This window comes from Apilactobacillus pseudapinorum, assembly GCF_040369555.1.
Lineage (GTDB): Bacteria > Bacillota > Bacilli > Lactobacillales > Lactobacillaceae > Apilactobacillus.
Map to the genome: position 1 here is coordinate 1 of NZ_BAABVU010000010.1, position 57671 is coordinate 57671.

Here is a 57671-nt window from a genome sequence, read left to right on the forward strand (position 1 = left end):
ATCTGATCCAAAACATCTAGAATCTAATTTAAAAGCATTAGACAACTTAGAATTTTCACCAGATGAATTAGCTAAGATTAATGAAATTTTGAAGAAATAAAAAGAAGCGACTTAAATAGTCGCTTCTTTTTATATGACAAAAGGGTGCTAAATGCGGTATAATATTTAGTTGTTTTAAAAATATATTAAAGGAGAGATATAATGAATAATTCCGCTAAAAAGCTTAATTTAACGGAACTAATTGGTTTAGTAATTGGTTCAATCATCGGTGGAGGTATTTTTAACCTTATGCACGATATGGCATCACAAGCTGGTGTTGGTGCAGTTATTATTGGTTGGATTATTACTGCAATTGGGATGCTCTCTTTGGCTTTCACATTTCAAAATTTAACTAACAAAAGACCTGACCTACAGGCTGGAATTTATAGTTTTGCAGATGCTGGGTTTGGTCACTATATTGGATTTAATTCCGCATGGGGATATTGGTTATCAGTATGGCTAGGTAATATCAGTTATGCAATCTTATTGATGAGTGCACTAACATATTTCTTTCCTATTTTTGATAACGGTCATAACTTAGTATCATTTATTGCTTCATCAATTATTTTATGGGGTGGTCACTACTTAGTGTCCCGTGGGATTCATTCCGCTTCATTCATTAACACAATTATAACAATTACCAAATTAATTCCAATCCTATTATTTATCTTAATAGTATTTCTATCATTTAAATTAAATGTTTTCACAAGTGACTTTTGGTTAACTGGGAATAAAGCGTTTAATTTTTCCGATGTTTTAGCTCAAGTGAAAAGTACCATGCTAGTTACTGTATTTGTATTCTCTGGGATTGAAGGAGCTGTTATCTTCTCTGGATATGCTAAAAAAAGAAAAGATATTGGAAGAGCTACAATTCTAGGAATCATCACAGTGACTTTAATTTATATGTTAATTACTTTGCTTTCATTTGGTGTTATGCATCAAGCCCAACTTGCTAGCTTAGGACAACCAGCAATGGCAGATTTACTACAACATCTTGTAGGTAAATGGGGAGCAGTAGTGGTTAATGTTGGATTAATTATTGCTGTGTTAGGTGCATGGTTATCATGGACAATGTTTGCGGCTGAAGTACCATATGAAGCTGCAAAGGTTGGATCATTCCCTAAGGTATTTGCAAAGGAAAACAAGAATGGAACGCCAATTAATTCATTGATTTTTACTAACGTATTAGTTGAGTTATTTATGATTTCATTCTTCGTGGCATCTAGTGCATATAATCTATTCCTATCTATTTCTAGTGCGGCAGTTTTAATTCCATATGCTTTCTCCGCGTTTTATCAAGTTAAGTATTCATACTTAAATAAAGACCTAAACGATAGAAAGAGAAACATTTTCTTAGGAATAGTATCAAGTATCTATGCATGTTGGTTATTATATGCAGCTGGATTGAACTATATCTTAATGACAACCATCTTGTTTGCATTAGGAATCCCTGTATATTACTACTTACAAAAATATGATAATAAAAATAAACATGTCTTTACTAAGATCGAAGCAGTAATTGCTTTTATTCTGCTAATTTTAGCCATCTTAGCTATTTATGAGATTGCTACAGGTAAAATAACGTTTTAAAAAAAGAGTGATATTTATCACTCTTTTTTTAGACTAAAAATGGATATTTAGTTTTATAATATTCTAAATCATAGAATCTACTACCCAATGTTTCACCATCCGCGTGGCCATATTCTAGAGAAGGAATTTCAATTCTGATATTAGAACTGTGAATCTTAAAAGCTGACTTAACGGTTAGATGATGTTTAAAGATAACTTTCATTAAGACGAAAAATAGTTGAACAATATTTTTTCTCTTTAAAACCATTAAATCGACCTCATTAGTATCGTTATTATTGGTGGCGGAAACCATAAAGGCTTTCTTTAACTCATATTTTTTATCATCCGCTTTAATAATCACTGGGAACGTACTTAGATTATAGATAGTTGGAATGATGGATAAGTAGTATTGAAAACGAGTCTTTAAGTTGATTTTATGAGTTCTAAAATTATTTTTTAAGCTAAAGACATTGGCGTCTAAACCAATTCCTAAATTGGTTAAAAAGATGCCATCTTGTTTTTTAATATGTTCAGTGAATAATCCAACATCATGCATTAGAATTTTAGGATTATCCATTGTTTCTGCGATGTTAGCTTTCATGTTAAATTGCTTTTTTAAGTGGTTAAAGAAGTTATTATTAGAGCCAGCAGGGATAATTGACATTGGAATGTCTGGAATTTGTTGATCTACTTTTTGAGCTTCTTTAACACCTTGGATAGCTTCATGAACAGTACCATCTCCACCAATCACGATAATTCCCTTAGGTAGATTATCAATTCGATTGTTTATTATTAAATGGTGCGAAACAATTGAAATTAAGTGAAGAGGGTGCCTTGATATCTTCAATTTATAATTAAGTTCTAGACGGTCTAATTGTTTTTTGATTTCTGGCCATTGATTTTTTGTTTTGCGTCGGTTAGCAACTGGATTTAAAACAACTAGAAAGTAATTATTCAATTAACATTCTCCTTTCTTTTAAATAAAAAAACGAATTCTACTAAGAATTCGTTTTTTAATAATTATCAATTGTAAATTATTTTTTGTTCATAATTAACATTGGTAAAATTAGAGGGTGTCTTTCAGTCTTATTGTATAAGAATTCTTGTAAGTCATCGATTATAGCATTTCTAATACTAGATTCGTTAGCGTTCTTGTTACGCATAGCTCTTCTGATTGTTCTGAAGACTAATCTTCTACCTTCATCTAGTAATTGACCTGATTCTCTCATGTAAACAAAACCTCTGGATAGTAGGTCAGGACCTGATTGAATTTCTTGATCTTTTAGATTTATTGTTGCAACAACAACAACTAAACCTTCTTCTGATAGTAACTGACGATCTCTAAGAACAACGTTACCAATATCACCAATACCGTTACCATCGATGTAAACATCTCCAGCAGCAAAGTGACCAGCAATTCTTGCAGAGTCTTTGGTAAGAGCTAAAACATCACCGTTTTTCATGATGAAGCTATTTTCCATTGGAACGCCACATTGTTCTGCTAACTCAGTGTGAATCTTAAGCATTCTAAATTCACCGTGAATTGGCATGAAATACTTAGGTTTCATTAAACTAAGCATTAGCTTTTGTTCTTCTTGACCACCATGTCCAGATGTATGAATTTTGTTAATTTTACCATGAATTACTTTAGCACCAGCTTCTTCTAATTCATTGATAACACGATTAACACTAACAGTGTTACCTGGAATAGGGTTACTTGAGAAAACAACAGTATCATTTGGTTGAATAGCAATTTGTCTGTGAGTACCGTTAGCTATTCTAGATAGTGCAGCCATAGTTTCACCTTGAGAACCAGTACATAAAATCAATGTTTTTTCAGCTGGTAGTGATTGTAGTTCAGAAGCATCAACGAAAGTACCTTCAGGAACGTTTAAGTATCCTAACTCTTGACCATTAACAATGGCAGCTTCCATACTTCTACCAAAAACTGCAATTTTTCTGTCATGCTTAATAGCAGCATCACAGGCGGTTTTAATTCTAGAAATATTAGATGCGAAAGTGGCGAAAATGATTCTACCAGTTTCTTCATCGAAGATATGTTCAACAGCTGAACTAATCCAACTTTCTGATTTAGTCCAGACAGGTCTTTCAGCATTAGTACTGTCAGACATTAAACAAAGTACACCTTCTCGACCTAATCTAGCCATTTCTTGTAAATCAGGCGGCTGTCTCGTTACTGGTGTTAAGTCAAACTTGTAATCACCAGTTTCCACGATAACTCCAGAAGGGGTGTGCACAGCAATTCCTAACGTATCTGGAATTGAGTGAGTAGTTCTGAAGAATGACACCTTGGTTTTGTTAAACTTTAGAACAGTTTTTGGATTGATTTCGTGAATTTCTGTACTTCTTAATAATCCATGTTCTTCTAATTTATTTTTGATAAGTGCTGACGCCAATGGACCAGCGTAAATAGGAACATTTAAATCGCGGATTAAGTAAGGAACACCACCGATATGATCTTCATGTCCGTGGGTAATAACTAATGCTTTGATTTTGTCCTTGTTTTTTACTAGATATTGGTAATCAGGGATAACATAATCTACCCCTAATAAATCATCTTCTGGGAACTTAATTCCAGCATCTATTAGAATGATTTCATCTTGAAATTGAACACCGTAAGTGTTTTTTCCAATTTCACCAAGTCCACCAACGCCATAAATAGCAGTTTCGTTATTTTTGACGTTTAGTTTGTTCATAATTATTTAAACTCCGTAATTTTAAAATCTGGGCTCTTTTGTTCGTAAGCCAAGTGGTTTCCTTCTAGAGGTTCGATAAATTCGATGTTGTGATCAGTGTTTTGGTCAACAAGTTCTCTTGCTTCAACTTCTGTATCACATTCCACGTATAGTGCTTTAGTGAACTCTCTCTTAGGATTTGCTTTGTTATCTTCTTGGTATAAAACTTTAAATATCATAAAAAATACAATCTCCTTCTATGTTTTTTAACCGTGCGATTGTGTGGTACACAACTAATTGATTTAATTTTATCATATTAATATTGATAAGTATAGTAACCAATAAACGAACATAAATGATAGAATTAAAAGAAATAAATGGTCGGGGAGGTAAATGTGATGAAGTTATTTTTGGAAATATTATTTGGATTTATAATCGCGGTTGTTGGTTATAATTTAATTCATTATTTTTTTATCACAAGACCCAAAGATGCTGGCAAAAGTGAAACAATCTCAGTTTTAAATGATTTAATGGAATCAGCAGGAGAAAAATGCAAAATAAAAATCTTTAAAATTAATGATTTATCTGAAATTTGGGAAAGAAATATTTATGTTTTTGAATATGTGATTGAAGCTGATAATCAATTAATCCAGACAATTACTGATGAAATTGAGAGTATTAATAAATCTGGAAAATGGAACCATAAAATTGTTATGACAGATCACTACAATAGAGATAACTATATTCATATTGATTTAGCATATCTATTAAACCTGGCTACTTACGAATATGTTTTAGATATGGAAAAGTTAAAAAATGTAAATTAAAAAGCACAGACAATATGTCTGTGCTTTCTTTATTATTCAATGAATAAGTCGTTATCAACTTTTGAAAATGGATTTTCTTTATCAACGTGATCGTAGAATAAAGTACCATGTAAATGATCAATTTCATGTTGGCAAACAATAGCAGGATAGTTTTTCAAACGAATGGTATGTTCTTCACCATTAACATCTTGGTATTTTAATGTAATTCTTGCGGCACGGTGAATAAAACCAGGGACATCTTCATCAACTGATAAGCATCCTTCACCTTCAGTAATCGCACATCTTTGAACAGAACTAGATAAAATAACAGGATTAATAATTACATCTTTAAAGATTGGTTCTCCGTCACCTTCAAAGTCGTTAGGAACAAGAACAGATGCCATCATTTTTGAAACACCAACTTGTGGTGCAGCAAGTCCAACACCAGCTCTTAGTTTGTATTTTTCACAAAGCACAGGATCTTGACTTACTTCTAAGTATTCCATCATGTCTTCGGCTAATTTTTTGTCTTCATCGCTAAGTGGAAACTCAACCTTTTCGGCTTGTTTTCTAAGTACTTTATTACCATCACGAACGATGTCTTTCATTAATATCACGTGAATGACCTCCCAGTTATTTATTAATCCATTATACCATAATATATCAAAACGAATTTATTAAACGGAAGATAAAAAAGATGCCTTTTTTTGACTCGTGGTATAATTACATTACTTATTATTTCGGAGGCAGATTATGAATACTAATTTAGTAGTTGACGGTGATCAAGATAGAATAAAAGCACTAGTTGAATGTATGCTTTTTATAGATTATCCAGTTCATTTAACAATTCTTAATCATAATATGGATGATTTTATCAGCAATATTAAATCACGTTTGTTGTGCGAAAATTTTGATGTAGCAATAGATGATGATAATGTTGATTACCATGACTTTGATGGATTTATGTATTTATATCCATTTCCGGAAGATGATTTAAAAGATAAAGAAGAAGTGGTTAATTTTCTTTCTCCGTATTTAGATCAATTCAGAACTTCACTAAATTTAGCTATCAAAGGTGGATTTAGCGGAAAAATTCTAATTAATGGTTACTATGACGAAATTCTTAATTATTTCGCCACTAAGTTTTCGGGTAAAGAACCAAATACGGTTATTTCAACAGGATTACTTGGGAAGACACTTTTATTGAAGCATCTATTAAGAAGATATTTTAATATTAGTTTGTCTGACATTAATGTGAGTGTCGTGGGGAATCAATCAACCAACCTGATTACTTGGAGTAGAGCTTATATTGGTCAATCACCAATTCTTTCGTATTTAGCTAATCCAAATAATTTATTTAGTACAGAAATATTTGCCAAGGCCGAAGAAATCTTAAGCCAAAATCATTTTGATGAAGTTGTTCAGATGAAGGCTATTTTGATGATCTTGGATGCAATATTTATGGAAAAACCTTGTTTAGCTAGTGTAGGACACGTTGTTAATTTAAATGATGACGTTACTGCGGTGAGTGAACCAGTTATGCTAAACCATACAGGGATGGTATCAACAGTTGAACTGGTTCTTTCTGATAAAGAAAATCAAGTTTATTTGGAATCAAAACAAGAAGTTATCGACATAATTAATTTAATTGTAGAAGGTAGTAGAGAACAAGATGAATAATTACTCATATCCAATCTTTGAAGATTGGAGCAAAGAAGAATTAATGACTATGATGCAACTATACAATTCAGTTGAAGAAGCGTATGAGAATCCGAATGGATCTAACGCTAAAAACATTGTTGATTTGTATAAAAAGTTTCAGATAATTAATCCAGCTAAAATGGAACAAAAGCAAATTGATCGCGATTTCGCAAATATTTCTGGATATAGTTTATTTAAAACATTTAAAGCTGCTCAATCGGTCAAAAAAAATAACGTCAAAATGGATTAAATTAGTTTTTTATAATATATAAATATTTATCAAATGAGAATAGTTATTAAACGCTAATAATTAAGCATTTCAATAAGGTTTCTAATATTGACGTATTTACTTTTTGTGTGGTATTATCAATAACTGTATTGGTAGCGACGAAGATTGCACAAAAGAACTTTTCTAACATTTGGTTAAGTTCCGACTGTGACTATTGTCACAGTTTTTTTATGCAAATTTAATTATTTAACGTAATAAACTCGGTCCGAGTTGCTAAGTATTATAGAAACAAATATTTATGCTTCGAAGGGAAGGAAACTCATAATGAAGACAAGAGACGATATTAGAAATATTGCTATTATTGCCCACGTTGACCACGGTAAAACAACTTTGGTTAACGAACTACTAAAGCAATCAGATACTTTAGATGAACACGTTCAAATTGAAGATCGTGCCATGGATACTAATGATATTGAAAAGGAACGTGGTATCACAATCCTTTCAAAGAATACTGCTGTTAGATACCAAGATAAACAAATTAACATCTTGGATACACCAGGACATGCTGACTTCGGTGGAGAAGTTGAACGTATTATGAGAATGGTTGACGGTGTTCTTTTAGTTGTTGACGCTTTTGAAGGTACTATGCCACAAACTCGTTTTGTTTTGAAAAAAGCGCTAGACCAACATCTAACACCTGTTGTTGTTATTAACAAGGTTGACCGTCCAGGTTCTCGTCCTAGCGAAGTTGTTGATGAAGTATTAGACCTATTTATTGAATTAGGTGCTGATGATGATCAACTAGACTTCCCAGTTATTTACACTTCTGCTATGAACGGTACTTCAAGTTACGACGAAGACCTATCAACTCAAGAACACACTATGAAGCCAATCTTTGACACAATTGTTAAAGCTATCCCAGCTCCAGAAGACAACTCAGATGAACCACTACAATTCCAAGTTGCTATGCTTGACTATGACGACTTCGTTGGTCGTATCGGTATTGGTCGTATCTTTAGAGGTACAATCAAGGTTGGTGACAACGTTACAGTTATGAAGCTTGATGGCTCTACTCAAAACTTCCGTGTTACTAAACTTATGGGATTCTTTGGTCTTAAGAAATTAGACATTGAAGAAGCCAAAGCAGGTGACTTAATTGCCATTTCTGGTATGGAAGAAATCAACGTTGGGGAATCTGTAGTTGATCCTTCAGCTCAAGAAGCACTTCCAATTCTAAGAATTGACGAACCAACTCTACAAATGACATTCGGAACAAACACTTCACCATTTGCTGGTAAAGAAGGTAAGTTTGTTACTGCTCGTCAACTACAAGACCGTCTAGAAAGAGAATTACACACCGATGTTTCTCTACGTGTTGACGAAACTGATCAACCAGGTTCATGGACTGTATCTGGTCGTGGTGAACTTCATTTATCAATCTTAATTGAAAACTTAAGACGTGAAGGATACGAATTACAAGTATCACGTCCACAAGTTATCATTAGAGAAATTGATGGACAACAATGTGAACCGTTTGAATCAGTTCAAATCGATACTCCAGATGAATACTCTGGTACTATCATTCAAACATTATCAGAAAGAAAAGGTAACATGCAAAACATGGAAAGTGTTGGAAATGGTCAAACTCGTTTGACATTCCTTGCACCTTCACGTGGTTTGATTGGTTACTCAACTGAATTCCTTTCAATCACTCGTGGTTACGGAATTATGAACCATACTTTCGACAGTTACCAACCAGTTATCAAGAACTGGAACCCAGGTAGAAGAAATGGTGCCTTAGTTTCAATTAACGAAGGTAAGACAACTACTTACGCTACTATGGGTATTGAAGATCGTGGTACTATCTTCGTAGATCCAGGTACTGAAGTATACGAAGGTATGATTGTTGGTAAGAACAGTCGTGATAACGATATCTCAGTTAACATCACTAAAGGTAAGCAAATGACTAACGTTCGTGCTTCTGCTAAGGATGAAACTGCTAAGATTAAGGAACCACAACACTTAACTCTTGAAGAATCTCTAGAATTCTTAAATGAAGATGAACTTTGTGAAGTTACACCAGAAAACATTCGTTTAAGAAAAGAAATTCTAAACACTAACGAACGTGAAAAACAAGCTAAGCGTAGACGTCATAACAGCTAATACGCTTAAAAGGATGAACATTAATGTTCATCCTTTTTTTGTGCATTGAAATTATGATAAGCTCACAAACAGATATGCTATAATATTAGTAATATTCAAATGGGTAATATGGAGATGTACTTATGATTAAGTCAGCTTATCACAGCTTAAAAAACATTTTTAAACACACGAATTTAAGTAAACACATGAAAATATTAAAAACAAATATTGATGCAATGGATTATTACATTTTTATTCCTTATATTATGTTGTCTGTAATTGGAATTATAATGGTCTATTCTGCAAGTTCTAATATTGCAACTCAAATTGGAGGATCACCAACTGGATATCTAATAAGACAAAGTATGTTTGTCGTCTTTAGTTTAATCATTGTATTAATTTGCTTATGTGGTCAAAATATGTTTGTCAGAAACGGTCGGGTTTTATTTATTTTTTGGGCAGCAATGTTTATTGGTCTTATTTGGCTAAAGGCATTTGGTCATTCTGTTAATGGTGCTGCTGGATGGATTCCAATTGGACCATTACATATTCAACCAGCTGAAACCGCAAAAGTTTATATTATTCTAGTGATGTCTAACATTTTGGCTAATCATGAAAATGAATTAATTAATAATGAAAAAACCAAAGTTATTACTCACAGTATTTTTGTTTTTGTTATGCTGGGGTTAATTTTAATCCAGCCAGATTTAGGTGGAACCATTATCAATGCATTAATTTTTATTGTGATTATTTTTGCCTCAGGAATGAATTGGAAGGGTGCCACATTAATTTCTTCCAGCATGATTGTTGGTGGATGGATTATATTAAAAACAGCATTATTTATTTTTAGAAATGGGTCATCTAATTACCAAATCCAACGTATATTAGCATATGGAGATCCATTTAGGTATGAACAAGGAATCGGACATCAACTTGTTAATTCATATTACGCATTAAGTAATGGTGGTATTTTTGGTGTTGGTTTAGGGAACAGCATTCAAAAGACAGGATATTTACCTGAACCAAATACCGATTTCATCATGTCCGTAATTTCAGAAGAGTTAGGATTAGTGGGAGTACTATTAATCTTATCTTTATTATTTATTATTATCGTAAAAGCTTTCCAATTGGGAATTAGATCAAATAACACATATGACACCTTGGTATCATATGGAATTGGAACATACTTACTTGTTCAATCATACTTCAATATTGGTGGAGTGATTGGACTATTACCAATTACAGGGGTTACTTTCCCATTTATTAGTTACGGGGGTTCAAGTATGCTAACCCTTGCTCTTTGTATCGGAATGTTATTAGTTATTAGTGCAAAACAAAAAATTCAAAGAAAACACAAATTAAATTAATCATGCGGAGGTAACGTTTTGTCAGGTGCAATTGAAGATAGAAAAAGCTTAATTGTTTATGTATATTCAACCAAACAAGTTCGACAATTAAAGAAATACGGATTGATATATTATGTATCACAAAAGATGCATTATGTAGTTATGTATGTTAATGCTGACAATTATGAATGGGTAAAAGAAAAAATCAGTTCATTAAGAATCGTCAAAAAAGTAGAAGAAACTCCATACGAACAAATAGCTAATGAACTTGCTGTAGCTAATGATTTCGATGAAGTTGATGACGATGAAGATTACTAAGGAGTATTTATAATGAGAGTGGTATCTGGAAAGTTTGGTAGCCGTAGTTTAAAACCGGTTCCTGGTAGTAAAACTAGACCAACAACTGACAAGGTAAAAGAATCTTTATTTAACATGATTGGACCATTTTTTAATGGTGGGACTTTTTTAGATTTATATGCTGGATCAGGTTCTGTGGCAATTGAAGCAGTATCCAGAGGAATCGAGAAAGCTATATTGGTTGACCACCAATACTTAGCGATTAAAACAATTAAAGAAAATGTTGAGATGACTAAGGAAAAAGATAGCTTTCAAGTATATAAAATGGATTCAGATTTAGCGTTAGAAAAATTTGCTAATGACGACACTAAATTCGATTTTATATTTTTAGATCCACCATATAAGGATCAAAAAATGGTAGAACAATTGGAGTATATTAAAAGTAATGGTCTTCTTAGTGAATCAGGAATTGTAATCTGTGAAACCGATGATAACGTTAGTCTTCAAGACGATGTGGACGGGTTTAGTTTAATTAAGCAAAAGAAATATGGAATAACTATTATTTCAATTTATAAAAATAAGGGGTGATATCTGTGACAAAAGCAATATTTCCGGGGAGCTTTGATCCGATTACCTATGGTCACTTAGATTTAATCAAGCGTGCTAGTAAAATGTTTGATGAACTAGTGGTGACTGTTGCCAAAAATACAAGCAAAAATGGTATTTTCTCTTTTGAAGAAAGGATTGAATTAATTGAAGAAAATATTAAAGATCTTGATAATGTAACTGTTGTGATGGCGGAAGGGTTAACCGTTGAACTAGCTAAAAAAATGGGGGCAACGGTAATTGTTAGAGGATTAAGAAATTCATCTGATTTTAATAATGAAAGTGCCATTGCAACAATGAATCATAACTTAGATAAATCAATTGAGTCAGTATTTTTGATTACAAAGCCTAAGTATCAATCAGTTTCATCCAGCTTAATTAAAGAAATAGCTCATTTTAACGGAGATATTTCAGAATTTGTACCTGATAATGTTTCAAAATCCCTAAAAAAGAAGATGAAATAAAAATGTTTAGAAAACACAAAAAACTTAAAATATTTTCCATATTAGGGGTATTGATAGGATTATCAATATTAGTTAATTTACCAATATTACCTAATTATATTGAAGGGCCTGGAACAGCGCCTAATTTAAAACATGTGGTCTCTATTCCAAATCACAGTGATAAATATAAAGGCAAGTTTATGTTTACTACTGTTAGTGAATCTCAGGCCTCTGTTGTTACATATCTTCTAGCTAAGTTTAATCCACATGAAGAAATTGAAAGTATTGGTGACGTAACTGGAAACCAAGACCAACAAAGCTATCTTAACCTGCAAAATATTTATATGGAAAGTGCGATAAATAATGCAGTATATAATGCTTTTAAAGCAGCTCATAAAGAGGTTTCTTTATCATATCGAGGCATTTATGTTTTAGATGTCGATTCTAAGTCTAATTTTTATAAACACGTTAAAGTGGGCGACTTAATTGTTTCATTAAATCATCATCAATTTAAAAATTCAGCAGACTTTAGAAAGTATGTTCAAACTAAGAAAATTGGCGATAAGATGACACTGACTGTTTATAGAAACGGAAAAGAAATTCAAATTACCAAGAAACTTTACAAACTTGCTGGAACCGATAAAGCAGGAATTGGAATCATTTTACAAGATGATAATCAGGTTTCAACATCGTTGCCAATCAATGTTAATCCAGGTGCCGTTGGGGGACCATCTGCTGGATTGATGTTTACATTGCAAATCTATCAACAACTATCTGGTAAGAATATAAGGAAATCGCAAAACATTGCCGGAACTGGAACGATTGATGATCAAGGTAATGTTGGTGAAATTGGTGGAATCGATAAAAAAATCATCGCTGCTAGAGATGCTGGAGCAAAATATTTCTTGGCTCCGTACGTAAAGCCAACCAAAGAAGTTTTAAAATATGAAGATCAGCATATGACTAATTATCAAATGGCAGTAAAAACAGCAAGAAAATACGCACCTAATATGAAAGTTATTCCAGTAACCTCATTTAAAGATGCACTAAATAAATTAGCTAAAATTAAAGGGATGTAAAAATTTTACATCCTTTTTTCGTACATAAAAATATGGAGGGGAGGAAAAGGTGAATAAGATCATTGAATATTCAACGCATTTAAAAGAAATAATTGATGAGCATTTATATAAAATATTGATTGGATTACTACTAGGATGTTTTAGCTTAGGACTATTTTTGGTAGTTGCTTTGACTAGGCAAAATGATAGTAATATTGTACAAAATGATACGGCATCAATCGAAAGTACGAGTGTAGAAAGTAGTAGCGTTGTTGAATCTACTAACAGTACAAAGAAAATGTATATCGATATTAAAGGTGAAGTAAATAATCCCGGTGTATACAAGATGAAAGCGGGCAGTAGGGTTACTGATTTAATTAAAGAAGCCGGTGGATTTAAAAAAGATGCTGATCAATCTGCAGTTAATCTGGCAAAACAGTTAATTGATCAAGATATGATTATTGTTTATAAGGTTGGTCAAGCTCCTAAAAACAACCTAATGGATAGTAGTCCTAAGGATGAGGAAAAGGTTAATATAAATAAAGCGGATTCCGAGGAACTGCAAAAATTAGATAGAGTGGGCGAGAAAATGGCGCAAAAGATAATCGACTATCGCAATCAACACAACGGTTTTCATTCTATTGATGAAATAAAACAAATTAGTGGTTTTGGTGAAAAAACTTTCGAAAGATTAAAAGATTCTTTAACAATCTAATTTTTGTTATACTATATAACAATAGATTAACAAGGGAGAGAATCTAATCATGACAAAGCATCGAATTCCATGGGATCAATATTTCATGTTACAAGCAGTTCTTTTGTCCACAAGAGGAACTTGTAATCGACTATCTGTGGGTGCCACAATTGTAAGAGATAAGAGAATTATAGCGGGTGGTTATAACGGTTCAGTCGCCGGAGATGAACACTGTATAGATGTAGGATGTTATATGAGGGATGGACATTGTTTAAGAACAATCCATGCTGAAATGAACGCTATATCACAGTGTGCTAAATTTGGTGAATCCACAGATGGAGCAGAAATATATGTAACTGATTTTCCATGCTTACCATGCACAAAGGTTTTACTTCAAGCGGGAATCACTAAAATTAATTACCTTCGTAATTACCATAATGATGAATATGCAGTTTCATTAATTAAACAAAATAACGTTGAATTGAACCAAGTTACCTTGGATGAAGAAACTATCAAACAAATCGAATTTGGCTCTTATTTACCAAAATAAATAGATAATTTATATATTTTTCCATCTGTAATGATGGGCATAATAAGTATTATTTTCTTTGGTGATATAAGGCTAGGATTGATTTTATTAATGTTTTGGATAATAAGAATTCTAAAATTAAAAATCATCACCGTAAGTAAAATAACCACTTTAATAGTGGTTATTTTTGTTTTTGTATGTATTTATACTAATTTATCGTTAAAACATAATTTAGTAGAACAAGATAAATCAATTAGTACTACGTTGATTATTTATCCTGATGAAATAAAAAAAACGGAGCAAGGATACTATGGCATTTTTAAATCAACGGAAGGAAATAAAAAGTATTTAGCGTTTGGAAATGACAAAAGATTACTAAACAGATCTACTGCATGTGAAATTGAAGTTGATGGAAAGATTACTCAAATTGATGGTCCACGTAATTTTAATCAGTTTGATTCAAGTAGCTATTACAAGAGCTTAGGAGTTATGAATAAGCTTGCTATCAATAGAATCAAATCATTTAAGAGTTCTCATGGTAATAAAATTATTGAATGGTTGCACTACTTCAGAAAACAGATGATGGATTTCGCAGACCAATTACCGAATCCGTTAGATGTTTATACCAAAAGCTTATTTCTCGGATCGATGGATTCATCATTTAACGACGAGTTAACCGGTGTAAAAACATTAGGATTAATTCACTTGTTCAGTATTTCAGGTCTCCATGTTTTTTATATTGTCTCGTTATTATCAATGATATTAAAAAGGCTAAAAATAACTAAAGAAACTAGATTGGTTATAACTTGTTTATTTTTACCGACTTATTTTATTATCGCTGGTTCTTCTGTCGGGCTATTAAGGTCAATTTTATCAGTGGAAATTGGAATGATTTTCTCTTTATTTAAAAGGAATATTACATCATTAGATATTTACAGTATTACATTGATGGTTAATTTATTTCTTCAACCAATGATGTTGACACAGTTCGGCAGCCAGTTGAGTTATGCACTTGCATTTGCACTTATATATACCAGTGGGATGAGCACTATAAAGCAAACCATTATGATGAATTTAGTTAGTTTGCCATTTGTAATTTATAAACTATATGAGTGGCATATGTTAACTATGTTCGCGAATTATTTAGTGATTCCAATCTTTTCAATCGTTGTGATGCCATCAATATTGATAGCGTTAGTAACATATCCACTGACTAAAATTATTGCAGGATTCGTGGCAATGGGATTGAAGTTGTTTGATAATGGTTTGAACTTGGTAGGTAATTTACCAGGTGAAATTGTATTTGGTAAGCCGAATATATTAGTGACCACATGCATATTTGTGGTTACTTTACTGGTATTGGATAATTACAAAAGTAAGAAAACATTATTGTTAATTCTTTTATACGTAGGATCATTTATATGGATTCATTATCCCATCCAAGGAGAAGTTTCTTTCTTTGATGTCGGACAAGGAGATAACATTTTAGTTCGTACACCATTTAACACTTCAATAACTGTTATTGATACTGGTGGGAAAATAAATTTTAACGACCAAAATACGATTCATTATCAAGCACCGAAAACATCCATTAATTATTTAAAAAGTATAGGGATTAGTCATATCGACAATCTTGTTTTTACACATCAAGATTTTGATCATACAGGAGATGCTGGTGCTTTCTTGTCAGAGCTACATGTAAAAAGATTGATTGTCGGATCAGGGATGCAAAACAATAAGCAGTTAATGGATAGAATCAAGAAAGATATGAAAAGAACGAAAATGCAACTGGTTTTAGCGGGTCAACATGTTAGTGATTTTCCTTTTTATATTTATCATCCATTTAAACCAGGACCTGGATCTAATGATGATTCAATTGTATTGGGAACAACAATGAATAATAAGAAGTGGTTATTTATGGGAGATTTACCTTCTTCTGGTGAACTAGATATCTTAAATAAATATAAGAACTTAAAAGCAGATTATTTAAAACTGGGCCATCACGGTAGTAAAAATTCTAGTTCAAACCAATTTTTAAAATCAATTCATCCGAAAATGGCGATTATTTCAGCTGGGAGAAATAATCGTTACCATCATCCTAATGTGGAAACGCTGGATAGGCTAAAATTAAATCATATTGGATACTTAAACACACAAAATCAGGGTATGATATCATATAGATATGGATTATTGGGCAGCCACTGGATAACTGAGCTGCAAGGAGAAGTACAATGAATGTTAACGAAGTAAAAAAAGATATAAAGAATAATAATCTTAAACCGATATACTTAATATTGGGGCAAGAAGAATACTTAATTGAACAATTAAAAAAAGAATTTTATAAGATTATTCCTGACGAAGAAAAAACAATGAACTTCGCTAGTTACGATATGGAAAGTCAAAATGTTGCTGTGGCTGTAGAAGATGCTGCATCTTTTCCTTTCTTTGGTGAAAAAAGACTTGTGTTCATCACTAATCCATATTTTTTAACAGGTGATAATACGAAGAATTCTGTTGATCATGACTTAGACAGTTTTTTAGAATATATTACTCATCCTGTTGATAGTACGATTATGGTTATAATCGCACCATATAACAAATTAGATGCTAGAAAGAAATTAACAAAAGAATTAAAGAAATCAGCTGAATTTATTGATTTTAGTCAAATAGATGAAAAAGCAGTTACGACATATGTAAGTAATTTTATTCAAAATGCTGGATATCAAATTGAAAATTCAACATTACAATCTTTCATTGAGAGGGTTTCTGGCGATTTATCTAAAGCAATGAATGAAATTCCTAAGCTGTTGTTGTATTGTCAAAATGATAAAGTGATTACAATCGATGCAATTAACAGTCTAGTAGCTAAATCTTTGGATCAAAATGTCTTTGACTTAATTAATTTAGTAATGAAAAAGAATTCAAAGGAAGCTATCGATTTATATCGTAATCTATTGCTAGAAGATCAAGAACCATTACAAATCAATGGAGCGTTAATATCTCAATTTAGATTATTAATCCAAGTGATGGGGTTAGCTAATAAGGGTTATAGTCAAGGTAACATTGCTACAAAACTAGGGGTTCATCCTTATCGTGCAAAACTAGCAATGCAAAATATACGAAAATATAGCTTTAAGTCATTAAGTGATGCATATTTAGGTTTGGTGGATTTAGAAACAAAATTGAAATCTACACAGGAATCTCCTGAACTACTATTCCAAATGTTTACGCTTAAATTTGTTGATAATCAAATTAATTAAAACAAAAAAGGACATCCCATAGCAGGGATGTCCTTTTTGAATAAAAAAAGCTCAGCAATAACTGAGTTTTTTATTTGTTTAGTTTAGCTAGACGTGATTTGTTACGTGCAGCAGTGTTTGCTTTGATTAAGCCTTTTGACTTAGCATGGTCTAATGCGCTAACAGCGTTGTTGAATAATTCTTCACGGTTGTCAGCATTTACATCAGCTTTTTCAAACTTCTTAACAGCAGTTCTCATCTTGCTTAGTTGAGAAGCGTTACGTTTGTTTGCTTTTTCATTAGTTTTTACACGTTCGATAGCAGATTTAATAACAGGCATGAAATTCACCTCCAAAAAAGTCGAATTTTATTTAAAATCCTTAAATTTCAACGCCTTTAATTATACAAAATACAACTTAAAAAAGCAATAGAATTATATAAATCCAAAGTTTGGCGAATAATTATACGATTGCCTTGATATTTAAAAGCAATCAGAGTACTATTAATAAAGTAGTTTAGAACTACAGTACCTATACTTAGTTTTGTCGTTATTCTCATCGACGCTTTACTCAGTATTTGGTATATTCAATTTTGAAAGGTGGGAAACATAATGGCTCTAACACAAGCTGAAAAGAACGACATCATCAAGAAGTATGCTAGACATGATGGTGATACTGGTTCTGCTGAAGTACAAATTGCTGTACTAACTGCTGACATTAATGAAATTAATGGTCACATGAAAGAACACAAGAAGGATTTTCATTCACAACGTGGTTTGTTAAAGAAAATCGGTCACCGTCGTAACTTACTAAGATACTTACGTAACACTGATGTTCAACGTTACCGTGATTTAATCAAGAGTTTAGGTCTACGTCGTTAATATCTAATGGGACTGCTTATGAGCAGCCCCATTTTTTTATACATAAACATTTAAGAGTTATAAATAAATTTAAAAGTATGATACACTGTAGTTAGTTATTTTGATCGTATTGAAATTAAACTATTTCATAATAAAAAGTACATAAATATAGTATGAGGTGAATCATGAAAAATAGTGTAAAAATTATTCCCTTAGGAGGAGTAAGGGAAAGCGGTAAGAATTTGTATGCTGTTGAAATTAATGACGGCATTTATGTTTTAGATTGTGGTTTAAAATACCCAGAAAATGATATGTTAGGAATTGATGTTGTTATTCCTGATTTTTCTTACTTAAAAGAAAACAAGGATAAAATCATTGGGGTATTCCTATCAAATAGTGATATGGATTCTATTGGAGCCTTACCATATTTTGTAAGTGAATTTAACGTTCCTGTGTTTGGTTCAAAACTTACTGTAGAAATGGCCAAATATGAAGTTAAAAACAACGAAAGATCTAAAAAGTTTGATAACTTCAATGTTATTAATGAAAAAAGCGAAATCATCTTTGATGATGTAACTGTTAACTTTTTCAAAACTAGTCATTCTGTACCAGATTCAATGGGAATTGCTTTATCTGTTGAAGAAGGGCAAATTGTATACACTGGGGATTTTAAGTTTGACCCAGCATTAAGAAATGGCTTTGCAACTGACTACAGCTCAATTGCTAAGGTTGGAAGCAAAAAGGTAATCGCTTTGTTATCAGACTCACAAAATGCTGACAATCCGTTCCCAATGGCCAATGAAATTCAAGTTGAACAATCAATTTTAAACACATTTAAAGATAGTAAGAGTCGTGTGATTGTTGCTGCTAACTCAGCTAACTTATTACGTATTCAACAAATCTTTGATGCTGCGATGAATTCTGAAAGAAAAGTATACGTTGGTCATAACTTAGATCCAAAGATTAAAATTGCAATGGATTTAGGATATGTAACTGCTGAAGACGATTTATTAATCAAAGATGTAAAAGATTTAGATAATCTTGATGGAGATCAAATTGTTGTACTTGAAAGCAATCCAATCAGTGAACCTATTAAGGTTATTCAAAGAATGGCTGCTCAACAAGAAAAGAACGTCAACATTGAACCTGGCGATGTTGTTTTAGTTGCTACTTCACCATCACCAGCAATGGATAATGCTATGGCAAAAACTGATGACATGGTCTATCAAGCAGATGGAACTGTTAAGGTTATTTCACATGAATTAAATATGTCAGACCACGCAAGTGCTGAAAACATTCAAATGTTAATCAGTTTATTAAAACCTGAATACTTCATTCCAGTTAGCGGAGAATACATGATGATGAATGAAAGTAGAAAGGCTGCAATGAACATGGGAATTTCTGATGAGAATGTTCTAATTGTTAGCAAGGGTGAAGTTCTTGAATATGATGGAAGTAAGTTCCATCATGGTAATGCAGTTGAAGCAGGAAACACAATGATTGATGGAATCGGTGTGGGTGACATCGGTAATATTGTTCTTCGTGATAGAAAAGTTTTATCTGAAGATGGAATCTTTATTGTCGTTGTTACTATCGATAGAAAGAAAAAAATCATTATCTCTCGTCCTAAAATTACTTCAAGAGGATTTATTTATGTTAAGTCCAACAAAGATTTAATGAATGAAGCTGCTGAAATTGTTTCTAACACAATTCAATTAAATCTTGATAATAAGGAATTTGATTGGAGTCATTTGAAACAATCAGTTAGAGAAAAAATCAGCCATTTCTTATTCGATAAGACTAAGAGAAGACCTGTAATTCTTCCAGTTATCATGGAAGTAAACCAACACCACAAAAAGAAGCGTCCACAAAAATAAATCGGTATAAATTCGGAGTGATTTGATGAATGAAGACAATTCACAATTGATAGAAAAAATTACTAAAAATATTAGTGATGGAAAATATCAATTAGCAGCTAATCAAGCCAAAGATTACTTGGAAATTAAACCAAACGAAGAGATTGAAGTTTTATTAGTTCAATCTCTTTTTCAATTGAAACAGTATATTGAGGCTAAAAAAGAAGTAATTGAGTTTCCCAACGCGTTTATTAAGAATGAAAAAGATTTTGCTTTGATGTTAAAAGTACTTATTAAGAATGATGAATTTATTAAAGCTAGAGAAATAGTGGTCAGTCTTAAAAGTGAAGAATTATTTTTTAATGTTGGAATGAATTTAATTGAAAAAGCAGAAGAAGATATCTTAATGAATTCTGCTGAATCAGTCAGACAACAAGCACAAAAGTATTATCATATTAGTAACAAACAAACTCTATACTGGCAAAAAGAGGCCTTTTTAGCGGGACAACATCTGCCATATGTAGAATTTGTTAAGTATAGTAGATTTGTTCTGATGGATCCGTTTGTCCAGTCAATAATTAAATCAGAGGTTATCGACACGTTAAGAAAAGTCGGCTGTGAAGATAATGTGGATATGTTGTGGATTGATAAAACATCACGAAAAGTAGAGTTATCTAATGTTAAATCATTGGATGAAATGGAATCATATAAATACATCCATAATAAATTATTGGAAGATTACATGAGTGATCCTGAAAAGATGATGTTATTGGGAAGCTATTTCCAACATCAAGCAATATTAATGTATCCATTTAATGACGAAATCATCTATGATTATAAACGATGGTATAGACTGTCATTGGAATCATATTTAACACCTGAAAAATATGATTTATCAGGTGAAGATGACTATCAAAAATACATTGAAATTATTAAGCGTGAATTTAGTTTAATTAAATAAAATAAAAAGTCATTAAATGTATTTACAAATAAAAAGACAGTGGCTATAATATTAAAGGAATTCTTCTTGAGACTGATATTGTGATTTTGTCTTTTTGAGAAGATGTAGTATAATAAATCATAAAGAATACATTAGCTTTGTTAATGTAAATCTTTCGAAATTTATAGGAGGTTTTCATAAATGGCAAAAGAACATTATGAAAGAACAAAACCCCATGTAAATATTGGTACTATTGGCCATATTGATCATGGTAAGACTACTTTAACTGCAGCTATCACTAAAGTGCTTTCAGAAAAGGGTCTAGCAGACGCTTCTGATTACGCTCAAATCGATGCTGCTCCAGAAGAACGTGAACGTGGTATTACAATCAACACTGCTCACGTTGAATACTCAACTGAAAAGCGTCATTACGCTCATATTGATGCCCCAGGACATGCTGATTACGTTAAGAACATGATCACTGGTGCCGCTCAAATGGATGGTGCCATCCTTGTTGTTGCCGCAACTGATGGTCCTATGCCACAAACTCGTGAACACATTCTTCTAGCTCGCCAAGTTGGTGTTGAATACATCGTTGTATTCTTAAACAAGACTGACTTAGTTGACGATGACGAATTAGTTGACTTAGTTGAAATGGAAGTACGTGAATTACTTTCAGAATACGATTACCCTGGTGACGATATTCCAGTTGTTCGTGGTTCAGCTCTAAAAGCTCTACAAGATGACCAAGAACAAAAAGATGTTATCCTACACCTTATGGATGTTGTTGACGAATACATCCCAACTCCAGAACGTGATGCTTCAAAACCATTACTAATGCCTGTTGAAGATGTATTTACTATCACTGGTCGTGGTACTGTTGCTTCTGGTCGTATCGACCGTGGTGCAGTTGCTGTTGGTGATGAAGTTGAAATCATCGGTCTTGTTGAAGACGTTCTAAAGACTACTGTTACTGGTCTAGAAATGTTCCGTAAGACTCTTGACGAAGGTGAAGCCGGAGATAACGTTGGTATGTTACTTCGTGGTGTTAACCGTGAACAAGTTGTTCGTGGACAAGTTATTGCTGCTCCAGGTTCAATCAAGACTCACACTAAGTTCAAGGCTCAAGTATATGCTCTAAGTAAAGAAGAAGGTGGACGTCATACTCCATTCTTCTCAAACTACCGCCCACAATTCTACTTCCATACTACCGATGTTACTGGTGTTATCGAACTAGAAGCAGGTGTTGAAATGGTTATGCCTGGTGATAACGTTGAATTCAACGTTGAACTAACTAAACCAGTTGCCATCGAACAAGGAACTAAGTTCACTGTTCGTGAAGGTGGACACACTGTTGGTGCCGGTGTTGTTTCAGACATCGAAGACTAATATTTGATTAAAAAAGATTCAGATCTAATCTGAATCTTTTTTTGTACATAAAATTACGGATAAACCTTTAATTATTTACTTTTAACCTGCATTACGTTAAAATATAGAAGTGCGCAATTAGAAGAACAATTGTAAAAATTATATTTTCATTTCGGAGGGAAAATAATGTCAGCTAAATGGGAAAAAAAAGGCACTAACGACGGAGAATTAACATTCGAAATTAGTGTTGATAAAGTAAAAGAAGGTCTAGACAAAGCCTTTAACAAAAACAAGAACAACATTACTGTTCCTGGTTTCCGTAAAGGAAAAGTTTCACGTCAAATCTTTAATGAAATGTATGGTGAAGAAGCTCTATACCAAGATGCTTTAAACATTTTATTACCAGAAGCTTACAGTGAAGCTATTAAAGAAGCTGGTATCGAACCAGTTGCTCAACCAGAAGTTGATGTTGATAGCTTAGAAAAAGACAAACCATGGGTTTTAAAAGCTAAAGTTTCAGTTAAACCTGATGTTGAATTAGGTGAATACAAAGGAATCGTAGTTGAAAAACCAAACACTCGTGTTTACCAAAAAGATGTAGACGCTAAAATTGAAGACATGCGTAAAAACCAAGCAGAACTAGTTCTTAAAGAAGACAAAGCTGCTGCAAATGGTGACACTGTTGTTATCGATTTTGATGGTTACGTAGACGACAAACAATTTGATGGTGGTCAAGCTACTAACTACTCACTAGAACTAGGTTCAGGTTCATTCATTCCTGGTTTCGAAGATCAACTAGTTGGTCACAAAGCTGGTGAAGATGTTGATGTTAAGGTAACATTCCCAGAAGATTACCAAGCTAAAGAATTAGCTGCTAAAGAAGCAATCTTCAAGACTAAGATTCACGAAGTTAAGGAAAAACAAATGCCTGAACTAGACGATGAATTTGCTAAAGACGTTGATGAAGATGTTGATAGTCTAGAAGAACTAAAGAACAAGATTAAAGAACAACTAAAAGAACAAAAGAAGGTTGAAGGCGACACTCAAGTAGAAGACGAAGCTATTAAGGGTGCTGTTGCTAACGCTACTGTTAAGGATATTCCTCAAGCTATGATTGATGAAGATATCCAACGTCAAATGGACCAATACCTTGCAAGTATGCAACAACAAGGTATTAATGCAGAAATGTACTTCCAACTAACTGGTACTAACCCAGATGATTTGAAGAAACAATTTGCTAACGGTGCTGAAGAACGTGTTAAGACTAACCTTGTATTAGAAGCAATTGTTAAGGATGCTAACATCGAACCTTCAAACGAAGAAATTGACCAACAAGTTAAAGACTTAGCTGCTCAATACGGTATGAAGGAAGAAGCTGTTCGTGGTGCATTAACTGAAGACATGTTGAAACATGATATTTCAATTCAAAATGCTGTTAAGTTAATCACTGACAATGCTAAACAAGAACCAAAGTCAAAAATTAACAAATAATTAAATTTAATTGTTAATGCAAAAGGTCCAATTAACAAAATGTTAATTGGACCTTTTTGTTTTAAAGACTTTATAATGTTAAGACCGGCCATAATATGGTATTATTTTATATAATATAGTAATTATTAGGGGTGAAGCATTTGTTTGAAGATAGTGAAGGAAAAGGCCCCATTACTTGTTCATTTTGTGGTAAATCACAAGATCAAGTAAAGAAAATCGTCGCGGGACCAGACGTGTACATTTGTAATGAATGTATTGATTTATGTAAAGATATCGTTGATGAAGAATTAGCTCAAGAAAATGCTGATACTACTTTCAAGTCACTTAGTCCAAAAGAAATCGTGGCTAAGTTAAATGACTATGTTATTGGTCAAGATGAAGCTAAGAAAACATTAGCGGTGGCAGTATACAACCACTACAAACGTGTAAATAATTTAGATAGTGAAGATGATACTGAACTACAAAAAAGTAATATTTCAATTATTGGACCTACAGGTTCTGGTAAAACTTATTTAGCACAATCATTAGCAAGAATTTTAAATGTACCTTTTGCAATTGCTGATGCAACTACATTAACTGAAGCAGGATATGTTGGAGAAGATGTAGAAAACATCTTATTAAAACTATTACAAAATGCTGATTTTGATGTTGAAAGAGCTGAAAAGGGAATCATTTATGTTGATGAAATTGATAAGATTGCAAAGAAATCCGAAAATGTTTCTATTACAAGAGATGTTTCAGGTGAAGGTGTTCAACAAGCGCTTCTAAAGATTTTAGAAGGTACTGTTGCTAGTGTTCCACCTAATGGTGGTAGAAAACATCCTCAACAAGAAATGATTCAAATTGATACTAAGAATATCCTATTCATCGTGGGTGGTGCTTTTGATGGTATTCAAGATATCGTTAAGCACAGACTAGGTGATAAAACTATTGGTTTTGGTACTGATTCTAGTGAAGCTGCAAAGGTAAACGAAGATAATATTATGCAACATGTTATCCCAAGTGATTTACTTCAATTTGGTTTAATCCCAGAATTTATCGGTAGATTACCAATTTTAACAGCTTTAAACAAATTATCAGAAGATGATTTAGTTAGAATCCTTACAGAACCTAAAAATGCATTGGTTAAGCAATATGTTAAGTTAATGTCAATTGATGGAGTTGATTTAGAATTTGATGAAGATGCATTAAAGGAAATGGCACATACAGCGATCGAAAGAAAAACTGGAGCTCGTGGATTAAGATCAATCATGGAAGATACTATGAGAGATGTAATGTATGAAATTCCAAGTGAAGACGATGTTGAAAAAGTGGTCATTACTAAGGATGCTGTGCAAAAAAATGATGAACCAAACATCATTAAAAAAGCCTAAATAATAGTAGACCTTGCAGATTAATTTCTGTAAGGTCTTTTATTATTAACATTGAAAAATAACCATAATTTAATGGGATTGTCTTTATTAAATAGTGCTGTTTTATGTTAAAATTAATGTATACAAAAAAGGAAACGAGTGAATTAAATGGACGTACACAATGTTAATATTGATATCAGTGCGGTTGAACCAAAACAATATCCAACTAATGGATATCCTGAAATTGCTTTAGTTGGAAGATCAAACGTTGGAAAGTCATCACTTACCAATGTTTTAATTAATCGTAATGGATATGCAAGAACATCTAACAAACCTGGTAAGACGCAAACGCTTAATTTCTACAATATTGATGAAAAATTATTTTTTGTTGATATTCCAGGATACGGTTATGCCAAAATTTCTAAGGCGCAACGTGCTAAGTGGGGACAAATGATTGAAACATACTTAACCACAAGAAAACAACTTAGAGGGGTTGTTTTATTAATTGATGGTCGACGTGAACCTAGTCAAGATGATATTCAAATGTATGAATTCTTGAAATACTATGAAATTCCAACACTATTATTGGCAACTAAAATGGATAAAACGCCAAAGAGTAAATGGAACAAAGAAATTAGTGTTCTAAATAAGACTGTTGATCTAGCAGAGGGAGACGAAATTCAATTATTCTCTGCTTTAAGCAAGTATGGTAAAGAAGAAGTTTGGAATTGGATTGAAAGTAAAACGGGGGTAAAATAAGTGGAATTTAACGAATATCAAAAAGCGGCTAATAAGACTCTACATGGAAATGAACAAGTTTTAACAAACTGTGCACTAGGTTTATCTAGTGAAACTGGTCAAGTTGTTGATTTAGTTAAAAAGTACACATTTCATGGCGATAATTTAGACAGAGAACAACTTGTAAAAGAAATGGGTGATGTTCTTTGGTATTTATCACAAATAGCAGAATGGAATAAGATTGAATTCGAAGAAATTGCTGAATTTAATATTACCCGCCTAAATAAGAAAAAATAAAAAGAGGCTTCACAATTTATATTGTGAAGCCTGCTTTACGTTTATTTATCTTTTTTCTTGTCAGATGTCTTTTTATCTTTTCTTTTAAGAAATTTATCACGATTTTTATCGCTTGTATCAAGTTTAGCAAACTTATCAAACATTGCATTTAAATCGTTATTACGTTGAATATTTAATCCCATAATATGCATCTCCTTATTTTAGCTATATAATAGCAAATTAAGCGGAATTTGTCATATTGATTTTTGAACGAGGTGATTTAATTGGCCACATCACATATTGAGCATAAACTAACTTTACTTCCTGATTTACCTGGATGTTATTTGATGAAAGATAAATTAGGGAAAATTATTTATGTTGGAAAAGCCAAAAACTTAAAAAATAGAGTTCGTTCATACTTCAAGAGTAGTCATGAGGGAAAGACTGCCAAATTAGTTTCTGAGATCAGGGATTTTGAAACCATTATCACAACTAACGATAAAGAAGCTTTCCTTCTAGAAATTACATTGATTCAAAAGCACCGCCCATACTACAATATCCAATTAAAACAGGGAAATGGCGGATATCCATATATTAAGATTACTAATGAAACGGATCCACAATTAAAAATCGTCAACACGATTAAAAAAGACGGTGGATATTACTTCGGACCTTATCCAAACGTCTATGCTGCTGATGAAACGCTTCATTTTTTGCAAAAGGTATATCCACTTAGAAGATGTAATGGATATCAACACCGTCCTTGTTTGTATTACCATATGGGACAATGTTTAGGAGCCTGCTTCAAAAAGGTTCCTAAGTCAGAATATGATAAACAAATAAAGCAAATTAAGTCATTTTTAAATGGTGACGTTAGCATTGCTAAGAAAATGTTAACCAAAAAGATGAAAGCAGCAGCGGAAGAAATGCAATACGAAAGAGCTGCAGAAATAAGAGATCAATTAAAATATATTGAAATCACTGTAGAAAAGCAAAAAATCATATCTAACGATACAACACCACGAGATGTATTTAATTACTATGTTAATCATGGATGGATTTCTATCCAAATATTCTTCATTAGACAAGCTCGGTTATTAAAAAGAGTAAAGCGAAGTTTTCCAATTGTTGATGATCCAGTTGAAACAATGGAAGATTTTATTGGTCAATTTTATTCAGAGGAGAATCACCAAACTCCGCGAGAAGTATTAGTACCAAGTTCATTGGATGTTGATTTAATATCTGAAGCCATTGATACTCCAGTAAGAGTTCCGCAAAGAGGACAGAAGAAAGACTTAATCGACATGGCTGAAAAGAACGCCAAATTAGTCTTAGATGAAAAGTTTAGATTAATGGAACTAGATAACATTAAGACTAAGGGCGCAATGGATGAATTATGTGCTGCCCTAAATATAAGTCGTGGACATGTGATTGAAGCATTTGACCACTCTCATATTCAAGGGGCGGATATTGTATCGGCAATGGTTCAATTTGTTGATGGTAAACCCAATAAGAATGCTTACCGTAAATATAAATTACAAAACGAAGACCATGCTGATGAAGCAGCCAGCACGAAAGAAGTTATAAGAAGAAGATATACAAGACTCTTAAAAGAGCACGCTGACATGCCAGACTTGATTTTGATGGATGGTGGAGAGATTCAGTTAAATGCGGTTAAAGATGTTTTGGAAAATGAACTTGGTTTGGAGATACCTGTTGCTGGAATGGTGAAGAATGATAAACATAAGACTGCTGATTTATTATTTGGAGAATTAGATGAACATATCTCGTTAAATCCAAAAAGCCAGGCGTTTTATCTAGTGCAAAGAATTCAGGATGAAGTGCATAGATTTGCAATTAATTTCCATAGACAAGTACACACTAAGCATTCATTAAGTTCTGAATTAGATAATATTGAAGGTGTTGGTCCAAAGACCAGAACTAAGTTATTAAATAAGTTTAAAACAATGAAGAAAATTGCTGATGCATCAGTTGACGAACTAAAGGCATTAGGAATAAGTGACCAAACAGTGAAAAACATCAAATATTATCTAAATAATATTGAAAAGTAAATATGGATTGTTTACTGACGTTTAAAATAAAGTTATACTAATAGTTATAAAATAAAAGATAGAGCGGAGATAACATGTTTGTTGATCAAGTAAAAATTAACATAAAGTCAGGAAAAGGTGGTAACGGAATCGTTGCCTTTAGAAGAGAAAAATATGTTCCAAACGGTGGACCAGCTGGTGGAGATGGAGGCCGCGGTGGAAACATCATTTTTGGTGTGGACACAGGGATGAACACATTGATGGACTTTAGATACAAAAGAAAATTTGCTGCCAAAAATGGTGCTGATGGTGGTAATAAGAGAATGACAGGTAAAAGTGCCGATGATTTATATATTTACTTACCTGAAGGAACATCTGTCTACAACGACGACACTAATCAACTATTATTCGATTTAGTTAACCCTGATGATGAATATGTTGCACTAAAAGGTGGTCGTGGTGGAAGAGGAAATACCCATTTTGCTTCTGCTAAAAACTCAGCACCTGAAATTGCTGAAAACGGGGAACCAGGTGAAGAACTAAACGTTAGACTTGAACTTAAAGTATTAGCTGATGTTGGTTTAGTTGGATTCCCATCAGTTGGTAAATCAACTTTATTATCAACTATTACTAGTTCAAAGCCTAAGGTTGCTGAATATCACTTTACAACGTTAGTGCCAAACTTAGGGATGGTAAGATTAGATGATGGAAGAGATTTTGTAATCGCTGATTTACCAGGTCTAATTGAAGGTGCATCATCTGGAATTGGTTTAGGTTTCCAATTCTTACGTCACGTTGAGAGAACACGTGTCATCTTACATTTAGTTGATATGTCTGGACAAGAAGGTAGAGATCCTTATGTTGACTATCAAAAAATTAATGAAGAACTAGCTAAATATGATGAAAATCTACTAAAACGACCACAAATTGTTGTTGCTACTAAGATGGATATGCCAGATGCGCAAGAAAATCTGGAAGAATTTAAGAAACAAATTGAAAATGATGAATTAGCACATGAAGTGTTGGCAATTTCATCTGTTACCCATGCTGGGTTAACTGAACTAATTAGTAAGACATCTGACTTGCTAGAAACAACACCTAAGTTCCCAATTACTGATGTTGAAGAAGTGGACGAAGAAGTTCAATACAATGCTGCTGATGAAGAAGCACCATTTACAATTAGTAGGGATGAAGATGACGTTTGGGTATTATCTGGTAACAAGATTGAAAGATTATTCCAAATGACTGATACAACACATGATCAAAGTATGTTGCGCTTTGCAAGACAGCTTAAAGGAATGGGTGTTGATGAAGCACTTAGAGAAGCTGGAGCTAAAGACGGTGATTTAGTCGCTATTTTAGACTTTACTTTTACATTTGTTGACTAATAAAAATAGATGGGGTGAACCCGTCTTTTTTTATGTGCTACAATTTAATTAGGATTTATTGACGAAAAAGAAAAGGAAAATATTTTTATGCAATTAGAATTTTTAGGTACTGGTTCAGGAGTTCCAGGAAAATTTAGAAATGTGGCAGCAACTGCTTTAAAACTATTAGACGAATGTAATTCAGTATGGTTATTTGACTGTGGTGAAGGAACACAACAACAAATTTTGAGATCCAACCTAAAGCCCAGAAAGATTAATAAAATTTTTATTACACATTTACATGGTGATCATATTTTTGGTTTACCGGGACTATTAAGTTCACGATCATTTCAAGGTGGAGATACACCATTAACCATTTATGGACCTAAGGGAATTGCAGATTTTGTTAGAGTTAGTTTAGCAGTATCTCAATCTAAGCTTTCATACAAAATTAACTTTGAAGAATTGTCTACTCCAGGAACAATTTTTGAAGACGATAAGTTCAAGGTAGTGATGGGTGAATTAGATCATCAAATTAAATGTTTTGGATTTAGAATTGAAGAAAAAGACCACCAAGGTGAATTACTTGTTGATAAGTTAAAAGAAGCAAGTATTCCGTCTGGACCTGTATATGGAAAAATTAAAAATGGTGAAACTATCACTTTAGATGACGGTAGAACTATTAATGGTCAAGACTTTATCGGACCATCACAAAAAGGAAGAACAGTAACCATTATCGGAGATACTAGAAGCAATCCTACCAGTTACAATTTAGCTCAAGATGCTGATGTTTTAGTGCATGAAAGTACGTTTGGCAAAGGTGAAAGTAGATTAGCTCACAACTATTATCATTCTACAAATATGCAAGCTGCTAAATTAGCAACTAAGGCCAATGTTGGTAAATTACTATTAACCCATGTGTCAGCTAGATATACAGGCAAGATGGCTCATGAATTACAAAATCAAGCGCGTAGCGTTTTTGAAAATACAAGGGTTGTAAAAGATTTTGATGTGGTAGAAATTCCGTTTAAAAAACTTAACTAAAAAGGATTGATTTAATGATTTCAGCAAATTTTAATTGGCAATATAAAAGCAATGAAATATCTTCTGAAGCAAAAGAATTTGCGAAAGAATTATCTATCAACGATTCTATTGTTGAAATGTTAATTCAACGTGGTTATGATTCGATTGAGAAGATAAGGGATTTTTTAAATCCAAGCTTAGATCAATTAAGGGATCCTTTTTTATTTCACGACATGCAAAAAGCGTGTGAAAGAATTAATCAAGCTGTTGAAAATGGTGAAAAAATTACTGTTTATGGTGATTATGATGCCGATGGAATAACAAGTACATCTGTGATGTACGAAACATTACTTAATATTGGCGCTAATGTTGAGTTCTTTGTTCCTAATCGTTTTACAGACGGATATGGACCTAACCCAGATGTTTATAAAAGAATTATCAATGAGGGAACAACATTAATTGTTACCGTTGATAATGGGATTTCTGGAAATGAAGCTATTGATGTAGCAAATAAAATGAATTGTGACGTTATTATCACTGATCATCATCAATTACCTGAAAAACTTCCTAATGCATATGCAATTGTGCATGCCAGATACCCTGGACATGAATATCCATTTGGAGAATTTTCTGGTGTTGGGGTAGCTTTTAAAGTTGCAACAGCACTATTGGGCGAACTACCAGAGGAGTACTTTGATTTAGCAGCTATTGGAACAATTGCTGATATAGTTTCTTTAACTGATGAAAATAGAGTGCTGGTAAAATTTGGTCTTAAGATGATTGAAAATACTGAAAGACCTGGATTGGCAAGCTTAGCAAAACTTGCGGGATTGAAAGGTGAACTTAACGAACAAAGTATTGGATTTGGTTTAGGACCACGCTTAAACGCATTAGGTAGAATGGGTAGCGCTAAATCTGGTGTTGAACTATTAACTACCTTTGATGATGTTCAAGCAGAAGAACTGGCAAGAGAAACTGATGAACAAAATAAAAAGCGTAAAAAATTTGTTGAAGATATAAGTACAGAAGCGATAATTCAAGCTCAAACACAGCCAGACAGTCGAGTTATTGTTGTTTATGGTCAAAATTGGCATGAAGGGGTAGTTGGAATAGTAGCTAATAAGTTAGTAGAAAAGTTCCAAAAGCCTAGTATTGTTATGAACTTAGATACAACAACCAGAATTTTAAAAGGCTCTGGGAGAAGTATCGAAGGATTTAACTTGTTTGAAGCTATCAACGGAATAAGAGATGGATTAGTTTCATTTGGTGGACACGAAATGGCCGTTGGATTAAGCGTTGAAGAATCTAAAGTTGATGTTTTGATTAATCATTTAGATCAATTTGCAGAAACTCATAATTTAGATAAAATCGCGAAACCAACACTAAAAATATCGAACATATTAAACTGTTCTCAAGTGAATGAAGCACTATTTAATCAATTACAATTATTAGCTCCGTTTGGAACAGATAACGAATATCCGATTTTTGAATTTAATCCTCAAATGGTGTCCAATATTAAGACCATGGGACAAGACAATAGTCATTTGCGTTTTCAAATGGAAGATAACGGCAGTAAGGTGAATGTTTTAGCGTTTAAAAATGGTGCTTTGGCTGATGAATTAAGTGCTAATTTTGATGACATGAAGATTGCTGGACATTTAGAAAAGAATACTTGGAAGGGAAGAACCACTATTCAAGTAATGCTAGATGATATGTACAGCAGCGGAGTTCAAATAATCGATAAAAGAACCCGTGTGATTGCTAAAGAGATGTTCGATCCAAACGCTGGTTATGTATTTTTTAATGCAAAATTATTCGATAAATTGGGTAGTATTATAAATGACGAATCAGCAGCTTGTTTATACCCTGATTTGTCTTCAATTGATAAATTTGATAATATAATAATAGTTGATTGTCCTAATGAACCGGGCATTTTAGAAGATTTATTAGCTAAAATTAGCGGTGAATCGTTAACCTTTTACCTGTTTAAAAATAATTATATTGGTTCAAAAGGGATGCCAAATAGAGCGCAATATGCTAAACTATTTAAGTTCGTTATGATGAACAATGATATTAAAATACATGATAATATCAATGAAATTAGTAAGAAGTTGAATATAGATCTTCAAAACCTAATATTTATGATTAATGTATTTAATGAGTTAGATTTTGTTTTCATTGACAATGGAATTATGAACTATAATCCTGATCTGGTAAAAAGTGATTTATCAAGTAGTCGCGCTTACCAGTCTCGAGAAAAACAAATTGAAGTTGAAAAGCAACTTTTAGCTATTAGTAGGGAAAAGTTTAAACAAGCTATTCGAATTTGTTTGGGTAAATGAAAGGAAGTTATTAACTAATGGCACTTGATTTGCATGACTATATAGCAAGTTATCAAGATTTTCCGGAACCTGGGGTATTATTTAGAGATATCTCACCATTGATGGAAGATGGACAAGCATATCATCAAGCAACTGATGAAATTGTTAAATATGCTAAAGAAAAGAAAGTTGATTTAATTGTTGGCCCTGAAGCTAGAGGATTTATTGTTGGTTGTCCAGTGGCCTATGATTTAGGAATTGGATTTGTTCCTGCTAGAAAGAAAGGTAAGCTACCAGGTGAAACTGTGAGCGCTTCATATGGACTAGAATACGGTAAATCTTCATTATACCTTCACTCCGATGCTGTAAAGCCAGGACAAAGAGTATTAATTACTGATGATTTACTAGCTACTGGTGGAACCATCGAAGCAACAATTAAGTTAGTAGAACAACTTGGCGGGATCGTCGTTGGAGCTGCCTTCATCGTGGAAATTGAAGCGCTTAAAGGACGAGAAAAGATTAAGGATTACGATATTCTTAGTTTATTAAAATACTAATTACTAGGGGACTTTCCCTTAATATGGATAGTTGGCAGAGCGGTAATGCATCGGACTCGAAATCCGACGAACCGGTAATACCGGCGGGCAGGTTCGACTCCTGTACTATCCTTAAACTGAATTTCAAGAAAAAAGCGTAGTTACAAATTAAACGTTCTAATAAGAGCATAATTTGATAACTGCGTTTTTATATTAATTTAAGGTTCGAAATGCATTATTAACTTGTAACTATTTCATAATGATTACAAATGGTAAAAGCAATAGATTTTCTTTAATTTAATGCTATACTATCAATATAATAATCGCGAAGAAAAGAGTGGTGATTATGAGAAATAAACGATTTATAATCGTTGGAATGATATTATTTTTAATCTTGATGTTTATTCAATTGGGAAGCCTTACTAAAAAAACTCTTGCTGATACCAGCAACGAGTCTAAGAGAATTGGTTTATCATTGGATTGTTCAAGAACATATTATTCTACTTCTACAATCAAAAAATATATAGATTTATTAAAGAAAGATCATGGTACATATCTTCAACTACACTTAAACGATAATGAAAGATATGGTGTTGAAAGTTCAACGTTAGGCCAAACAACAAAGAATGCAACACTTAAAAATGGTGTTTACTACAATAACAAAACACACCTAGCATTTTTAAGTAAAAATCAATTATTAGATGTAATTCAATACGGTTACACTCATGGAATTGAAGTAATTCCTGAAATCGACTTACCAGGTCACGCTAAATCTATTTTTAAACTTCTTTCATACACTTCTGAAGGAAAGAAATTAGTGAAAGAATTAGAAAATAAAGATGGCTACAATGAAATGTACTACAACAAACAAGCAACAATCGATTTTTCTAAGAGGTTATTAAGTGAATACGTAGGGATGCTTCCTAGCGGATACCACATTATTGTCGGTGCAGATGAAATAACTATTAGCGATAAAAGCGATCAAGAAGCTGTTGTGAAGTATATTAATGCAATTGATGATTATGTAAATGCCAATCATTTAAAACTTGAAATGTGGAATGATAGTTTTCACAAGGCTGTTTTGAACAAGTATCACAAAGATATTTTAATTAATTACTGGAGTTTAACCGGTGAAGTTAGTTCAAGCAAAGATAGAAAAGATAATATCAGAATGAGAGCAACGCTCCCAGAATTAAATAAAGCCGGTTTTAAGACGATTAATTACAATAGTTATTATTTATACATGATTACTGACCCAACATCATTTACCAGTGAATCTAAGAAGATTTGGACTTCTGAGTTCAAAAAATGGAAAATGAATATGTGGAACGATGAATCAACAAAGGATATTACAAAGAGTGCTAACAATATTGGTGCTGCTATCTCTATCTGGGGTGAATATCCTAACCAATATACTGGTGATCAAACATACAATAAGACTTATTATTATGTCGATACGTTTTTAAAAGCCCAAGATAAATTTACTAAGTAAGTTCCTTATATCGATAAAATATGGTATATTTTAAATAACATCTATTTTATGGAGAGTTAATAATGCTTAAATTAAAGATTAATGCAAAACAAGGTAATCAACAAATTAAATTATCTGATGGAACATATGGTCAACTAACGGGGGTTAGAATTCCTACTGGTGGTTTTGGACAAGAAGTTATCCAATGGACATTCTTATCAGTTGATCAAATCCACGAAGGGTTTGTTTATGCTGGCCCATTCTATGATGGACTAGTAATTAACTCCTTGAATGCAAAGGATCAATATGAAGTAAAAATGGTTAATAAGTAAAGCGTACTTTTGAAGTGCGCTTTTTTTACTATAATCTTTGAGCAGTGAAAAGTTTCATAGTACAATTATAATAATATATATTTTGAAAGAGTGGATTATGATTATGAATGTTGGAATTGATAAGATGAGCTTTTATTCATCAGACATGTATCTTGATATGGTGGATTTAGCACATGCTAGAAATGAAGACCCTAATAAATTTTTAATTGGAATTGGTCAAAAGAAAATGGCGGTTATTCCTAAAACACAAGATGTAGTTACCATGGCTGCAAATGCTTGTTTGAAAATAATTGATGATAATGATCGAGAAAAAATCGATTTAATTATTTTCGGGACTGAAACTGGAATTGATAATTCAAAATCTGCAGCAATTTATTTGCAAAATATGTTGGGGTTAAGCAGAAGTGGTAGAGCGTTTGAAATTAAGCAAGCTTGTTATGGGGCTACTGCAGGATTACAAATGGCCAAAGAATATGTAGAAAATAATCCTGAGAAAAAAGCACTAGTTATCGGTGCAGATATTGCAAGATACGGCATTAATACTCCAGGTGAAGTAACCCAAGGTGGTGGTGCAATTGCGATGGTTATATCTGCTAATCCTTCAATTGCTGAATTTGAAGGATCAAGTACATTTTATTCTGATGATGTAATGGATTTTTGGAGACCATTATATAGAACTGAAGCAGTTGTGGATGGTCATTATTCAAATGATGTTTATGTGGACTTCTTTAAAAAGACATGGGATGAATACAAGCAAATCACTGGCAAAACTATAGAAGATTTTGCTGCAATGACTTTCCATTTACCATATGTAAAAATGGGGATTAAAGCATTAAGAGCGATTATTGATGAAGCTAGTGAAGAACATCAAGATAAACTAAAAACAGAATTTGGTTTTGGAAAAGTATATAATGAAAACATCGGGAACCTTTATACTGGTTCATTGTATTTAAACTTCTTGTCATTAATAAATAATTCTGATCAGTTAAATGTTGGAGATAGAATTGGATTATTCAGTTACGGTTCTGGAGCTCAAGGTGAATTCTTTGCGATGAAATTATGTAAAGAATTTAAAAACAATGAATTGATAAGTCAAATTGATTCTGATATCGCAAACAGAAAACAAGTATCCGTTTCTGAATATGAAAGTATCTTTAATGATTGGGTACCAATTAAGGACCAAGAACTTAGTTTTGATACAAGCAATGATGATGCAACATTTACACTTAAGGGTGTTAAGAACCATCAAAGAATTTATGATAGAAAGTAGGAATAAACATGAGATTATATTTGGCAGGTCCATTTTTTGATGACGAACAGATTGAAAGAATCGAAAGAGTTGAAAAAGCACTAGATGCAAACAAAACAGTAACAGATTACTTTAGTCCAAGAAATTCAAATGTGAATGATGGTGCCGAAATTGGTAGTAGTCAATGGTCTAAAGATGTATTTCAACTAGATGTCGATGAAATAAAAAAAGCTGATGCCGTCATCGCAATTATCGACTTTGTAGACGATAATGTTGATAGCGGTACAGCTTTTGAAATTGGATATGCTTATGCAATTGGTAAACCGGTTGTTTTATTCCATGAAAAGGATGCAATTGTTAATTTAATGCTTTCAAATGGTTCTAAGTCATACTTAACAAAGGTTAGTGATGTTGAATCCTTTGACTTTGAAAAGATGCCAGAATATCACTATGAAGGCGAAGTATTTTAAAATACACTATCTCTGAATAAACCAACGACCTTACCAATGATATAAACTTGATCTAAAATGATAGGATCTAAATTATCATTTTCTGGTTGAAGACGATAGTGATCTGATTCTTTAAAGAATCTTTTACAAGTTGCTTCATTTTCTGATGTCATGGCGATAACAATGTCACCGTTGTTAGCAGTTGATTGTTTTCTAACGATGACCTTATCACCATTTAAAATTCCAATGTTTATCATACTTTCACCTTGAATGGTAAGCATGAAGATTTCATCAGAATTGTCGTATTGTTCAGGCATAGAGAAAAATTCGGAAGTATCTTCCACGGCTAAAATTGGTTCCCCGGCAGCAACAGTTCCTAAAACTGGGATTTGTCCAGGATGAGTATTTACTCCCAATGTTTTTAGTCCGTCTTCAGTAATTTCTAGTGCTCTAGGTTTAGCAGGATTTTTAACAATAAATCCTTTCTTTTCCAGACGGCTTAAATGTCCATGCACAGTAGAAGTTGAAGAAAGATCAACGGCTTCTCCAATTTCTCTAACGGTTGGAGGATAACCTTGACTATTGATTCTTTTCCAGATAAATTCTAAAATAGCTAATTGTTTAGAAGATTTTTCTTCTTTTGAAAAAGTCAAATCGATACCCCGTTTCTTATATGTATTTTCAATGTTTTAAATATAGCATATTAAACAAATAAAAACAAATGTTCGTAAAGGAGAGGATAAAATGTCAGAAGCAGAAGATCCAATTTTAAAGAAACTTATTCCTAGAATTAACGAATTAGCTCATAAAGCTAAAAATGAAGGATTAAGTAAAGAAGAAGAGGCCGAAAGAGCCGATCTTAGAAAACAATATCTAAAAAGATTTAAAGAAAACATGAGAAGCCAAATTGAAATGGTTCAAATCTTTAATAAAGAGGGTAAAGAAGTTACCCCAGAAAAAGTTAAAGAAGTTCAAAGAAAGAAAGGGCTTCGTGACGACTAAAAAACTTTTGAATTTAATTATTAATTTGTGTAAAATTAATAATAGAAATAAATGGAGGGAGGAAGAATTATGTCACCATTCTTTTGGATTATTCTAATTATTTTAGCTTTAATCGTAGGTCTATTTGGTGGATTCTTCATGGCACGTAAGTACATGGAAAAATATCTTAAAGATAATCCCCCAATTAACAAGGATCAATTAAGAGCAATGATGTTGCAAATGGGTCAAAAGCCATCAGCTAAGAAATTAAATCAAATGATGAATAGTATGAAGGCTAACGCCAAGTAAAAAAAAGACATAATCAAATGATTATGTCTTTTTTATTACTTTTTAGAAGGGTCAATGTATTTGAATTCGGGATCAATTTCTTGGTCTAACTTATCAAAGGCTTGTTGCATTTGATCTTCAATTGCTTTTTGACCTTCTTCATTTAGCTTAATACCTTTATCTAGATAGATTGGATCACCAAAATTAATGATAGCTCTTTTTCTAGAAAATAGGCTCTTAAATGTAAGTGGACCCTGATATACGGCTGGCAACAATGGCTTCTTAGATAATTTAGCAATTAATGTTGCGCCACCTTTTAAGTCTTGTGAATGTCTTGTTCCAGAAGGGAAGATAATTAGAGACTTATTTGAATTTTGTAGAATTTTAACTGGTTCTTTAATTACAGATGGCCCTGGGTTTTCACGATCAACACTTAAAACGTTTGCGTGGACTAATACAAATTTAAGAAATGGATTTTTAAATAATTCCTTTTTAGCCATAAAGGCAAATTCTTTTGGACTAGCAGCTAATGCAAAATATAACGGATCAAACCAGGTACGATGAGGTGCGACTAGTATGTAGTTTCCCTCAGGGATACGTTGTTTGTTTTTGAATGTTGGTGCTCCATTTATTGGGTATAAAATGATTCTAGATAAAATCTTTAAGAAAGAATACATTATTTAACTCCTCTCGTACTTTATTATTTAATAGTATTCTATTATTATGAGTATATGCAAGGAAAAAATGGGGGATGAATATAAATGAACAACCTTTTGAAAGAAAATGAAAGAATTGATCAGTTATACAGCAATGACATTAAAATCATTCAAAACCCCGAAGTGTTCTCATTTTCACTTGATGCGGTATTATTATCTGATTTTGCTAAACTACCTAAAAAGGATTCTTCCGTTACTGTTGATTTATGTAGCGGAAACGGTGCAGTTGGATTATTTATGTCACATAAGACCCGTGGAAAGATATGGGAAATTGAACTGCAACCAAGATTGGCTGACATGGCAAAGAGAAGTGTTGAGCTTAATAATCTTGAAAATAAAATAGAAGTTATTAATGATGATTTAGATAATTCTACGGATTATCTAGCAAAGGATTCAGTTGATGTGATTACATGTAATCCACCATATTTTCCTAATTTAGATAATAGCAAGAAAAATCCTAATAAATATTTAGCAATCGCAAGACACGAAATTACTACCAATTTAGACAAAATTAACACTGTGTGTTCTGATTTATTGAAAACAAACGGAAAAGTATTTTTCGTATATAGGCCAGACAGGTTATTAGAGTTACTAGATTCAATGAAGTCGCATGACATAATGCCAAAAGTAATTCGATTTATTCATCCTAGAAAGCAAAAAGATGCTAACATGGTTTTGATTGAAGGAATAAAATCTGGTAAAAATGGTGGCACCAAAATTCTTCCACCAATAACTGTTTATCAAGATGAGTCTAACGAGTATACAGAATATGTTAGGAATGTTTTATATGGAAAATAGATATTTTATGTATGTTCTCAAGTGTGGAGACAATTCTTTATATGGTGGATATACTAATGATTTAAAGCATCGTCTAGAGCAACATCAATCAGGTAAAGGGGCTAAGTATACTAAAAATCACTTACCTGTTGAGATGATTTATCATGAAGAATTTGATAATAAACATGATGCGTTAAGTGCTGAATATCACTTTAAGCATCAAAGTAGAAAAAAGAAGATAGACTATTTAAAAAGTCATGGTGTCGATATTAATAAAGAACACCTGTTATAGTTTTTATGACTAAGTAAATATAAATAGGAGGTTTCATAATGAAAATAATTGCATATGGTATTAGAAACGACGAGTTATCTTTTCTAAAGGAATGGGAAAATAACAATCCAGATGTTGAAGTTAAGGTCGAAACTGAACTGCTTGATTCAACTACAGTTTTAAAAGCTGAAGGTTTTGATGGGGTTGTCGCATATCAACAAAAACCATACACCAAGGAAATTCTAGATAAACTGGGTGAATTTAATATCCACTATTTATCTCTTAGAAATGTTGGAACTGATAACATTGATGTTGAAGCAGTATTAAAAAATGGCATTACAGTCACTAACGTTCCTGCTTATTCACCAAATGCTATTGCTGAGTTAGCAATTACACAAATTATGAGATTACTTCGAAATACCAAAAGATTTGAAAGTAAACAAAGATCTGGTGATTTAAGATGGGCTCCTGAAATTGGAGAAGAACTGCATACTAAGACTGTTGGAATTTTTGGAACAGGTAGAATTGGTAGAGTTCTTTTAGATATTTGTAGAGGGTTTGGTGCCAAGGTAATTGCCTATGACCCATTTAGAAATCCAGAACTAGAAAAGCAAGGCGTTTATGTTGATACTCCAGATGATCTATTTAAGAAAGCTGATATCATTTCTCTTCATGTTCCGGCCGTTAAAGAAAACGAACACATGGTAAATGAAAAAACTTTATCGGAAATGAAAGATGGTTCATACATTATTAACGCGGCAAGAGGGACTTTGATTGATACAGATGCATTAATCAAAGCTCTAGATTCAGGTAAAATTGCAGGGGTAGCATTAGACACATACGAAGGTGAAGTGGGAGTGTTTAATGAAGACTTTAAAGATTTTTCAGCTGTTCCTGACGAAAGATTAAAGAATCTGATGGGAAGAGACAATGTTTTAGTTAGTCCACATATTGCATTTTATACAAAGACAGCTGTTCAAAATATGGTTGAATTTGCTATGGATGCAAATAGAGATTTAATTAAAACTGGAAATTCTGACAAAGTAGTCAAATTTTAGCTTGATTATTTACCGGTGCTGATATACAATAATATTCGGTGTTTATCACCAATTCACACTCAATATGACTGCTTAGTAAGTGCCATTATTATGGTTTCTAAGTGGGATGATTATTGGGGAGGAAAAAAACTTTTTTTGGAGGGCTATTATAATGGCTGTTATTTCTATGAAACAATTACTAGAAGCTGGTGTTCATTTCGGACACCAAACTCGTCGTTGGAACCCTAAGATGAAGAAATTTATCTTTACCCAACGTAACGGAATTTACATTATCGACTTACAAAAGACTGTTAAGATGATCGATAATGCTTACAACTTCATGAAGGATGAAGCTGCTAAAGGTGCTACTGTTCTTTTTGTTGGTACTAAGAAGCAAGCTCAAGATTCAATCCAAGAAGAAGCTGTTCGTTCAGGTCAATACTACGTTAACCACCGTTGGTTAGGTGGAACTTTAACTAACTGGGACACTATCCAAAGTCGTATTAAGTACCTAAAGGATCTTAAGAAGATGGCTGAAGATGGTACTTTCGAACGTCTACCTAAGAAAGAAGTTGCTCTTCTAAAGAAGAAGACTGACAAGCTTGAAAAATTCCTTGGTGGTATCGAAGATATGCCTAAGGTTCCAGATGTTATGTTTATCGTTGACCCTCGTAAAGAACAAATCGCTGTTCATGAAGCTCACAAATTAAACATTCCTATCGTTGCTATGGTTGATACTAACTCAGATCCTGATGATGTTGATGTTATCATTCCATCAAACGATGATGCTATCCGTGCCGTTCGTCTAATTACTGCAAAAATGGCTGACGCTATTATTGAAGGTAACCAAGGTGAAGAAAATGTTAGCGAAAGCACATTTGAAGACACTAAAGATGAAAACGAAAGTGAAGACAAGTAATATTTTAAATATTAATATTGTTTAAACGCTTAGGCTGACTCATGTTTGGACCGATAAGGCCTGGGAATGAGTCGGCCTTTTTTAATGATATAAATTAAGGAGGCCATAACAATGGCAAAGATTACTGCTGCTCAAGTAAAAGAACTACGTGAAAAAACAAGTGTAGGTATGATGGATGCTAAGAAAGCTTTAGTTGCTTCTGATGGTGACGAAAAGAAAGCTATCGAATACTTACGTGAAAAGGGTATTGCTAAAGCTGAAAAGAAGAGTGACCGTGTTGCTGCTGCCGGTTTAACTCGTGTTGTTACACACGGAAACGATGCTGCTATCGTTGAAGTTAATGCTGAAACTGATTTCGTTTCAGGTAACGATGACTTTAAGAATCTTATTGATTTAATCTCAGCTAAAATTGTTGAAGCAAAACCTGCTGATGTAGAAGCTGCTTTAGCTCTTGATGTTGATGGTGAAACAATCAACGATAAGATTATTAACACTACTCAAATTACTGGTGAAAAGATCACTCTTCGTCGTTTTGTTGTTCTAAGCAAAGCTGATGACGAAAGCTTTGGTCACTACCTACACAACCAAGGTCTAATTGGTGCACTTGTTCAAATCCAAGGTGTAGATGAAACTGTTGCTAAGCATGTTGCTATGCACATTGCTGCTACAAAACCAGAATACCTAGACAGAAACGAAGTTCCTCAAGACAGACTAGAAGCTGAAAGAGAAAACTTGAAGAAGGAAGCTCTACAAGAAGGCAAGCCTGAAAATATCGTTGAAAAAATGGTTGAAGGTCGTCTAAACAAGTTCCTTTCAGAAATCAGTTTAGCTGATCAAGAATTCGTTATGGACTCAGACAAGACTGTTGGCGAATTTGTTAAAGAAAACGGTGGTTCACTAAAAGCTTTCGTACGTTACGAAGTTGGTGAAGGTATCGAAAAACAAGAAACAAACTTTGTTGACGAAGTTAATAGTCAAATTAAATAATAAATATGAAGAAGGACACTATTTTGTGTCCTTTTTTTATGTGTTTTTATCCAAATATTTATTGCAATAATCTGTTTTTAGGGTGCATATTATGCTAAAATTAAGTTAATGAACTTGTAATGGAGGAAATTCGATGTCTGATTTAAAATATAAACGTATCGTCCTAAAGCTTAGTGGTGAAGCCCTAGCTGGTGACGAAGGGTTCGGAATCAACCCACCTGTGATAAAGAAAATCGCTCAAGAAATAAAAAATGTTTATGAATTAGGAATTCAAATCGCTATCGTTGTCGGTGGTGGTAACATGTGGCGTGGAGTTGCTGGTTCAAAAATGGGCATGGAACGAACTCAAGCAGATTACATTGGAATGCTAGCCACAGTTATGAATGGATTAGCATTGCAAGAAAACCTTGAATCATTGGGGGTTCCAACAAGAGTACAAACTTCAATCGAAATGAGACAAATTGCTGAACCATACATTAGAAGAAAAGCAGTAAGACACTTAGAAAAGAATAGAGTTGTTATTTTCTCTGGTGGAACTGGTAACCCATTCTTCTCAACAGATACAACTGCTGCATTAAGAGCTGCTGAAGTTCATGCTGACGCAATCTTGATGGCTAAGAATGGTGTAGATGGAATCTACTCAGCTGATCCTAATCAAGATCCAGATGCTGTTAAATTTGATGAATTAACTCAAATGGATATTATTAATAAGAATCTTAAAGTTATGGATACAACAGCTAGTTCATTATCTATGGATAATGATATTCCACTTGTTGTCTTTAACTTAAATGAATCCGGCAACATTGAAAAAGTTGTTAAGGGTGAAAAAATCGGTACTACAGTTAAGGGGAAATAAACATGGCTACTCAAAACGAAATTCTTGATAATGCAAAAGAAAAAATGCAAAAATCAATTGCATCTTTAAAACACGAATTATCTTCAATTAGAGCCGGTAGAGCAAATGCCAGTCTATTGAATGGTGTTAATGTTGAATACTATGGAGCACCAACTCCATTAAACCAAATCGCTTCAATCACAGTTCCTGAAGCAAGAGTTATTATGGTTAGTCCTTATGATAAATCTGCTTTAGATGATATCGAAAAGGGAATTCTAGAAGCTGATATTGGTATTAACCCAGCTAATGATGGAGACAACATTCGTTTGATTGTTCCACAATTAACTGAAGAAAGAAGAAAAGAAGTTTCAAAGAAGGTTAAAGCCGTCGGAGAACAAGGTAAAGTTGCTATTAGAAATGTGCGAAGAGAAGCAATGGATGCCGTTAAAAAAGGTAATAAGAATGATGAGTTCACGGACGATGAAGCTCATGATTTAGAAGAAAAAGTACAAAAGCTTACTAATGATCAAATTAAAGACTTAGAAGCTGTTGTTGATAACAAAGAAAAAGAAGTTATGAACGGTTAAGAGATAGGACAGGGGGAATCACCGTGGAAGAAATGGAAGTCACACCAGGAACCGAACAATTTACAAAAATGGTATTTAAATTAAATGGAGATTTAGACGATTCAACTATTAAATCTTTGGAATATAATGGCAATACAGTTGAAGAAATTCAAGACGGAATTTTTGTTATGCCAGTTTATGTTGAAGAACAATTCAACATTTTCTTAGTTGTTTCTAAATTAATTGAAGATGACTGGATCGTCGCATTTACACAGGCTACCATTGAGAACGGTTCTGAAATAACAGATTTAAGTGATCCTATTCCAACCGGAGAAGGACTAAATATGTTAGGTGACCAAAACGCGGATGAAGCCAACCAACTATTAAAGTATTTTGAAACTTTAGTTGAAGCTAAACGTGGAGAATGGAGATTAATCCAATAAAATAACTTAACTAATTTGGGATGAGGATTTATTCTCATCCTTTATTTGTATGAATTAGGTGAAAATGATGTTTAATTTTAAAAAGAAAAGCAAGGTTATCGAATTTGATTATGAAAACATTCCTAATCACATTGCGATAATCATGGATGGTAATGGTAGATGGGCTCAAGAAAGACACCTACCTAGAATTGCTGGACATAAGCAAGGAATGAACGTAGTAAAAAAAATCACACAATCAGCTAGTGATTTAGGCGTTAAGGTATTAACTTTATATGCTTTCTCTACTGAAAATTGGAAAAGACCAGAAAAAGAAGTTAACTATTTGATGGATCTTCCAGAAAGATTTTTTAGTACTTTTGTTCCTGATTTGGTAAAGAATAATGTAAAAGTTAACGTTATGGGATACGTTGATCAATTGCCTAAACAAACACAAACTGCTATAAAAAATGCCATTGAGGATACAAAGGACTGTACAGGAATGGTTTTAAACTTTGCTTTGAATTACGGTAGTCAAGATGAAATCGTAACCGCTGTTAAATCCATTGCAGAAAAAGTTTCTAATAACGAAATATCAATTGATAGCATCAATAAAGAAACTGTTTCAGATAATCTAATGACTGCTGATTTAGGCGAATATGCCAATCCTGACTTACTTATTCGTACCAGTGGAGAAGAAAGATTATCTAACTTTTTATTATGGCAATTAGCATATAGTGAATTCGTTTTTGACGATACTAAGTGGCCCGATTATACTGAAGATAATTTGAAAAATTGTATTTTAACTTTCCAATCTAGACATCGTCGTTTTGGTGGTTTAACAAATAAATAATTTAGGAGATAAATATGAAAACAAGAGTAATAACAGCAATCATCGCTTTAGCTTTCTTTGTGCCAATTGTATTGATTGGTGGAATTCTAATCGAAGTTGGCGCAATTGCATTGGGAATTGTAGCAATGTCAGAAGTTTTAATTATGAAGAAGAAACTATTAGTTTCTCCAGAAGCATTACTATCATTTTTAGGGGTTAGTATTCTAATAGCTCCTTCAAATTGGTTTAGTGCATTACCACATTTTTTAAGTGTTAATTTTATTTTTTACATTATCGTTATGTTATTAATGTTAAGAAACGTTATTACAAAAAATATTTTTTCATTTGATGATGCTGGAGTATTAACTATTGCAATGTTATACATCGGAATGGGGTTCCATTACTTTATTGAAGCAAGAGGTGCAGGGATTGCAGTTTTATTCTATGCTTTATTTATTGTTTGGATTACCGATTCTGGAGCATACGTATTTGGTAGAAAATTAGGTAAAAACAAATTAGCTCCACATGTAAGTCCCAACAAAACTTGGGAAGGATCTATTTGTGGATCTGTACTAGCGATTATCGTTGCTACTGTTTGGATGCAATCATTTGAAATTGGTAACGTATCAATGTTGGTAGCAATAATTATCACTGCCGTGTTATCAATTGCAGGACAATTTGGTGATTTAGTAGAATCAGCATTGAAGAGATATTATCAAGTTAAGGATTCTGGTAAAATCTTGCCAGGTCATGGTGGAATCTTAGATAGATTTGATAGTTTGCTATTTGTACTACCACTTCTTCATTTGTTCGGCATTATCTAGCCTAAAGGAGTTTTAAAATGATTACGACAATACTCGCATTCATCGTTGTCTTTGGAATATTAGTTTTTGTTCATGAGTTTGGTCACTTTATTGCAGCCAAAAAATCAGGAATAATGGTAAGAGAATTTTCCATTGGAATGGGTCCTAAAATTTTCTTTTATCGTCATAACCATACAACATATACCATCAGAATTTTACCATTAGGTGGATACGTTAGAATGGCTGGATTAGCTGATAATGAAACGCAACAACTGGAACCTGGAACACCAGTTACTCTTGAATTTAATGATAAAGATGAAGTTACATTAATTAACACTAGCCAAAAGAAAAGAAATATTAACGGACTACCATTAGAAGTTTCAGACATTGATCTTCAAAAGGGTTTATGGATTGAAGGGTATCAAGACAATAATGAAGATGTAAAACGCTTTAATGTTAATCATGATGCACTAATGATTGAATCTGATGGGACAACAGTTCAAATTGCTCCTGAAGACGTTCAATTTCAAAATGCACCTGTATTAAAAAAGATGATTACTAATTTTGCAGGTATTTTTAATAATGTTTTACTTGCGATTGTAGCATTTTCATTGCTATCTTTCCTACAAGGTGGGGTTGTTAGCACACAAAATAAAGTAAACACAGCTTCTGGACACTCTGTAGCTAGAGATGCTGGAATCAAAAACGGTGATAAGATTATCAAGGTCGATAATGTTAAAACTGATAATTGGAACGAATTAAGTTCAGCTATTCAAAGCAAGCCAAATACTAACGTTGTTTTAACAGTTGAAAGAAATAATCAAACCCATATCATTAAACTAAAAACAGATTCACAAGAATCAAATGGGAAGAAATATGGTTTAATCGGGATTGAAAACACACTAGATACATCGTTTGGAGCTAAGTTATTATCTGGCTTTACTAGAACTTGGTATATGACGAAGTCACTATATTCTCAATTGGCTTATATGGTTAGCGGTCACTTTAGTTTAAATGATTTAGGTGGACCAGTTGCAATTTATGCTAATACATCTAAGGCAACTAAACTTGGGATGGCAGGGGTTGTATACTTCATTGCTTTCTTATCTATTAATTTAGCAATTATGAATTTAATACCAATTCCGGTCTTAGATGGTGGTAAAATATTAATGAACATAATTGAAGCAATTAGAAGAAAACCAACTTCTGAAAAAGTAGAAACAGTTGTTACTCTAATAGGGTTTGCAATCATTGTTGTATTAATGCTATTAGTGACAATTAATGATATCCAAAGATATTTTCTACACTAATAATGTATAAGGAGATTTTTTATGAAACAATCAAAAATGTTAATCCCAACGCTTAAAGAAGCACCTAAGGGTGCAGAAGCTATTAGTCATCAACTAATGCTTAGAGCGGGATATATCAAGCAAGTATCAGCGGGGATGTATGCATATTTACCACTTGCATACAAAGTTATTTCAAAGATTGAAAACATCATTAGAAAAGAAATGGATGCAATTGACGCAAATGAAACACTTATGCCAGCTGTATTACCTGCAAACTTATGGGAAAAATCTGGTCGATTAGCAACATATGGACCAACATTATTTCAATTAAAAAATCGTCATGACACAGACTTTATTTTAGGTCCAACTCATGAAGAAACTTATACTGAAATTATTCGTGACTCAATTAAGTCATACAAAAAGTTACCTTTGGTACTTTACCAAATTCAACCAAAATATCGTGATGAAGAAAGACCTCGTAATGGATTATTACGTGGCCGTGAATTTATTATGGAAGATGGATATTCATTCTCAATTAACGATGAAGATTTAGACCGTATCTACAATCAAATGGAAGATGCATATCGTAAAATCTTTGATCAAGTAGGTCTTGATTATCGTACTATTATTGGTGATGGTGGAGCTATGGGTGGATCAGATTCAATTGAATTCTCTGCTCCTGCAGCTGTTGGTGAAGATACAATTGTATATTCAGATGATAGTGAATACGCTGCTAACTTAGAAATGGCTAAGAGTATGTACGTACCTGATCAATCAACTGAAACTCAAAAAGATCTTGAAAAGATTAGTACTCCAAATGTTAAGTCAATTGAAGATGATGTTGAATTACTAGATACAATAGCAAGTAATGTAATCAAGAGTGTGTTATTTATTGCTGATGAAAAACCTGTTTTAGTATTAGTTCGTGGAGACCATGAAGTTAACGATGTTAAGGTTAAATCAGAATTAGGTGCTTCATTCTTTGATTTAGCAAATGATGATCAAATTAAGGAATTTACTAACACATCTCGTGGATATGTTGGACCTTTCAATTTAGATGAATCAGTTACTATTTTGGTTGACAACTATGTACAAGATATGGTTAATGCATACGCTGGTGCTAACGAAGATGGCTACCATTTTGCTAATGTAAATCCTAAGAGAGATATTGAAAATGCTAAATATGGTGATTTTAGAGAAGTTCAAGAAGGTGAAATTTCACCAGACGGTTCAGGCGTTCTTAAGTTCACTAAGGGAATCGAAATTGCTCATATTTTCAAGTTAGGAACAAGATACTCAAAAGATTTAGAAGCAAATGTTCTTGACGAAAATGGACGTCAAACACCTGTAGTTATGGGATGTTATGGAATTGGTATTAGTAGATTACTAACAGCAATTGCTGAACAACAAGCGGATGAAAATGGACTAAGCTGGCCTAAGTCAATTTCTCCTTTTGATATTCACTTAATTCCTGTAAATACAAAAGACGAAACACAAGTTAGTGTTGCTGACGAATTAGAAACAGCTCTTAAAGATGCTGGATTTGATGTGTTAACTGATGATAGAAAAGAAAGAGCAGGAGTTAAATTTGCTGATTCTGATCTAATCGGTTTACCAATCAGAGTTACTGTCGGTAAAAAAGCTAGCGAAGGTATCGTAGAAATCAAGATTAGAAAAACAGGTGAAACTGTAGAAGTAAAACAAGAAGAAGTTGTTAATACAGTTGAAATCCTACTAAAAGATTTGAAATAGAAAAGAGGTCAGTGTCCAGTACTGACCTTTTTTAGCTGATTAAGATTGGAGGGATGACGTTGGCTAATAACGAAGAATTGTTTAAAAAGTTACTAAATCAACTTCAACTGGGTGATAAGGTTGATTCTGAAGACTTTAAAGATGGACAAATTGAATCGATTGATATTCATAAAAAATCTAAAGTATGGCAATTTAATTTAATGTTACCTAAGATTCTAAATTACGATGTTTTTATCGATTTTTATAATCGTATGCAAGCAACATTTGATGAGATTGCTGAAACTAAGATTAGTTTAAAGGTAAATGATAATAGTTTTGACAATAAGACCCTAGGTCAATATTGGGAATGGGTTGTAAAGCATGCGGATTTATCAGATTCAATTAGAAATGAACTATTGAGAAATAGCGAACCTAATTTGAATGGAAATAAGGTAGAACTAGCTGCAGATAATGAAATTGTCAAAAACTTGATTGTTGACCAAGCTTTAGGAGCAATTGAAGCAAACTACCAAAACTTAGGTTTTCCCGAATTTCATATTAATGTCTTTATTGATGAAACAGCTTCTCAAGAAAGAATCAAACAATTTAAAATCGAACGTGAGAAAAAAGATGCTGAATTAGCACAACGTGCTATGAAGGCTATTCAAGAATCTTCTAGCAAACGTGAGAAGAAAGCTGCTAACGCTGTTCCTAAGGGAAAAGTTCAAATCGGTAAGAAAATTAAAGAAGATTTAGATGTAACTAAAATGATCGATATAGTGCAAGAAGAAAAAATGGTCATTGTTAACGGTCATATCTTCAAAAAGGAAATCCGCTCACTTCGTTCTGGAAGACAATTAATGATGTTAGAAATCACCGATTATTCATCATCAATTGAAGTTAAAAAGTTCTCCAATAATGAAACTGATGAAGCCAATTTTGCTGCATTACAAGAAGGAGATTGGATAAAAGTTCGTGGTGGAATTCAAGAAGATAATTATAGTCATGAACTAACCTTGAATGCATACGACATTAATCCACTTCATCATGAAGACAGAATGGATACATCTGAAGATAAGCGTGTTGAATTACATTTGCATACCAAAATGAGTCAAATGGATGCAACTAACAGTATTGAAGAATATGTAAGTAGAGCAAGCAAGTGGGGTCATCCTGCGTTAGCAATTACCGATCATACGGCTGCACAAGGTTTCCCATTTGCATATACAGCAGCGCAAAAAAATGACATTAAGATGTTGTATGGTGTTGAAGCAAACATTGTTGACGATGGGGTGCCAATTACTTTTAATGAAGATGATAGGGAATTAGCGGATGCTACATATGTTGTTTTTGATATTGAAACAACTGGATTATCAGCAATTTACGATAAAGTCATCGAAGTTTCAGCCGTTAGAATGCAACATAATAACGTATTAGATCAATTTGAAGAATTCATTGATCCTGGTTTTCATTTATCTGACTTCACTACAGAATTAACTTCTATTACTGATGATATGGTTAAAGGTTCTAAATCAGAAGAAGAAGTATTTAAGTTATTTAGAGAATTTTGTGGTGATTCAATTATCGTTGGACATAACGTTACTTTTGATGTCGGCTTTATGAATGTTGGATATCAAAGATACGGAATGGAAGAAATCCAAAATCCGATTATTGATACTTTGCCATTAGCAAGATTTTTGTATCCAAACTACAAGAGCTATCGTTTAAATACTTTAGCTAAGAAGTTTGACGTAGCATTGGAACACCATCACCGTGCGGTATATGATGCTGAAACTACTGGACATTTAAACTATATTTTCATCAAAGACGCAGAAGAAAATTATGGCATTACCAGAGTTTCACAATTAAATGAACATATGTCTGATAATGATTCCTATAAGCATGCCAGACCTTTCCATGCTATTCTAATGGCGCAAACGCAATCTGGATTGAAGAATTTATATAAGTTAATTTCAATTTCTAATGTTGAATACTTCTATCGTGTTCCACGAATCCCACGAAGTGTCTTAGAAAAATACAGAGAAGGTATTTTAATCGGTTCCGCTTGTGCTAATGGTGAAGTGTTCACTGCAATGCTGCAAAAAGGGAAAGAAGAAGCTAAGAAAAAAGCTAAGTTTTATGATTACTTGGAAGTTCAACCTAGTGCGGCATATAAGCCAATGATTGATTCTGAACTTATTCATAGCAAACAGCATCTAAGAGAATTGATGCAAAATATGATCGATATGGGACATGAAATGGATATACCAGTTGTCGCAACTGGGGATGTTCATTATCTAGATCCTGAAGATTTTATTTACAGAAAAATATTAATTCATTCTCAAGGTGGAGCAAACCCATTAAACAGAAATGAGTTACCTAAGGTACCGTTTTTAACCACAAACGAAATGTTAGATGACTTCAGTTACTTAGGTGATGATTTAAGTAAGGAGATCGTTGTAGATAATACACAAAAAATTGCCAATATGGTTGATGATGGAATTCATCCAGTGTTGGATAAACTATATCCACCTCACATGAAGGGTGCGGATGATGAAATTCGTAACTCGACAATGGATAAAGCACATGAACTATACGGAGATGATTTACCTGATTTCCTTCAAGCAAGATTAGACAGGGAATTAGATAGTATCATTGGTAACGGTTATGCAGTTATTTATCTGATTGCCAAAAGATTGGTAGATAAGAGTAATAAAGATGGATATTTAGTTGGATCTCGTGGTTCGGTTGGATCTAGTTTGGTTGCCACAATGTCTGGTATTACTGAAGTTAATCCACTGCCACCACATTATCGTTGTCCTAACTGTAAGTACTCACATTTCTTTATGAAAGGTGAATATGGTTCAGGATATGATTTACCACGCAAGGAATGTCCTGAATGTGGCACATTGATGATTGGTGATGGTCATAATATTCCGTTCGAAACTTTCTTAGGTTTTAGTGGAAATAAGGTTCCTGATATTGATTTAAACTTCTCTGGTGATTATCAACCAATTGCACATAACTACTTAAAAGTCTTGTTCGGTGAAAATAACGTATATCGTGCTGGAACCATTGGTACGGTTGCAGATAAGACGGCTTATGGTTATGTTAAAGCGTATGAAAGAGATACTCAGCAAACCATCAGATCCGCTGAAATTGATAGATTGGCCCAGGGTGATACTGGTGTTAAGAGAACAACGGGACAACATCCAGCTGGGATTATTATCGTTCCAGATGACATGGATATTTTTGACTTTACACCAATTCAATATCCTGCTGATGATCAAAATTCAGCCTGGGAAACAACCCACTTTGATTTCCATTCAATTCACGATAATATTTTGAAAATGGATGTTTTAGGGCATGATGATCCAACCATGATTAGAATGCTACAAGATTTATCAGGTATTGATCCACAATCAATACCAATGGATGATCCGGGTGTAATGGGGCTATTCTCAGGAACTGAAACAATTGGTGTAACTGAAGAACAAATTCAATCAAAAACAGGTACGCTAGGTGTTCCTGAATTTGGAACTAAGTTTGTTAGAGGGATGCTTGAACAAACTAATCCACAGAACTATTCTCAATTACTACAAATTTCAGGATTGTCCCATGGTACCGACGTGTGGTTAGGAAATGCGGATGAGTTGATTAAAGAAGGTAAAGCAACCATCGCCAACGTTATTGGATGTCGTGATAATATCATGACTGATTTAATTAATTGGGGATTAGACTCAGAAACATCATTCCAAATTATGGAATTTGTCCGTAAGGGTAAAGGTATCAAAGACGAATGGCAAGAAAAAATGCATGAGGTTAATATTCCACAATGGTATATTGATTCATGTTTAAAGATTAAGTACATGTTCCCTAGAGCCCATGCTGCTGCGTACGTATTAATGGCGTTACGAGTTGCATACTTTAAGGTGTACTTCCCATTAGTATATTACTGTGCATATTTCTCAGTTAGAGCTGATGATTTTGATCTAGTTTCAATGTGTCGAGGTAAAGACGCTGTGAAAACTAGAATGAAAGAAATTAACGATTTAGGTAATGATGCTTCTGCAAAAGATAAGAATTTATTAACTGTTTTGGAATTAGCTAATGAAATGTTAGAAAGAGGTTTTGATTTCGAAATGGTTGATTTGAATAAATCTGATGCTGAACAATGGTTAATTGAAGACAATAAATTGATTGCTCCATTTAACGCTATTCCAGGTCTTGGATTAAACGTCGCTAAGCAAATTGTTGCTGCTAGAGCTGATAAAGAGTTTATTTCAAAGGAAGATTTGGCCAAGCGTGGAAAAGTATCTAAGAAGTTAATTGAGTTCATGACTGAAAATCATGTAATTGATAATTTACCTGATGAAAATCAATTGAGCCTATTCGATATGATGTAGTATGTATTGATTAAAATAACTATCCATGGTAAAATAACGATAGTTTATATCTGAGAAGAAAGGAGTGAGCAGAAATGCTCGCTCTTTTTATTGGATTTTTTAGGAGGCGTATCATTGAGCGAAGTTACACAAACAGTAAAAGAATTAGTAACACCAATTCTAGATAGTCATGGTTTTTATTTATATGACATCGAATTCGTACATGAAGGTAAGAGTTGGTATTTAAGAGTTTATGTTGATAAAGATGGTGGTATTAACATTGAAGACTGTGCCTTGGTATCAGATGAATTAAGTGAAAAACTAGATACCATTGAACCGGATCCAATTCCACAAGCATACTTTTTAGAAGTATCATCACCTGGAGCTGAAAGACCTCTTAAGAAACCTCAAGATTATGAAAACGCAGTTGGTGAATACATTCATGTATCACTTTATGCACCTATCAATGGTGAAAAAGTATACGAAGGTACATTGAAAGAGTTAAGTGATGAAGAACTTATTTTGACTGTTAATTTAAAGGGTCGAATTAAAGATTTAAATATACCAAGAAAATCTATTGCCAAAGCAAGACTAGCAATTAAATTTTAGCTAAGGGAGATATTAAAATGAGTAAAGAACTTTTAGGCGCATTAGATGCCCTAGAAAATGATAAGGGAATTTCTAAGGAAACTGTTATTGATGCCCTAGAAGCTGCATTAATGTCAGCTTACAAACGAAACTACAACCAAGCACAAAACGTGGAAGTAGTTTTCGATGAAAAGAAGGGTAACATTCATGTATATGCTGTAAAGACAGTCGTTGAAGAAGTAGTTGACCCACGTCTAGAATGCAGCATTGCAGATGCACTACAATTAAACCGTGGTTATGAATTAGGCGATGAAATCAAGTTTGAAGTTACACCTAAGAATTTTGGTAGAATTGCTGCTCAAACTGCTAAGCAAGTTATTATGCAAAGAGTTCGTGAAGCAGAAAGAACTATTGTTTATAACAAATACAGTAAGTACCAAGATGAATTAATCACTGGTGAAATTGAACGCCAAGATGATCGATTTGTATATGTTGACTTAGGCAAGGTTGAAGCTGTAATGCCAAAGAATGATCAAATGCCAAACGAACAATACAGACCACAAGATAGAATTAAGGTCTATGTTAACCGTGTTGAAGATGCTACCAAAGGGCCACAAATCTTTGTTAGTAGAACAGCACCTGGTTTACTAAAACGATTATTTGAAGAAGAAGTTCCTGAAATTTATGATGGCACTGTTGAAATTGTTTCAATTGCCAGAGAAGCTGGAGATCGTGCTAAAGTAGCTGTTAGATCAAACAGTGAAGATATCGATCCAGTTGGAACTACTGTTGGTCCAAGAGGTCAACGTGTACAAACAATCGTTAATGAACTTGGCGGAGAAAACATGGACATCGTTCAATGGACAGAAGATCCTGCCGAATTCATTGCTAACTCATTAAATCCATCTGAAGTAGTTGACGTTATTTTTGATGAAGAAAATGAAAGAGCATGTACAGTAATTGTTCCAGATTATCAATTATCATTAGCCATTGGTAAACGTGGTCAAAACGCTAGATTAGCTGCTAAGTTAACTGGATACAAGATTGATATTAAATCAGAATCTGAAGCAGATGGTGTAGAAGAATATGCTACAGATGATGATGAAGGAATTGATAACGACTAATTATCAGCTTAAGGAGTGATGGTTCAATGAGAACAAGAAAAATTCCAATGAGAAAAGATGTTGTCACCGGTGAAATGGCTCCCAAAAAAGATTTAGTTAGAATCGTTAAAGATAAAGAAGATAACGTTTCTATTGATGAAACTGGTAAAAAATCAGGTAGAGGAGCATATGTATCAATTGATGTAAAAGTAGCTGAAAAGGCTAAGGCTTCTAAGAAACTAAACGAAGTTTTCTCAGTTAATCTAAGCGATGACTTTTACGATGAATTAATTGCATACGTTGATCATAAACAAGCCAGAAAAGAACTTTTTGAAAATGACAAATAAAGAGCAAATTTTAAACTTTATTGGTATCGCAAAACGTGCTGGTAAGATTACCACTGGTGAAGACATATTGCTTAACGCAATAAAAAAGAATAAAATTAAATTTCTGATTATCGCTACTGACTCTGGAAAAGCCAGCTTGAAGAAATTTACAGATAAGGCTAATTCATATAACATTCCAACCAATCAAATGTTTACTAAGGTAGACATAAGCGATGCAATTGGAATTCCTCGAACCATAATCGGAATTGCGGATAATGGATTTGCCAAACGTTTGAAGGAAATGACAAATAATTGTAAAGGAACGTGATGGTATGGGTAAGAAAAGAATTTACGAATTATCTAAAGAGATAAATGTAGCTAGTAAGACAATAATTGATGAAGCAAAAAAGAAGGGATATGATGTTAAAAATCATATGTCCGGATTAACAGCGGATGAAGAAAAAGCTATTCGTGATCATTTTGCTTCAAAAAATAAGCCGGCTAAGAGTGACAAAGCCACAAACACTAAACATGCTAACAATAATTCTAAGAAACCTGCCGAAAAGCCACGTAAGACTTTAAATCAAAATAATAATGATAAGGCAAGACAATCTATGAACAATAACAATACAAATAGTACAAGAAACACTAGTAACACAAACAACACAAACAATAATTCATCTTCCGACTTTAAAAAAGGTAAGAAGAATAAGAAGAAGTTTAATAAGAAGAACAACCGTGGAAACAACAAGTTTGCAGGGATGTACACTAAGAACCAACGTATTAGACAAAACAACAAGAATAAGAAAGCTCCAGAAAGAAAAGAACGTCCATTACCAGAAACTTTAGTTTACAGTGTTGGTATGAATGCTCAAGAAATTGGAAAGCTTATTCATAGAGAACCTGCTGAAATTGTTAAGAAATTATTCCTATTAGGAATTATGGTTAACCAAAATGTATCTCTAGATAAGGATACAATTGAACTATTAGCTGAAGACTACGGTATGAAAGCTGAAGAAAAAGTTGAAGTTAACGTTTCTGATATCGATAAAATTTTTGATGAAGAAGCAGAAAATACTGATTACTTAGAAGATCGTGCACCAGTAGTTACTATCATGGGTCACGTTGACCATGGTAAGACTACGTTGCTTGATTACTTGAGAAACTCACACATCACAGCTGGTGAAGCTGGTGGAATTACACAAGCTATTGGTGCCTACCAATTAAAGAGAAATGGTAAAACTATTACATTCTTAGATACACCAGGACATGCTGCATTTACTGCAATGCGTGCTCGTGGTGCTGATATCACTGATATTACCATTTTAGTTGTTGCTGCTGATGATGGTGTTATGCCACAAACAATCGAAGCTATCGATCATGCTAAGGCTGCCAAGACACCAATTATTGTTGCAATCAACAAGATTGATAAACCGGGTGCTAACCCTAACCATGTTATTGAACAATTAGCTAGTTATGAACTTATCCCAGAAGACTGGGGTGGTGACACTATCTTCGTTCAACTATCTGCTAAGATGGGAACTAACGTGGACGAATTACTAGATATGATTCTTCTAGAATCAGACGTTATGGAACTAAAGGCTAACCCTAAGCAACATGCTGCAGGTTCTGTAATTGAAGCTAGACTTGACCGTGGTCGTGGACCAGTTGCTACTTTATTAGTTCAACAAGGAACAATGCACGTTGGTGATCCAATTGTTGTTGGTGACACTTTCGGTAGAGTT

At 33.3% G+C, this 57671-nt stretch carries 59 protein-coding genes and 1 tRNA gene (1 of these 60 running past the window's edge); 52 read left to right on the forward strand and 8 right to left on the reverse strand.

Annotated features, from left to right (window positions below):
• Window positions 1–201 precede the first annotated feature (201 nt).
• The gene (gene arcD, locus ABWU86_RS00765; RefSeq protein WP_293793633.1) at window positions 202–1629 is read left to right on the forward strand and encodes an arginine-ornithine antiporter; all 1428 of its coding nucleotides are present in this window, start codon (window positions 202–204) and stop codon (window positions 1627–1629) included.
• A 28-nt stretch (window positions 1630–1657) separates the two neighbouring features.
• Here arcD and ABWU86_RS00770 read toward each other — a convergent pair whose 3' ends face one another.
• From ABWU86_RS00770 to ABWU86_RS00780, 3 genes are all read right to left on the reverse strand, one after another.
• Window positions 1658–2566: a diacylglycerol/lipid kinase family protein gene (locus tag ABWU86_RS00770; protein WP_293793635.1), complete on the reverse strand. Its 909-nt coding sequence runs from the start codon at window positions 2564–2566 to the stop codon at window positions 1658–1660.
• 76 nt (window positions 2567–2642) lie between these two features.
• A complete protein-coding gene (gene rnjA / locus ABWU86_RS00775) occupies window positions 2643–4325 on the reverse strand; it encodes a ribonuclease J1 (RefSeq protein ID WP_293793636.1) in 1683 nt (560 codons plus the stop codon).
• Window positions 4326–4327: 2 nt separating this feature from the next.
• A complete protein-coding gene (locus ABWU86_RS00780) occupies window positions 4328–4543 on the reverse strand; it encodes a DNA-directed RNA polymerase subunit epsilon (RefSeq protein WP_053950232.1) in 216 nt (71 codons plus the stop codon).
• A 159-nt stretch (window positions 4544–4702) separates the two neighbouring features.
• On the opposite strand from ABWU86_RS00780, the gene ABWU86_RS00785 reads away from it, so the two are divergent.
• Window positions 4703–5131, forward strand: coding sequence for a hypothetical protein (locus ABWU86_RS00785; protein WP_353320931.1), 429 nt, complete (start codon window positions 4703–4705; stop codon window positions 5129–5131).
• Between the two features lie 32 nt (window positions 5132–5163).
• On the opposite strand, the gene def is transcribed toward ABWU86_RS00785, so the two are convergent.
• Window positions 5164–5727, reverse strand: coding sequence for a peptide deformylase (gene def / locus ABWU86_RS00790; protein ID WP_293793638.1), 564 nt, complete (start codon window positions 5725–5727; stop codon window positions 5164–5166).
• 136 nt (window positions 5728–5863) lie between these two features.
• Between def and ABWU86_RS00795 the strand changes: the two genes are divergently transcribed.
• The 12 genes from ABWU86_RS00795 to holA all read left to right on the forward strand — a co-directional run bounded on the left by ABWU86_RS00795 (window position 5864) and on the right by holA (window position 17415).
• The gene (locus tag ABWU86_RS00795; protein ID WP_353320933.1) at window positions 5864–6790 is read left to right on the forward strand and encodes a Rossmann-fold NAD(P)-binding domain-containing protein; all 927 of its coding nucleotides are present in this window, start codon (window positions 5864–5866) and stop codon (window positions 6788–6790) included.
• A complete protein-coding gene (locus tag ABWU86_RS00800; protein WP_353320935.1) occupies window positions 6783–7061 on the forward strand; it encodes a UPF0223 family protein in 279 nt (92 codons plus the stop codon). Before ABWU86_RS00795 ends, ABWU86_RS00800 begins: the two co-directional genes overlap by 8 nt.
• A gap of 303 nt (window positions 7062–7364) precedes the next feature.
• On the forward strand, window positions 7365–9203 hold the full coding sequence (typA, locus tag ABWU86_RS00805; RefSeq protein WP_053950227.1) for a translational GTPase TypA: 1839 nt from the start codon (window positions 7365–7367) through the stop codon (window positions 9201–9203).
• 122 nt (window positions 9204–9325) lie between these two features.
• Window positions 9326–10549 carry an FtsW/RodA/SpoVE family cell cycle protein gene (locus tag ABWU86_RS00810; protein ID WP_353320937.1) on the forward strand — a complete coding sequence of 408 codons (1224 nt, stop codon included), beginning with the start codon at window positions 9326–9328 and terminating at the stop codon, window positions 10547–10549.
• Between the two features lie 18 nt (window positions 10550–10567).
• A complete protein-coding gene (locus ABWU86_RS00815; RefSeq protein ID WP_293793644.1) occupies window positions 10568–10846 on the forward strand; it encodes a YlbG family protein in 279 nt (92 codons plus the stop codon).
• A gap of 12 nt (window positions 10847–10858) precedes the next feature.
• Complete coding sequence (rsmD, locus tag ABWU86_RS00820) at window positions 10859–11413, forward strand: 16S rRNA (guanine(966)-N(2))-methyltransferase RsmD (protein ID WP_293793645.1); 555 nt, start codon at window positions 10859–10861, stop codon at window positions 11411–11413.
• A gap of 5 nt (window positions 11414–11418) precedes the next feature.
• On the forward strand, window positions 11419–11895 hold the full coding sequence (gene coaD / locus ABWU86_RS00825; protein WP_353320940.1) for a pantetheine-phosphate adenylyltransferase: 477 nt from the start codon (window positions 11419–11421) through the stop codon (window positions 11893–11895).
• 2 nt (window positions 11896–11897) lie between these two features.
• On the forward strand, window positions 11898–12953 hold the full coding sequence (locus ABWU86_RS00830) for a SepM family pheromone-processing serine protease (protein ID WP_353320942.1): 1056 nt from the start codon (window positions 11898–11900) through the stop codon (window positions 12951–12953).
• 49 nt (window positions 12954–13002) lie between these two features.
• A complete protein-coding gene (locus tag ABWU86_RS00835; protein ID WP_353320944.1) occupies window positions 13003–13647 on the forward strand; it encodes a ComEA family DNA-binding protein in 645 nt (214 codons plus the stop codon).
• A 49-nt stretch (window positions 13648–13696) separates the two neighbouring features.
• Window positions 13697–14176, forward strand: a complete 480-nt coding sequence (locus ABWU86_RS00840; RefSeq protein WP_053950220.1) for a ComE operon protein 2 — start codon at window positions 13697–13699, stop codon at window positions 14174–14176.
• 90 nt (window positions 14177–14266) lie between these two features.
• Complete coding sequence (locus ABWU86_RS00845; protein ID WP_353320946.1) at window positions 14267–16390, forward strand: DNA internalization-related competence protein ComEC/Rec2; 2124 nt, start codon at window positions 14267–14269, stop codon at window positions 16388–16390.
• Window positions 16387–17415 carry a DNA polymerase III subunit delta gene (holA, locus tag ABWU86_RS00850; RefSeq protein WP_353320948.1) on the forward strand — a complete coding sequence of 343 codons (1029 nt, stop codon included), beginning with the start codon at window positions 16387–16389 and terminating at the stop codon, window positions 17413–17415. Before ABWU86_RS00845 ends, holA begins: the two co-directional genes overlap by 4 nt.
• A gap of 70 nt (window positions 17416–17485) precedes the next feature.
• Here holA and rpsT read toward each other — a convergent pair whose 3' ends face one another.
• On the reverse strand, window positions 17486–17734 hold the full coding sequence (gene rpsT / locus ABWU86_RS00855; RefSeq protein WP_053950217.1) for a 30S ribosomal protein S20: 249 nt from the start codon (window positions 17732–17734) through the stop codon (window positions 17486–17488).
• A gap of 270 nt (window positions 17735–18004) precedes the next feature.
• Here rpsT and rpsO point away from each other — a divergent pair, with 270 nt between their 5' ends.
• The 8 genes from rpsO (at window position 18005) to ABWU86_RS00895 (ending at window position 26295) form a co-directional block, all read left to right on the forward strand.
• A complete protein-coding gene (gene rpsO, locus ABWU86_RS00860; protein WP_034531743.1) occupies window positions 18005–18274 on the forward strand; it encodes a 30S ribosomal protein S15 in 270 nt (89 codons plus the stop codon).
• A 164-nt stretch (window positions 18275–18438) separates the two neighbouring features.
• Entirely contained in the window at window positions 18439–20130 is a 1692-nt protein-coding gene (locus ABWU86_RS00865; protein WP_353320950.1) for a ribonuclease J, read from the forward strand.
• 25 nt (window positions 20131–20155) lie between these two features.
• On the forward strand, window positions 20156–21070 hold the full coding sequence (locus ABWU86_RS00870) for a hypothetical protein (RefSeq protein ID WP_293793663.1): 915 nt from the start codon (window positions 20156–20158) through the stop codon (window positions 21068–21070).
• A gap of 180 nt (window positions 21071–21250) precedes the next feature.
• Window positions 21251–22438, forward strand: a complete 1188-nt coding sequence (tuf, locus tag ABWU86_RS00875) for an elongation factor Tu (RefSeq protein WP_053950214.1) — start codon at window positions 21251–21253, stop codon at window positions 22436–22438.
• 165 nt (window positions 22439–22603) lie between these two features.
• A complete protein-coding gene (gene tig, locus ABWU86_RS00880; RefSeq protein ID WP_293793665.1) occupies window positions 22604–23908 on the forward strand; it encodes a trigger factor in 1305 nt (434 codons plus the stop codon).
• A gap of 140 nt (window positions 23909–24048) precedes the next feature.
• The gene (gene clpX, locus ABWU86_RS00885) at window positions 24049–25281 is read left to right on the forward strand and encodes an ATP-dependent Clp protease ATP-binding subunit ClpX (protein ID WP_293793666.1); all 1233 of its coding nucleotides are present in this window, start codon (window positions 24049–24051) and stop codon (window positions 25279–25281) included.
• 147 nt (window positions 25282–25428) lie between these two features.
• The gene (yihA, locus tag ABWU86_RS00890) at window positions 25429–26019 is read left to right on the forward strand and encodes a ribosome biogenesis GTP-binding protein YihA/YsxC (protein WP_293793668.1); all 591 of its coding nucleotides are present in this window, start codon (window positions 25429–25431) and stop codon (window positions 26017–26019) included.
• Window positions 26020–26295, forward strand: a complete 276-nt coding sequence (locus ABWU86_RS00895; RefSeq protein ID WP_293793670.1) for a nucleoside triphosphate pyrophosphohydrolase family protein — start codon at window positions 26020–26022, stop codon at window positions 26293–26295.
• A gap of 41 nt (window positions 26296–26336) precedes the next feature.
• Here the strand turns inward: ABWU86_RS00895 and ABWU86_RS00900 are convergent, their stop codons facing one another.
• The gene (locus ABWU86_RS00900) at window positions 26337–26477 is read right to left on the reverse strand and encodes an SPJ_0845 family protein (RefSeq protein WP_293793672.1); all 141 of its coding nucleotides are present in this window, start codon (window positions 26475–26477) and stop codon (window positions 26337–26339) included.
• Between the two features lie 81 nt (window positions 26478–26558).
• Between ABWU86_RS00900 and uvrC the strand changes: the two genes are divergently transcribed.
• The 10 genes from uvrC (at window position 26559) to ABWU86_RS00950 (ending at window position 37094) form a co-directional block, all read left to right on the forward strand.
• On the forward strand, window positions 26559–28346 hold the full coding sequence (gene uvrC / locus ABWU86_RS00905) for an excinuclease ABC subunit UvrC (protein ID WP_293793674.1): 1788 nt from the start codon (window positions 26559–26561) through the stop codon (window positions 28344–28346).
• 74 nt (window positions 28347–28420) lie between these two features.
• The gene (obgE, locus tag ABWU86_RS00910; protein WP_293793676.1) at window positions 28421–29713 is read left to right on the forward strand and encodes a GTPase ObgE; all 1293 of its coding nucleotides are present in this window, start codon (window positions 28421–28423) and stop codon (window positions 29711–29713) included.
• A gap of 87 nt (window positions 29714–29800) precedes the next feature.
• Window positions 29801–30736 (forward strand): ribonuclease Z, encoded by a 936-nt coding sequence (gene rnz / locus ABWU86_RS00915; protein WP_353320956.1) that lies wholly within the window; start codon window positions 29801–29803, stop codon window positions 30734–30736.
• 14 nt (window positions 30737–30750) lie between these two features.
• The gene (gene recJ / locus ABWU86_RS00920) at window positions 30751–33057 is read left to right on the forward strand and encodes a single-stranded-DNA-specific exonuclease RecJ (protein ID WP_353320958.1); all 2307 of its coding nucleotides are present in this window, start codon (window positions 30751–30753) and stop codon (window positions 33055–33057) included.
• 17 nt (window positions 33058–33074) lie between these two features.
• Complete coding sequence (locus tag ABWU86_RS00925; protein ID WP_053950205.1) at window positions 33075–33593, forward strand: adenine phosphoribosyltransferase; 519 nt, start codon at window positions 33075–33077, stop codon at window positions 33591–33593.
• A 25-nt stretch (window positions 33594–33618) separates the two neighbouring features.
• Window positions 33619–33705, forward strand: a tRNA-Ser gene (locus ABWU86_RS00930).
• Window positions 33706–33918: 213 nt separating this feature from the next.
• On the forward strand, window positions 33919–35064 hold the full coding sequence (locus ABWU86_RS00935; protein ID WP_293792957.1) for a family 20 glycosylhydrolase: 1146 nt from the start codon (window positions 33919–33921) through the stop codon (window positions 35062–35064).
• Between the two features lie 62 nt (window positions 35065–35126).
• Window positions 35127–35375: a hypothetical protein gene (locus tag ABWU86_RS00940; protein ID WP_293792956.1), complete on the forward strand. Its 249-nt coding sequence runs from the start codon at window positions 35127–35129 to the stop codon at window positions 35373–35375.
• Window positions 35376–35478: 103 nt separating this feature from the next.
• The gene (locus ABWU86_RS00945; RefSeq protein ID WP_293792954.1) at window positions 35479–36645 is read left to right on the forward strand and encodes a hydroxymethylglutaryl-CoA synthase; all 1167 of its coding nucleotides are present in this window, start codon (window positions 35479–35481) and stop codon (window positions 36643–36645) included.
• Window positions 36646–36653: 8 nt separating this feature from the next.
• Window positions 36654–37094: a nucleoside 2-deoxyribosyltransferase gene (locus ABWU86_RS00950; protein ID WP_293792951.1), complete on the forward strand. Its 441-nt coding sequence runs from the start codon at window positions 36654–36656 to the stop codon at window positions 37092–37094.
• Here the strand turns inward: ABWU86_RS00950 and lexA are convergent.
• Window positions 37091–37726: a transcriptional repressor LexA gene (lexA, locus tag ABWU86_RS00955; RefSeq protein ID WP_353320962.1), complete on the reverse strand. Its 636-nt coding sequence runs from the start codon at window positions 37724–37726 to the stop codon at window positions 37091–37093. The two genes, ABWU86_RS00950 and lexA, sit on opposite strands and share 4 nt — an antisense overlap.
• A 91-nt stretch (window positions 37727–37817) precedes the next feature.
• Here lexA and ABWU86_RS00960 point away from each other — a divergent pair, with 91 nt between their 5' ends.
• Window positions 37818–38075: a DUF896 domain-containing protein gene (locus ABWU86_RS00960; RefSeq protein ID WP_053950162.1), complete on the forward strand. Its 258-nt coding sequence runs from the start codon at window positions 37818–37820 to the stop codon at window positions 38073–38075.
• A 69-nt stretch (window positions 38076–38144) separates the two neighbouring features.
• Window positions 38145–38363 carry a YneF family protein gene (locus tag ABWU86_RS00965; RefSeq protein WP_053950161.1) on the forward strand — a complete coding sequence of 73 codons (219 nt, stop codon included), beginning with the start codon at window positions 38145–38147 and terminating at the stop codon, window positions 38361–38363.
• Between the two features lie 35 nt (window positions 38364–38398).
• Here ABWU86_RS00965 and ABWU86_RS00970 read toward each other — a convergent pair whose 3' ends face one another.
• Window positions 38399–39022: a lysophospholipid acyltransferase family protein gene (locus tag ABWU86_RS00970; RefSeq protein ID WP_353320992.1), complete on the reverse strand. Its 624-nt coding sequence runs from the start codon at window positions 39020–39022 to the stop codon at window positions 38399–38401.
• An 81-nt stretch (window positions 39023–39103) separates the two neighbouring features.
• On the opposite strand from ABWU86_RS00970, the gene ABWU86_RS00975 reads away from it, so the two are divergent.
• From ABWU86_RS00975 to infB, 18 genes are all read left to right on the forward strand, one after another.
• Entirely contained in the window at window positions 39104–39856 is a 753-nt protein-coding gene (locus tag ABWU86_RS00975; protein ID WP_353320964.1) for a tRNA1(Val) (adenine(37)-N6)-methyltransferase, read from the forward strand.
• 7 nt (window positions 39857–39863) lie between these two features.
• A complete protein-coding gene (locus ABWU86_RS00980) occupies window positions 39864–40127 on the forward strand; it encodes a GIY-YIG nuclease family protein (protein ID WP_435370523.1) in 264 nt (87 codons plus the stop codon).
• Window positions 40128–40165: 38 nt separating this feature from the next.
• Window positions 40166–41164: a D-2-hydroxyacid dehydrogenase gene (locus ABWU86_RS00985; protein WP_353320966.1), complete on the forward strand. Its 999-nt coding sequence runs from the start codon at window positions 40166–40168 to the stop codon at window positions 41162–41164.
• 151 nt (window positions 41165–41315) lie between these two features.
• Window positions 41316–42062 (forward strand): 30S ribosomal protein S2, encoded by a 747-nt coding sequence (gene rpsB, locus ABWU86_RS00990; protein WP_053950156.1) that lies wholly within the window; start codon window positions 41316–41318, stop codon window positions 42060–42062.
• A gap of 111 nt (window positions 42063–42173) precedes the next feature.
• On the forward strand, window positions 42174–43049 hold the full coding sequence (gene tsf, locus ABWU86_RS00995) for a translation elongation factor Ts (protein ID WP_053950155.1): 876 nt from the start codon (window positions 42174–42176) through the stop codon (window positions 43047–43049).
• Between the two features lie 133 nt (window positions 43050–43182).
• Window positions 43183–43905, forward strand: coding sequence for a UMP kinase (gene pyrH, locus ABWU86_RS01000; RefSeq protein ID WP_053950154.1), 723 nt, complete (start codon window positions 43183–43185; stop codon window positions 43903–43905).
• Between the two features lie 2 nt (window positions 43906–43907).
• Window positions 43908–44471, forward strand: coding sequence for a ribosome recycling factor (frr, locus tag ABWU86_RS01005; RefSeq protein ID WP_053950153.1), 564 nt, complete (start codon window positions 43908–43910; stop codon window positions 44469–44471).
• A gap of 32 nt (window positions 44472–44503) precedes the next feature.
• The gene (locus ABWU86_RS01010) at window positions 44504–44893 is read left to right on the forward strand and encodes a hypothetical protein (protein WP_293792968.1); all 390 of its coding nucleotides are present in this window, start codon (window positions 44504–44506) and stop codon (window positions 44891–44893) included.
• 64 nt (window positions 44894–44957) lie between these two features.
• Window positions 44958–45722: an isoprenyl transferase gene (locus ABWU86_RS01015; protein ID WP_435370524.1), complete on the forward strand. Its 765-nt coding sequence runs from the start codon at window positions 44958–44960 to the stop codon at window positions 45720–45722.
• A 14-nt stretch (window positions 45723–45736) separates the two neighbouring features.
• Complete coding sequence (locus tag ABWU86_RS01020) at window positions 45737–46525, forward strand: phosphatidate cytidylyltransferase (protein WP_293792936.1); 789 nt, start codon at window positions 45737–45739, stop codon at window positions 46523–46525.
• 17 nt (window positions 46526–46542) lie between these two features.
• On the forward strand, window positions 46543–47814 hold the full coding sequence (gene rseP / locus ABWU86_RS01025) for an RIP metalloprotease RseP (protein WP_293792934.1): 1272 nt from the start codon (window positions 46543–46545) through the stop codon (window positions 47812–47814).
• Between the two features lie 21 nt (window positions 47815–47835).
• Window positions 47836–49545 (forward strand): proline--tRNA ligase, encoded by a 1710-nt coding sequence (locus ABWU86_RS01030; RefSeq protein ID WP_353320971.1) that lies wholly within the window; start codon window positions 47836–47838, stop codon window positions 49543–49545.
• 53 nt (window positions 49546–49598) lie between these two features.
• Window positions 49599–53930: a PolC-type DNA polymerase III gene (locus ABWU86_RS01035; protein WP_353320973.1), complete on the forward strand. Its 4332-nt coding sequence runs from the start codon at window positions 49599–49601 to the stop codon at window positions 53928–53930.
• A gap of 114 nt (window positions 53931–54044) precedes the next feature.
• A complete protein-coding gene (gene rimP / locus ABWU86_RS01040; protein ID WP_053950147.1) occupies window positions 54045–54518 on the forward strand; it encodes a ribosome maturation factor RimP in 474 nt (157 codons plus the stop codon).
• Between the two features lie 17 nt (window positions 54519–54535).
• Complete coding sequence (nusA, locus tag ABWU86_RS01045) at window positions 54536–55621, forward strand: transcription termination factor NusA (RefSeq protein WP_353320976.1); 1086 nt, start codon at window positions 54536–54538, stop codon at window positions 55619–55621.
• A gap of 26 nt (window positions 55622–55647) precedes the next feature.
• Complete coding sequence (rnpM, locus tag ABWU86_RS01050) at window positions 55648–55947, forward strand: RNase P modulator RnpM (protein WP_293792929.1); 300 nt, start codon at window positions 55648–55650, stop codon at window positions 55945–55947.
• Window positions 55937–56254, forward strand: a complete 318-nt coding sequence (locus tag ABWU86_RS01055; protein WP_053950144.1) for a L7Ae/L30e/S12e/Gadd45 family ribosomal protein — start codon at window positions 55937–55939, stop codon at window positions 56252–56254. The genes rnpM and ABWU86_RS01055 overlap by 11 nt, the downstream gene beginning before the upstream one ends.
• 4 nt (window positions 56255–56258) lie before the next feature.
• Window positions 56259–57671, forward strand: partial view of a translation initiation factor IF-2 gene (infB, locus tag ABWU86_RS01060; RefSeq protein WP_293792928.1) — the 5' portion only. It continues 849 nt past the right edge of the window; only the first 1413 of its 2262 coding nucleotides appear in the window; its start codon is at window positions 56259–56261; its stop codon lies off the right edge, out of view.

Coding starts and splice junctions, on each gene's coding strand:
- ABWU86_RS00960 (WP_053950162.1), top strand. CDS start 37,818: ATGTCAGAAGCAGAAGATCCAATTTTAAAGAAACTTATTCCTAGAATT.
- ABWU86_RS00975 (WP_353320964.1), top strand. CDS start 39,104: ATGAACAACCTTTTGAAAGAAAATGAAAGAATTGATCAGTTATACAGC.
- ABWU86_RS00795 (WP_353320933.1), top strand. CDS start 5,864: ATGAATACTAATTTAGTAGTTGACGGTGATCAAGATAGAATAAAAGCA.
- rpsO (WP_034531743.1), top strand. CDS start 18,005: ATGGCTCTAACACAAGCTGAAAAGAACGACATCATCAAGAAGTATGCT.
- rpsT (WP_053950217.1), bottom strand. CDS start 17,734: ATGCCTGTTATTAAATCTGCTATCGAACGTGTAAAAACTAATGAAAAA.
- ABWU86_RS00935 (WP_293792957.1), top strand. CDS start 33,919: ATGAGAAATAAACGATTTATAATCGTTGGAATGATATTATTTTTAATC.
- pyrH (WP_053950154.1), top strand. CDS start 43,183: ATGTCTGATTTAAAATATAAACGTATCGTCCTAAAGCTTAGTGGTGAA.
- holA (WP_353320948.1), top strand. CDS start 16,387: ATGAATGTTAACGAAGTAAAAAAAGATATAAAGAATAATAATCTTAAA.
- ABWU86_RS00950 (WP_293792951.1), top strand. CDS start 36,654: ATGAGATTATATTTGGCAGGTCCATTTTTTGATGACGAACAGATTGAA.
- obgE (WP_293793676.1), top strand. CDS start 28,421: ATGTTTGTTGATCAAGTAAAAATTAACATAAAGTCAGGAAAAGGTGGT.
- ABWU86_RS00965 (WP_053950161.1), top strand. CDS start 38,145: ATGTCACCATTCTTTTGGATTATTCTAATTATTTTAGCTTTAATCGTA.
- rnz (WP_353320956.1), top strand. CDS start 29,801: ATGCAATTAGAATTTTTAGGTACTGGTTCAGGAGTTCCAGGAAAATTT.
- ABWU86_RS00945 (WP_293792954.1), top strand. CDS start 35,479: ATGAATGTTGGAATTGATAAGATGAGCTTTTATTCATCAGACATGTAT.
- ABWU86_RS00870 (WP_293793663.1), top strand. CDS start 20,156: ATGAATGAAGACAATTCACAATTGATAGAAAAAATTACTAAAAATATT.
- ABWU86_RS00830 (WP_353320942.1), top strand. CDS start 11,898: ATGTTTAGAAAACACAAAAAACTTAAAATATTTTCCATATTAGGGGTA.
- ABWU86_RS00980 (WP_435370523.1), top strand. CDS start 39,864: ATGTATGTTCTCAAGTGTGGAGACAATTCTTTATATGGTGGATATACT.
- tuf (WP_053950214.1), top strand. CDS start 21,251: ATGGCAAAAGAACATTATGAAAGAACAAAACCCCATGTAAATATTGGT.
- rnpM (WP_293792929.1), top strand. CDS start 55,648: ATGAGAACAAGAAAAATTCCAATGAGAAAAGATGTTGTCACCGGTGAA.
- ABWU86_RS00925 (WP_053950205.1), top strand. CDS start 33,075: ATGGCACTTGATTTGCATGACTATATAGCAAGTTATCAAGATTTTCCG.
- tig (WP_293793665.1), top strand. CDS start 22,604: ATGTCAGCTAAATGGGAAAAAAAAGGCACTAACGACGGAGAATTAACA.
- ABWU86_RS00780 (WP_053950232.1), bottom strand. CDS start 4,543: ATGATATTTAAAGTTTTATACCAAGAAGATAACAAAGCAAATCCTAAG.
- tsf (WP_053950155.1), top strand. CDS start 42,174: ATGGCAAAGATTACTGCTGCTCAAGTAAAAGAACTACGTGAAAAAACA.
- ABWU86_RS00810 (WP_353320937.1), top strand. CDS start 9,326: ATGATTAAGTCAGCTTATCACAGCTTAAAAAACATTTTTAAACACACG.
- ABWU86_RS00785 (WP_353320931.1), top strand. CDS start 4,703: ATGAAGTTATTTTTGGAAATATTATTTGGATTTATAATCGCGGTTGTT.
- recJ (WP_353320958.1), top strand. CDS start 30,751: ATGATTTCAGCAAATTTTAATTGGCAATATAAAAGCAATGAAATATCT.
- ABWU86_RS00900 (WP_293793672.1), bottom strand. CDS start 26,477: ATGGGATTAAATATTCAACGTAATAACGATTTAAATGCAATGTTTGAT.
- ABWU86_RS00985 (WP_353320966.1), top strand. CDS start 40,166: ATGAAAATAATTGCATATGGTATTAGAAACGACGAGTTATCTTTTCTA.
- ABWU86_RS01055 (WP_053950144.1), top strand. CDS start 55,937: ATGACAAATAAAGAGCAAATTTTAAACTTTATTGGTATCGCAAAACGT.
- nusA (WP_353320976.1), top strand. CDS start 54,536: ATGAGTAAAGAACTTTTAGGCGCATTAGATGCCCTAGAAAATGATAAG.
- ABWU86_RS00840 (WP_053950220.1), top strand. CDS start 13,697: ATGACAAAGCATCGAATTCCATGGGATCAATATTTCATGTTACAAGCA.
- ABWU86_RS01030 (WP_353320971.1), top strand. CDS start 47,836: ATGAAACAATCAAAAATGTTAATCCCAACGCTTAAAGAAGCACCTAAG.
- ABWU86_RS01015 (WP_435370524.1), top strand. CDS start 44,958: ATGATGTTTAATTTTAAAAAGAAAAGCAAGGTTATCGAATTTGATTAT.
- ABWU86_RS00940 (WP_293792956.1), top strand. CDS start 35,127: ATGCTTAAATTAAAGATTAATGCAAAACAAGGTAATCAACAAATTAAA.
- ABWU86_RS01035 (WP_353320973.1), top strand. CDS start 49,599: ATGACGTTGGCTAATAACGAAGAATTGTTTAAAAAGTTACTAAATCAA.
- ABWU86_RS01010 (WP_293792968.1), top strand. CDS start 44,504: ATGGAAGTCACACCAGGAACCGAACAATTTACAAAAATGGTATTTAAA.
- rpsB (WP_053950156.1), top strand. CDS start 41,316: ATGGCTGTTATTTCTATGAAACAATTACTAGAAGCTGGTGTTCATTTC.
- yihA (WP_293793668.1), top strand. CDS start 25,429: ATGGACGTACACAATGTTAATATTGATATCAGTGCGGTTGAACCAAAA.
- rsmD (WP_293793645.1), top strand. CDS start 10,859: ATGAGAGTGGTATCTGGAAAGTTTGGTAGCCGTAGTTTAAAACCGGTT.
- arcD (WP_293793633.1), top strand. CDS start 202: ATGAATAATTCCGCTAAAAAGCTTAATTTAACGGAACTAATTGGTTTA.
- ABWU86_RS00865 (WP_353320950.1), top strand. CDS start 18,439: ATGAAAAATAGTGTAAAAATTATTCCCTTAGGAGGAGTAAGGGAAAGC.
- ABWU86_RS00845 (WP_353320946.1), top strand. CDS start 14,267: ATGTTTTGGATAATAAGAATTCTAAAATTAAAAATCATCACCGTAAGT.
- rnjA (WP_293793636.1), bottom strand. CDS start 4,325: ATGAACAAACTAAACGTCAAAAATAACGAAACTGCTATTTATGGCGTT.
- ABWU86_RS01020 (WP_293792936.1), top strand. CDS start 45,737: ATGAAAACAAGAGTAATAACAGCAATCATCGCTTTAGCTTTCTTTGTG.
- ABWU86_RS00800 (WP_353320935.1), top strand. CDS start 6,783: ATGAATAATTACTCATATCCAATCTTTGAAGATTGGAGCAAAGAAGAA.
- frr (WP_053950153.1), top strand. CDS start 43,908: ATGGCTACTCAAAACGAAATTCTTGATAATGCAAAAGAAAAAATGCAA.
- rseP (WP_293792934.1), top strand. CDS start 46,543: ATGATTACGACAATACTCGCATTCATCGTTGTCTTTGGAATATTAGTT.
- typA (WP_053950227.1), top strand. CDS start 7,365: ATGAAGACAAGAGACGATATTAGAAATATTGCTATTATTGCCCACGTT.